Raw genomic sequence first — 47482 nt, forward strand, 5'->3', positions numbered from 1 at the left:
GGCGAGGGCGCCGAGAGCCTGATCGGGTTCGTGGTCGCCGCCGGGTTGGTCGGCGTGCTCACCGGCCTCAGCGCCGCAAGTTTCAAGCTGCTGCTGCAGCGTGGCGCCCGGCTGCGCGACAGCCTGGCGGTCTGGGCGCACGCCAGCTGGGTGGGACTGGTCATCGTCGTGCTCGTCTGCATGGCCGCCGCCGCGGTTGCGGCAGCCCTGGTACACCGGGTCGAACCGCACGCCGAGGGCAGCGGCATCCCGCGCATCGAAGCGATCGCCGACGGCCGGGTACGGCCCGACCGGTTCCGGATCCTGCCGGTCAAGTACATCGGCGGGCTGCTGGCCATCGGCAGCGGGATGGCGCTGGGTCGGGAGGGGCCCTCGGTCCAGATGGGCGGGACCGCGGCGGTCATCGTCGCCACCCTCACCCGGCGTAACATGGCGGACCTGCGCGTGCTGGTCGCCGGGGGCGCAGCGGCCGGACTGGCCACCGCATTCGACGCACCCATCGCCGGCGGAGTGTTCGTGCTCGAAGAGCTGGTCAAGCGGTTCGACCCACGCACCACGATCGCCACCCTGGTGGCCTCCGCGTCGGGGTTCGCCGCCGCCCGGTTATTGACGCGGTCGGACTATTACGAACTCCCCATGACGGCGTTGGCCGACCCGCGGCTGGTGGAGTCGGGCTGGGTCGTCGCGATCGGGATCGTCACCGGACTGCTCGGCGTGCTCTACAACGGGGCGCTGATGTTCGCCTTGAAACGGGCCGACGCCAGCCGGCTGCCGAAAGAGGTCCGCGCCGGCGCGACCGGTGCAGTCGTCGGGCTGCTGGTCTGGGTGGCGCCGGATCTGGCCGGCAGCGGCGACAACCTGACCCAGCACGCGCTGCTCGGCCACGGCGCACTGCTCGCGATCACCGGTGTGTTCGTGCTGCGGTTCGTGCTCGGAGTCGTCTCGTATGCCGCCGCCACCCCCGGCGGACTGTTCGCGCCCATGCTGGTCCTCGGGTCGCAGTCCGGGTTGGCCGTCGGGCTCATCGCGCAGCATCTGACTCCGCATGCCGTGCCGAGCCTGGCCGCGTGCGCGCTGATCGGGATGGCCGCTTTCTTCACCGCGTCGGTGCACGCCCCGGTGACCGGACTCATCCTCGCCACCGAGATGACCGGTAACACCAACCAGCTGCCGCCCATGCTCGGCGCATGCGCGATCGCGATGCTGGTGGCCGTCGCGCTGCGATCTCAACCCATTTACGATCGACTCGCCAATCGGTCGGCTCGGGCGGCGCAGAACAGCGATGCCGCGCACAGCTGAGCGAAGTCTGAGGTTGGCGCAACAGTTTGGCGAAGATCCCTTGCGGCGGAAATTCTTCGTCGTAGGCTCGTCACTGATGAGCAAGTCAGTGCAACGAGGCGCGCGCGACCGGCCGGACGCAAAGACGCGTGCCGCCGAGACCGACCGTATCCAGGTGGCACAATTGCTCACCGATGCCGCCGCTCAGGGCAAGCTGCAGCTGAGCGATTATGAGGACCGGCTTACCAAGGCCTACGCCGCGCAGACCTACGACGACCTCGACCAGTTGCGGTCGGACCTGCTCGGGTCGTCGGTGAGCCCGCAGCGCGGCGGTGCCACCAAGCCCGCGCCGTCGATGTTGCTGCTGGCGATCATGAGCGCGTTCGAGCGCCGCGGCCGGTGGAATGTGCCCAAGAAGCTGACCACGTTTGCGCTGTGGGGTGGCGGTGTGATCGACCTGCGCTACGCCGACTTCACCTCGACCGACGTCGAGATCCATGCCACGTCGATCATGGGTGGGCAGACCATCCTGCTGCCGCCCGAAGTCAACGTCGAAATCAAGGGGCACGGCGTGATGGGCGGGTTCGACCACAACGTCGCGGGCCAGGGCACGCCCGGCGCGCCGACCGTACGGATCCGCGGCTTCTCCTTGTGGGGCGGCGTCGGCGTCAAGCGCAAGAATCGCAAGAGCCAGAGCTAGTTACCGCCGGCGGGATCGCAGGTAGTCACCGACCACCGCCGCGCCCAGGCCGTCGAGATCGGGATCGACCACCCGGCCCTCGACCCGGCGCGCGACCTGGTCGATGAACCGGGCCAGCCCAGGATCATTGCCCAACCGGAAAATGGTCACCTGTGCGCCCAATCGGGCCATTTCATCGAAGCCGCGCACGGTGTTGGCGATCGTCCGCGGATGCGGCGGATAATCGAAGAAAACCGAGGAGCGCCCGGTGCCGTCGACGTCTTCCAGGTGCGCGGTCGGCTCGCCGTCGGTGACCACCAACAGAACAGGCTGGGCGCCTGCATGCCGGCGCAAATGCCGGCCGGCCAGCGCCAGCGCGTGATGCAGGTTGGTGCCCTGCTCGTAGACACCCTCGAGGCCCATCAACTCGGCGCTGGTCATCGTTCGCGCATAGCGGCCAAACGCGATGATCTGCAACGCATCCGAACGAAACCGGGTGCGCACCAAGTGGTCGAGCGCCAGCGCGGTCTGCTTCATCGGCAGCCAGCGATTCTCCATCACCATCGAGAACGAGGTATCCACCAACAGCGCGACGGCGGCCTGGGTGCGGGTCTCGGTCTCGGACACCTCGACGTCGTCGACAGTGATGCGCACTGTGACATCGGGCCCGGCGCCCCGCGTGCCGGCTTGCCGCAGCACCGCGTTGGTCAGCGTTCGGGTGACGTTCCACGGCTCGGTGTCGCCGAACTGCCAGGGCCGGGTGGCGCCGGTGAGCTCACCCGCGGCGCCGGCACGACGCAGTTCACGTTCGCCGTGACGACTGGAAAGCTGTTGCGCCACATCACGTAACGCCGTCTCGCCGAGCCGTCGCATCGCCTTGGGCGACAGCCGCCACTGACCGTCCGAGCTGCGGTCCAGGAAACCCTGGTTGACCAGCGCGCGCTCGAGCTCGGACAGCGTCCGGGCATCGACGGCGGCCTGGTCGCCGAGCTGGCGGGCCAGCGCGTCGAGGTCGACATCGTCCATCGTCGCGCCGGGGTAGCTCTGCGAGAGCTGCTCGGCGAGTTGCTCCAGCTCGGCGATGTCGGACAGCGCCTGCGCACCCTCGCCCATGCCGAGCGGGTTGTCGCCGCTGAACTCCGACGAGCCGTCCCAGTCCTCACCGGGCCGGGCCGCCTGCAGATGCGTATCCAGCCGCTCCAGCGCCTGCATCAGTGCCGGCGATCCGAATGCCTGCTGCGCCAACGCATCCAGCTCGGCGCGCTGGTCCGGGCTCAGGCTGTTGCGGAACCGCTGCGCGGCCGCGGCACGCTTGGCCAGCGAATCCAGCAACTCCTCGACATTGCGCGGGTTCTCCGGGAAGAACTCGCCGTGGGCGTTCATGAAGTCCTGAAAATCCTGCTGCGAGTCTTCCCCGCGTGAGTGCTTGTCCAGCAGGTCGTTGAGGTCGTTCAGCATGTCGTTGACCCGCTGGCGGTCCTCGTCGGTGGCGCCCTCCAGAGCCTCCTTCATGCCGGCGAAACGCTGGTCGAGCATCTCGCGGCCGAGCAGATCCTTGATCTGGTCGTAGGATTGCCGGGCCTCGTCGCTGCGCCAGCCATACTCGGAGAGTTCCTGCACCGCTTTAGCCGGCGACGGCGACAGCGAATCCAATTGCAGTTCACCGAAGCGGGCGTCGTCGTCCAGCGCGCGGGCCAATTCCTTGCGCTCGGCCAGCACCGCCTCGTCGAGCAGCTTCTTGATCTCCTGTAGCGTGCCGTCTAAGTTGTTCTCGCGCAACAACTCTCGACGACGACGGTTCGCCTCGGCGGCCAGCCGGTCAGCCCCTGTCACACTCTTGGTGCCGCGGCGCAGTAGCTCGGACAGCGCCCGGCGCGGCGAGGTGCCACCCATGACGTCCTGCCCGATCTGTTCGAGCGCCTCGCGCAGATCCACCGGCGGCGCCAACGGATCCGGCCCGCCGGTGTACGCGGAGTACCGCGACGAGTGGCCGCTAGCCATAGACGGTTTCGCCTTCCCCGGAAGCTTTGTCGATGCGCTTGGCCAAATACAGTGCCTCCAAAGCCAATTCGAGCGCGGCAGCACGCTCGCCCTCGGATTCGGCGCCGAGTCGCGCAGCGATCGCGTCGATGACCGGCAAATTCGGCAGCGCCGCCAGCACGTCCTTGGCCGACACCCGCTCACCGGTGGTCACCGCCGAGCCACCCTCAACGGCGGACACTAGCGGGCCGACGTCGATGCCGCCGAGCGCCCGCGACGCGGTGTCGGCGGTGGCGCGGCGCAGCAGGTGCTCCAACACGGCCTGCTCGCGGCCTTCCTCGCCGGACTCGAACTCGAGCTTGCCGCGCAACACGTCGATCACCGTGCCCAGGTCGACCACCCGAGCCACCGGGTCGGTCTCCCCCAGCAAAGCGCCGCGATGCCGGGCGGAGGCCGCGACGGTCTCGGCGGCGGCGATGGCGAAGCGCGCCGACACCCCGGATCGCTGATCGACCGAGTTGGATTCCCGCAGGTAGCGGGCGAACCTGGCGATCACCTGGGTCAGGTACGCGGGGACCTGCGCGCTCAGGTGCGCCTCCTGGGTGATCACGTTGACTTCGGCGTCGAGTTCCAGCGGGTAATGGGTGCGGATCTCGGCGCCGAACCGGTCCTTGAGCGGGGTGATGATGCGGCCGCGGTTGGTGTAGTCCTCGGGGTTGGCACTGGCGACCACGAGCACGTCCAGCGGCAGCCGCAGGGTGTAGCCGCGGACCTGGATGTCGCGTTCCTCCATCACGTTGAGCATCGACACCTGGATGCGCTCGGCCAGGTCGGGCAGTTCGTTGACGGCGACGATGCCGCGGTGCGCCCGCGGGATCAGGCCGTAGGCGATGGTGTCGGGGTCGCCCAGGCTGCGGCCCTCGGCCACCTTGATCGGGTCGATGTCGCCGACCAGGTCTGCAACGCTGGTGTCGGGGGTGGCCAGCTTCTCGGTGTAGCGCTCGCTGCGGTGCCGCCACTGGACCGGCAGGTCGTCGCCGAGCGTGGCGGCCTTGCGAATCGACTCCGGGGTGATCGGCGAATACGGGTGCTCGCCGAGTTCGGCGCCGGCGATCACCGGCGTCCACTCGTCGAGCAGGTTGGTCAATGCCCGCAGTAACCGGGTTTTGCCCTGGCCGCGCTCGCCCAGCAGCACGAAGTCGTGGCCGGCGATCAACGCCCGCTCCAGCTGCGGCAACACGGTGTCCTCGAAGCCGAGGATGCCCGGCCAAATATCGTCACCTTCTGCCAGCGCTGTCAGCAGGTTTTCCCGGATTTCTTGCTTGACACCCCGTTCGCGGTGCCCGGCGGCACGCAGTTCACCGACGGTGCGGGGCAGATTGTTCGCAGCGGTCACCACACCACGCTACTGACAAATGGAAAGACCGGGCAATCGCTGGGATTGCCCGGTCTTCCGAGGTGAGATGTGGGCGACTAGCTCATCGTCACCGTTGCGTGCTCATCGCCTTCTTTCCAGGTGATGGTGCCGTGCTCGAACGTCGACTTGTAGGTTCCGTCCGGCTCCTTCATCTCGTCGGCGGTCGGGTAGCCCAGCTTGCCCTGCGAGGCCTGGTTCTCGTTCCATGCGTCGCGAATCTTGCCCCAGACCAGGTAGACAGGGTCGCCATTCTGCATGATCAGGACGCCATCGTCGAACTGCTGGTAGACGCCGGTGTTGTTCAGGGTGTTCTTCTGGTTGTCGTAGGGCGCGCCCAGTTCCTTCTTCTGCTCCTCGGTGAGGCTGTCGTACTTGGCCAGGATCGGTCCCTCGATGGTGTACATGGTGCCGTTCTTGCCGGCGATCTGCGTCGGGCTGGGCGTGGCCGCCGCGCTGGTCGACGGCTCCATGGCAGCCGAAGACGTCATCGCGGACGATGACGAGGACGCCGCCGAACTCGACGAGGAACTGCTCGAGTTGTTGGACTGGTGGCATCCCGCACCGAGCAGTGCGAATGCTGCAAGGGCGACTGAGAACGACGCTGTTCTTTTTGTTATCGCACGCATTATTTCCTCTCGAATACCTTTCGAATCGCACCGGACTCGCCCCGGTTGACGTGCCCGAATGGTGACTCTATGCCGATTTAATCTTGCGCGGAAGAGGTTTCTGACGAGCCGGTCAGCAAATTGCGGCGCTTTGCCAGACGGTCGGTCGGTGTTCAAATACGCGTTTTTCAGTCGCCCCGACGACTCACATCACCGGCCGCCCTCACAGCTCACCGTGGTCAAAGCCCACCGTGATCACAGCGCAGCTAACCGATAGCCTCTCCTACCATGAATTCCCTCGACTGGCGTGAACGTCCCGAGACCGCACACTTCGGCCCCGCGTCGTGGCAGTCCAGCCTGCTCGCCATGCTGACCGCGATCTTCGTCCGACCGCTGCTGGGTCTGCTCACCCTGATCGGTTTGGTCGTCAATCGCATTAGCCCCGACGCCCTGCAGCGGGTGCGCCTGGACGGCATCGACGGGCCCCTGAAGCTCATCCGGCCGCTGCCCGGCACCGACATCGCGCGCGTGGAGCTTCCGCACTGCCCGGCCGAATGGGTCGTCGCCCCCGAGGCTCGCGCGTCAGAGTCGCTGATCGTCTACTTCCACGGCTCGGCACTGGTGACCCTCGGGCTCAACTCCCATCGCCGCTTCGTCAGCCGGCTGTCGCAGGCGACCGGCGCCAGGGTGCTCAATGTCGGCTATCGACTGGCACCGCAGGCCAGCATCGAGGAAGCCGTCGCCGACGGGTTGGACGGCTACCGCTTCGCGTTGGCGCAGGGGTTCGCGCCCGAGCGCATCGTGTTGGCCGGCGACTCGGCCGGTGGTCTGATGGCTGCCGAGGTCGCCTTGGCGGCGCGCGACGGCGGACTACCGGTGCCGGCCGGACAGGCGCTGATGTCGCCGCTGACGTCGGCGGACATGGACTTGAAGTACCGGGCCCTCAAGGACCACCGCGACGTGATGTTCCCCTTCATGACGGTCAAGTTCATCTACGACGTGTTCGCCACCGTGAACGGCACCCGGCCGCCGCCGGTGATGCCGCCGGAGGCCGACCTGCGGGGGCTGGGGCCCTTCCTACTACAGGTGGGCACCCACGAGATGCTGCGGGGCGACACCGTCGTCTTCGCCGATCGACTGCGCACCCAGCACGTCGAGGTCTGGGTTCAGCAGTGGCACAAGGCCATGCACATGTTCCAGCTCGGCTTCGACGTCAACCCCGACGCCCGCCGCGCGGTCGACGAGGTCGCGGCGTTCGTCCGTTACGCGACGACCGTGCAGGACGACTGCGCCGCTTGAGCTGTCTAATGGGCGAAGTGCCGCGCGCCAGTCAGGTAGAGCGTCACGCCGGCTTTTTGTGCGGCGGCGGTCACTTCGTCGTCGCGCACCGAGCCACCGGGGTGCACGATCGCCGTCACACCGGCGGCCGCCAACGTCTCCAGTCCGTCCGGAAACGGGAAGAACGCGTCGGACGCGGCGACCGCGCCGTGCACCCGAGCGCCGCCGCGTTCGACCGCCAACCGCGCCGCGTCGACGCGGTTCACCTGGCCCATGCCGATACCGATGGTGGCGCCGCCGCGGGCGATCACGATCGCGTTGGATTTCACCGCGCGACAGGTTCGCCAGGCGAAGACCAGGTCGGCCACCGTGGCCGGGTCTGCCGGCTGGCCGGCCGCCAGCGTCCAGTTGTTCGGGTCGTCGCCGGGCGCGTCGATCTGGTCGCGCTGCTGCACTAGTAGCCCGCCGCTGATCTGACGCCGCTCAGTCGTGTCACCCTCCGGCTGAGCGGCCACCAACACCCGGACGTTCTTCTTGCGGGCCAACACATCGACGGCGCCCGGCGCGTAGGCCGGCGCGACGATCACCTCGGTGAAGATCGTGCTGACGTATTCGGCCATCTCGACGCTGACCTCGGTGTTGGCCGCGATCACCCCGCCGAATGCGCTGAGCGGGTCGCATTCGTGGGCCTTGCGGTGTGCGTCGGCGACCGATTCAGCCGAGACGGCGATGCCACACGGGTTGGCGTGCTTGATGATCGCGACGCAGATCTCGTCGTGGTCGAACGCCGCCCGCCAGGCCGCGTCGGCGTCGGTGAAGTTGTTGTACGACATCTCTTTTCCGTGCAGCTGCTCGGCATGCGCCAGGCCGGGCCAGCCGCTGTCGTCGACGTAGAGCGCGGCCCGCTGATGCGGATTCTCGCCGTAGCGGAGCTGGGTCGAGCGTCGCCACGTCCCGGCCACCCACTCGGGGAAGGCCGCGGCCGGCTCCTCGGGCGCCAGCGTCGACTCCATCCAGCCGGCCACCGCGACGTCGTAGGAGGCGGTGTGCCGAAACGCCAACGACGCCAGCTTTTTTCGCTCGGCCAGCGTGAAGCCGCCGCCGCGCACCGCGGCCAGCACCCCGTCGTAGCCCAGCGGGTCAGTCACCACGGCGACGCTGGGGTGGTTCTTGGCCGACGCGCGGACCATCGACGGTCCGCCGATGTCGATCTGCTCGACACATTCGTCGACGCCCGCGCCGGATTCGACGGTCTCACTGAACGGGTACAGGTTGACCACCACCAACTCGAACGCCGCGATGCCGAGTTGTTCCAGCGCGGCGGCATGCTCGGGTTTGCGGAGGTCGGCCAGCAGGCCGGCGTGCACCCTTGGGTGCAGGGTCTTGACCCGGCCGTCGAGCACCTCGGGGAAACCGGTGAGCTGCTCCACCGGGGTCACCGGAATCCCCTTGTCGGCAATGGTTTTCGCGGTTGATCCGGTCGACACGATCTCCACCCCGGCGTCGGCCAGCCCTTTGGCGAGCTCGACCAGACCGGTCTTGTCGTAGACGCTGATCAGCGCGCGGCGGATCGGCCGCCTCTCGTCGCTGCTACTCATCCGATGGTCGCCTTTCGTCCGCTCCAGGTCACGCCGCCGGTCGCCACCGCGGCTATCACATCCACCAAGAGTCGCCGTTCGGTGACCTTGATGCGTTCGTGCAACGTCTCTTCGTCGTCGTCGTCGAGCACCGGAACAGCCTGCTGGGCCAGTATCGGGCCGGTGTCGGTGCCGGCGTCGACCAGATGCACTGTGCAACCGGTGACCTTGACGCCGTGGGCCAGCGCATCGGCCACCCCGTGCACGCCCGGAAACGACGGCAACAGCGCCGGGTGTGTGTTGATCGTCCGGCCCACGAAATTCGAAAGAAATTCCGATCCAAGAAGTTTCATGAAGCCGGCGGACACGACGAGGTCCGGCGAATGCTCAGCGGTGGCCTCGGTGAGTGCGGCGTCCCAGGCGGCACGGTGCGGGTAATCGGCCAGTCGCACCGTGAAGGACGGCAGCGACGCAGCGGCGGCGATGTCGACGGCCGCGCAGTCGCGATCGACGCCGACGGCCACCACCCGGGCCGGATAGTCGTCGACGGCGGCATCCAGTAGGGACGTCAACAGCGAACCGGTGCCCGATGCCAGCACCACCAATCGCGCCGGTGCGCTGGGAGGCACACGGAACGACTGCTGCACAGGTCAGAGCCTAGCGGTCCTCATCGTGAGGCAGATCGACGCCCGACGACTCCGCGTCGCTGTCGCCAGCCCCGGCCAGCGGGTCGGCGGGCACCGGCGGCTCGTCGCGCGCCGGCGCAACGGGGACCGGCCTGGACTTGCGCGGGCGACGTCTGATTCCGCCGGCCATCACGACGGTGAGCGCGCCGATCGCGGTGAACCACAGGAAGATCGCGAAACCGAATGTCCCCTGGTCGATTCCGACGTCGCCGAAGTTGCCCAGCTGGCCACCGCCGGCGTAACCGAGCAGCGCCAGGGTCAGCGCCGCCAGCAGCGCCGCAATGCCGACCTTCGCCATCGCGTCCGACAGCGGCAGTGGCCGTCGCGCACACTGCTGCCCGAGCGCGACCGCCGAGGCCGCCCCGACAATCAGCAAGGCCACCCACACCGGGCCCAGCGGCGGGTGCGGCGCCGCGGCCAGCACCGGCAGCGCAGGGATGTCACCGCCGAAGACGGTGAACGAGCTGAACGTCGCAAAACCCAGGTGGGCGCTCGATCCCACCGCCATCGCGGCGGTCGCCACGATCACGTTGGGTATGTAGAGCACCGACAGCAGCGTCAGGCTGAACTGACCGAAGATCGAATTGGTGATGCCGTACAGGTCCTGCATCGTCGCCCAGTGCACGACCAGCGAACAGGCTGCGATCATGCCGGACAGCCCGAGCAGTGCGAGAACGCCGGCCATTGCCGCGCGCAACGAGTCGGGCAGCCAATCCGGCAGCGGCGACGCGGCGAGTGCCCGGCGGCCGACCTGCGACCCCACCCCGATCATCGCGCCGATGGCGTGCACCACCAGCACGCTCATGAAGGCGCGCAACGCATCGGGTGTCTGCAGTTCGGTGATCACCGAGGCCGCGTCATGGATGACGGCCAGCGCGATCGCGGTGAACAGCAGCGGACCGCCCAAGGCCGACGCGACGATCCATCGGGTGACCAACCACGAGGTCGTCGGAGCGGTGGCGTGCGCGGTGCTGCGCGCAGTCCCCCACACCATCAGCAGCACCGGCAGCAGCGGCATCACACCCAGCTCGCGGCCACCGATCGAGATCGGCACCTGATGCACGCCGAGCCATATGCTGGCGATCGCGCCCAGCGCGCCGGTCATGTCGCTGTTGGCAATCACCAACTGCAACAACGTCACCGCGGCGATGGCCACCAGCGCCACCACTGCCGGTCCGAACGCGACCCGCAGGAGGTCACGCGACTGGCGGGCGCCCGGGGTTCGACTGTCCGGGGTCACGGTTCGAGGACGTTACCGACCGATTCGCCGTGCTGGCGAACCGCCACGCTAGCGGTCGCGCACACTCAGGACTGCGCGGGGCCCGACGGCGAGGACGGCGCCTGCGGCTGCTGACCCGAGCCGTACGCGTGCGGGGAACCACCCTGGTCGGTAGCGCTGCCCTGCCCTTGGGCGCTGGAGCCGGACGACGGCGGCGGGCTGAAGCTCGGGAAACCCGTCGGCGGAGTGGCCGATCCGTGCTGGGACTGCGGTCCCTGTTGCGCGCCGAAACCGCCGGTCGTCGGGCCCGACGGGTAGCCGCCGTACTGTGATCCGTAGCCGGACTGCTGGTATGCAGCTTGCTGCTGGCCGTAGTAGCCGCCGTACTGGCCGAAGTACTGGTCGTACTTGGGACGGGGTGCCGGCGCGGTGATCACACCCGCATCCAGCAGAAGGGCGCCGATGGCCAGCGCTGCCTGCACGACACTGGCCGTGACCGCGATCCACAGCCCGGTGCCGCGATCCATTGCGTCTATGGTGTCCTGGATCAGCAGCAGCGAACCCAGCAGCGCGGCCGTGGCCACCGCGGCGAGGTGGTTCTTGGCCTTGGGCAACAGGCTCATTCCGGCCAGCAGACCGGCCAGCAACACCAGGTCGATCGGCAGGGTGCTGCCCTTCTCGACGAGCTCGTCGCCGTTGGGTAGCAGGCGGGAGACCATCGGGAAGTAGCTCGCCAGATAGGTCAGCACACCCAGCACCGCGACTGCGATGGTCAGGTAGTGCTTGAGGTTGCTCTCGGTGTCCTCGGAATTCGTGGCGGGAGGCCCGTAGGCGCCGGGCGACTGCGCGGGGGGATATCCGGCATTGCCGGGCGGGTAAGTCATGGCTTCTCCTGTGCCTTCCGGTGCGGTTGCGGCACCACTGTGGTGCGGCGCTGGTTACTCCCGCGCGCCGCTTCTGGAGAGGCTACCGGTAAGCGCCGGGTCAACGCCGTGCGCGGCGGCCCGCGCGGGCTGTGCAATGCGAGCCAATCCACCACGCTAGCCCATCTCGAGCGCGGCGTCGGTGCAGGCCTTGGCAGCCGGCAGCCGCGCCCGGTGGTTGCCGGCAAGATTGGAACACGTTCTAATTCATCCATGGACTACGGGCTTGTGCTGTTCACCAGCGATCGCGGAATCTCCCCGGCGGCAGCTGCCACTCTTGCCGATACCCACGGATTTACCACGTTCTATGTGCCGGAACACACCCACATTCCGGTCAAGCGCGAAGCGGCCCACCCGACTACCGGTGACGAGACACTGCCCGACGACCGCTACCTGCGCACGCTGGATCCCTGGGTGAGCCTCGGCGCGGCGTGCGCCGTCACGTCGCGGGTGCGACTGGCCACCGCGGTGGCGCTCCCGGTCGAACATGACCCGATCACGCTGGCGAAATCCATCGCGACGCTGGACCACCTCTCGGGCGGACGGGTCAGCCTGGGCGTTGGGTTCGGCTGGAACACCGACGAACTCGCCGATCACGGCGTGCCACCCGGCCGCCGCCGCACGATGCTGCGGGAATACATCGAGGCGATGCGGGCGCTGTGGACCGACGAAGAGGCCTCCTACGAGGGTGAATTCGTCAGCTTTGGGCCCAGCTGGGCGTGGCCCAAGCCGGTGCAGTCGCACATCCCGGTGCTGGTCGGGGCGGCCGGCACCGCGAAGAACTTCACCTGGATCGCCCGCAGCGCCGACGGCTGGATCACCACGCCCCGCGACTTCGACATCGACGAGCCGGTGCAGCTGCTGCAGGACACCTGGGCCGCGGCGGGCCGCGACGGCGCCCCGCAGATCGTCGCGCTGGACTTCAAGCCGGTGCCGGAAAAGTTGGCGCACTGGGCCGAGATCGGTGTCACCGAGGTGTTGTTCGGACTGCCCGACAAGTCCCACGATGAGGTGGCCGCCTACGTCGAGCGGTTGGCCGGCAAGCTTGCCGCAGCGGTCTAGCCACTGACACTGACAGGAGGTGCACCGTGAGCGGGCAGGGCAGTCACTTCCCCTATCGCTACGAGACCCGGCTGGCTCCGCTGTGGCTGGCTTTTCGGGCCTGGCCGAGCACGCAGGGCGTCACCGTCACCGACGACGGCCGGCTGATCGTCCGCTACGGGCCGTTCCGGGTCGATGCGCCGCTGTCTCAGATTCAGGATGCGCATATCACCGGCCCGTACCGGTGGTGGACCGCGGTGGGTGCGCGGCTGTCGCTGGCCGACGACGGACTGACGTTCGGCACCAACGCAACTCAAGGCGTGTGCATCCACTTCGAGCCGCGGATCCATCGCGTGATCGGTTTGCGCGATCACTCGGCACTGAGTGTGACCGTCGAGGACTGCGAAGGCCTGGTCGCTGCGCTGACTCGCTAGCCGAGCGACGCGCGGTTGATCTCCTCGTCGGTCGACTTCACGGTGATCCTGGCACCCAACGGGTCGCCGTCGGTCATCAACGCCACCAAGTCCTCGTCCTCGGTGAGCGCCATGAACCGCGAGCCGTCGGCGTCGAGCCGGCCGATGATGACCCCGGTCGTCGTCGGCCAGTCGTAGCGCACGGAGTAGGTCTCAATGGTGCCCGCGCCGTTGGGGTTTCGAGTGACCGGCACCTTCGGCAACGCGGCGATGTCCTGCTGCAATGCCGTGCTGCGGTCGGCGGCCCAGTCGCCGGGTTCGGTGGAATACACGCCCACCGAATACTTGCTCATCACCCCGCCGTTGGCGCCGACCAGCCCGAACGAGCCCGGCTTGTCGCGCATGGCGGCCACAGTCTCGGCGATACCGTGCAGCGAATAGCTGTTGCCCGGGCCACCGAAATACGGCAGACCACCGGTGAGCGTCAGACCACGCGGGTCGTCAGCGGCGAGCCCGAAGCCATCGCACACCGCGAAGACCGGGAACGGAAAGCAGCTGTAGAGGTCGAACGTCGTCACGTCGTCGATGCCGATGCCAGCACCCCGAAGCGCTTCTGCCACCGCCTGTTTGGCGGAGTAGCTGATGTGTAAATCGACGCGGTCCAGCAAGTCCTGCTCAGTCTGATCGGCGTGCCCGCGCAGATACACCCGCTTGTCCTCGGGCACCCCGAGCCGGCGGGCCGCCGACACCGACATCACCAGCGCGGCCGCCCCCTGGTTGACGGTGTCGCGCGCCACCAGCAGCCGCGGATACGGGTCGCAGATCATCCGGTTCTCGTCGGTGACGGTTTCGATCTCCTGCACCGAACGCTCCACCGGCGACGACGAGAACGGGTTTTTCGCAGCGACTTTCGAGAACGGCGCAAATAGCTCGGCCATCTTCCGGCGATAGTCGGCGACGCTGAGCCCGAGCCGTCCGCGGCGAGCGTTGTCGAGCAGTCCGTACTGCACGGGCGCCCCGGTCAGCCCGTGTTTGGCGGTGTACTCGCTCATGTACTGCTCGAAACCGTATCCGCGGTCCTCGAGCTGGCCACCGACGTGCTCGGTGAAGTTCGGCTTGTCGTCGCGTCCGGCGAAGTACTTCGCTGTGGACCCGGGCTCGGACCCGAGGATCAACGCGACCTCGAGGTCACCGGCGGCGATCGCCCCGGCGAACTCCGTCATCAACTTCTGCGGACCGTTGCCGCCGATCGACTCGAGCACCGCACGCGCCGGATTAGCGCCGACGCGCTCGGCGACCGACCGCACATAGTTGTCGGAGCAACCGAACGGCGGCGTGTTGAACGGGGTGCAGATCTCGAATTGACGCAGGCCGGCAAACACCTCGATGGCATCGGCCACCGTGCTGACGTCGGTGCCGCTGTCAGCGAGCGCGGCGCGCACGGCCTCGGTGGCCAGGTCGACCGCGGACATGCCGCGATATCCGGGATCGTCGATGCGCTCGGTGAACTGGCCCACTCCGACGACAACGGGAGTGCGAGGATCGATGGCGCCGCTCCTCCTCATTGGCGTCGCTCATGCGACGCACGGATGAGTCGCTGGCGCGGGCCGACCGCCATTACAGGCCTCCTGAAAAGTGTTACTTCGTCAGGCTAACCGAAACCTGTAACGTGTTCCAATTTTGGCTTGCCAGATGGCGAGCGCCTACAGGCTCGCCAGGATTTGCCGGGCGAGCGCGGCGGTCTCCGACGGAGTCTTGCCGACCTTGACCCCAGCGGCCTCCAGCGCGTCCTTCTTGGCCGCTGCGGTGCCCGACGAGCCGGACACGATGGCGCCGGCATGGCCCATCGTCTTGCCCTCGGGCGCAGTGAATCCCGCGACGTAGCCGACGACCGGCTTGGACACGTTGGCCTTGATGTAGTCGGCCGCACGCTCCTCGGCGTCACCACCGATCTCGCCGATCATCACGATCAGCTTGGTCTCGGGATCATTCTCGAACGCTGCGATCGCATCGATGTGGGTGGTGCCGATCACCGGGTCACCGCCGATCCCGATCGAGGTGGAGAACCCGAAATCGCGCAGCTCGTACATCATCTGGTAGGTCAGCGTGCCGGACTTGGACACCAGGCCGACCGGTCCGGGCCCGGAGATGTTGGCCGGGGTGATGCCGACCAGCGCCTGGCCCGGAGTGATGATGCCGGGGCAGTTCGGGCCGATGATCCGGGTCTTGTTGCCCTTGGACTCGTTGTAGGCCCACGCATAGGCGCTGTCCTGAACCGGGATTCCCTCGGTGATGACGACCAGCAGCGGGATCTCGGCGTCGATGGCCTCGATGATCGCGTCCTTGGCGTAGACCGGCGGTACGAAGATGATCGAGACGTCGGCCCCGGTCTTCTCGATGGCCTCTTTGACGTGGGCGAACACCGGCAACTCCACCGGCTCGTCGTCGACGTTCTTGTGCGCGACGGTGGTGCCGGCCTTACGCGCGTTGACGCCGCCGACGATGTGCGTACCGGCCTTGAGCATCCGGGCGGTGTGCTTGGTGGCCTCGGATCCGGTGATGCCCTGGACGACAACCTTGTTTTCAGCGGTCAGGAAGATAGCCATAAGTCATTGATTCCTTTGCTCAGGCGTTCGCCAGCTCGGCGGCCTTGTCGGCGGCCTGGTCCATGGTGGGCACCAGCGTCACCAGCGGGTGGCCGGCTTCGGTCAGAATCCGCCGTCCTTCGTCGACGTTGTTGCCGTCCAGCCGCACGACGAGCGGCTTGTTGGCGTCGTCGCCCAAGATCTCCAGCGCCTTGACGATGCCGGTGGCGACGGCGTCACACGAGGTGATGCCGCCGAAGACGTTCACGAACACGCTCTTGACCTGCGCGTCGCCCAGCACGACGTCCAATCCCGCGGCCATCACCTCGGCCGAGGCGCCGCCGCCGATGTCTAAGAAGTTGGCCGGCTTCACCCCGCCGTGCTTCTCGCCGGCGCAGGCGACGACGTCGAGGGTCGACATGACCAGTCCCGCGCCGTTGCCGATGATGCCCACCTGGCCGTCGAGCTTGACGTAGTTGAGGTCGTGCTCCTTGGCTTTGAGCTCCAGCGGGTCGGTGGCGTCACGGTCCTCGAACTCGACATGGCCGGGCTGGCGGAAGTCGGCGTTGCCGTCGAGGGTGACCTTGCCGTCGAGCGCCAAGATCTGGCCTGGGTCGTCCTCACCGCGGGAGGGAGTGCGCACCAACGGGTTGACCTCGACCAGGGTGGCGTCCTCGCCGACGAACACCTCCCACAGCTTGGCGATGGTCACCGCCGCGGCGTCGAGCACCTCGGCCGGCAGGTGGCCCTGCTCGGCGATCGAGCGGGCGAACGCCACGTCGACGCCGGTGACGGCATCCACCGGAACCTTGGCGAGGCGCTCGGGCTTGGTGGCCGCGACCTCTTCGATCTCCACGCCGCCCTCGACCGAGCACATGGCCAGGTAGGTGCGGTTGGCACGGTCGAGCAGGAAGGAGATGTAGTACTCCTCCGCGATGTCGCTGGCCTCGGCGACCAGCAGCTTCTTCACGACGTGGCCCTTGATGTCCAGGCCGATAATGTCTTTCGCGTGGTTGTACGCGTCATCGGGGGTCGCGGCGTACTTCACACCGCCGGCTTTGCCTCGTCCACCGACCTTGACCTGCGCCTTGACCATCACCGGACGCCCGATCTCTTCGGCGATGGCTTTGGCTCCATCGGCGGTGTCAGTCACCCGGCCGGGCGTGGTTGGGACGTTGTGCTTGCTGAACAGCTCTTTTGCCTGGTATTCGAAAAGATCCATGGGCTCACTTCTGTGTGTCGGCCTATTTGCAAGCGAGTCGAGGTTTTCCGTCACCCGCTTGCGGGAACTGTATCGAGACGGGCTGTTGGTTCCACCGTCGGCATCGGTGGATGTGTCAGACCTCACTGAGCCCCGGGAAGTGATTCAAATCACATTCCCCGATCAATTGCTGCCTTGGCTTGCCACGCGTCGCGCTCGACGGTTAACGTCTCAGGGTCCAGATCACGTTATGGTTACGGCGCGAAGGACCCATCACGTTGGCCCAGCAAATCCCGGCTCGGTCTCCTGAGCAAGGAGCGCTCTCGGCGTCGCGCAAACGCAGGTCGACCCTTCACTGCAACGAAGTCACGGACATCATTCCGTTCAACGAGTTCGGCAGACTCGCCGATTGCGACTTCAGCGAAAACTCCGCTTTCGAGAAAGAAGCCCAGGTCCTCGGAGCGCCGGAGCTCGACGACCGCGACGACACCGACAACCTTCGCGTTCTCGACCTGATCGGTCCCAGCGTCTTCGAGCGTCGCCTGAGCCCGCTCGAGCGGGGCGCGAATCGGGCCCGCAGCGAATCGGTCGCTCGCGCGCAGCACCGCAAACAGCTCTCGGGGCCCACTCGCGGCCGGGTTTTGATCGGCGCGGTGGCTGCCGGTGCCGCCGCAGCGGCCGCGCACTCGGCCGCCGAGATGCCTCAGCACTCCAAAGCCGCGACCGTGCTCGCCGCCCGGTCCGCCACGACCGGCCCGATCAGCATCTCCGACGGCGGCATGCAGGTGGTCACCGTGCAGCCGGCCGCCAAAGTCGCCGTGCACAACGCCGAACTGGCCCACGGGGTCGCGTTTGCTCAGGAGCGCGCCCAGCGTGAGGCCCGGCTCCAGCAGCCGCTGTTCGTGATGCCAACCAAGGGAATGTTCACCTCGGGCTTCGGCTACCGGTGGGGCGTCCTGCACGCCGGTATCGACCTGGCGAACTCGATCGGCACCCCGATCCGCGCCGTCTCCGACGGCGTCGTCATCGCCGCCGGCCCGACCGCGGGCTACGGCATGTGGGTCAAGCTGCGGCACGCCGACGGAACCGTCACGCTCTACGGGCACGTCAACTCCACCATGGTCAGCGTCGGTGAGCGCGTGATGGCCGGCGACCAGATCGCCACCATAGGCAACCGCGGCAACTCCACCGGCCCGCACCTGCACTTCGAGGTGCTGCTCGGTGGCAGCCAGCGAGTCGACCCCGTGCCGTGGCTGGCCAAGCGCGGCCTGTCCCTCGGTACCTTCGCCGGTTGATGTGACCGAGCCGAACAATCCCGGTCCAGCCAATCCCGAATCGCGCATCATTCGGCGCGCGCCCACCGGTAGGCTGCCGCAGGCCGTTGACTACTTCGGCACCACCCACATCCCCCAGCCATCGGGCCTGTCGCAGCAGCAGTTCGCGCCGCGCCCCGAGCTGGCACGCGTGCCCTTCGGTGAGCCCAGCCGGACCACAGCGGTGGCTGCCGCGGCCGTCAGCATCATCAGCGGTTGGGCCACGTCGGTCGTGGCGACCGAGCTGATCGCCGGCTGGTGGCATTCCGATCGGCTGTTCTGCGTCGCGGTGGCGTTCCTTGCCCTGGTGTTCTCGGCCGCCACCATCTCCGGGGTGATCCTGTTGTTGCTGCGGCAACCGCTGAGCCGCTACCTGATCGTGGCCGGCGCCGTGGTCGCGATCCTGACCTATCTCGGCGTGTTCATCGCCGGGGCACGGGTGGCCTGGGTGGTGCACACCCTGCCGCTGCTGCCGATCACCAGCACGGTGCTGACGCTGATGCCACGCACCCGCGATTGGCTGCTCGAATACTAGAGCTTGGCCACCGGGGCGTGGTTGTGCATCAGCTTGACCCGCCCTGAACTGCCGAAGTCGATCAGCGACATCGCCGACTCGCCGATGCCGGACACCTCTTCCACACGGCCCAGCCCGTACTTGTCGTGGGTGACCCGGTCGCCGGGCTCGAGCACCAGCGGCGGACGCTTGCTGGCTCCGCCACTTCGGGCCGGCGACGGACGCGGCGCGCCGAACCGGCCGGCCCCGACGACCGGTGCGCGCAGCGACGGGGTGGGGTCGGTGCGCCGCCAGTCGATCAACTCCTGCGGAATCTCGCGCAGGAAACGCGATTCCGGGTTGAGCATCGGCTGTCCCCACGACGACCGGACCTTGGCCCGGCTGACATAGAGCCGCTGCCTCGCCCGGGTGATCCCGACGTAGGCCAGTCGACGCTCCTCGGAGAGCTCGGCTGGATCGCCCAAAGCCCGCATGTGCGGGAACATTCCGTCTTCCCAACCGGTGACGAACACGACGGGAAACTCCAGCCCTTTGGCGGTGTGCAACGTCATCAGCGTCACCAAACCGGCGGTCTGTTCCGGAATTTCATCGGTGTCGGCCACCAGCGATACCCGCTCCAGGAACTGCGCCAGCACACCGGTGTCCGGCACGTCCTCGTCGTCGGGAGCGTCGTCGAGGGCGGCGGCGTTGGCCAGGTCGGTCGCGAATTCATGTGCGACGCTGACGAGTTCGTTCAAGTTATCCAGCCGGGCCAGGTCCTGTGGGTCCGACGACGACTCCAACTCCGTCCGGTATCCGGTACGCTCGAGCACCGCCTCGACCAGTTCGCCGAGGTCGTCTCCGGACGACGCGAGCCGGGTGCGCAGTTCCTCCATCATCTCGACGAAACCGGCAATTGCCTTGGCGGACCGGGTGTTCAGCAATGCCACCTTGCCTTCGGCAGCGGCTTCCAGCGCGTCGGCGAAGCTGGACCCGGTGTTCTCGGCGTACACCGCGACGCACGCCTCGGCCCGATCACCGATGCCGCGTCGCGGTGTGTTGAGGATGCGCCGCAGGCTGACCGCGTCGCCGGGATTGTCCAGCACCCGCAGGTAGGCGACGACGTCGCGGATCTCCCTGCGTTCGTAAAAGCGCACTCCCCCGACGACTTTGTACGGGATGCCGGCCCGGATGAACACCTCCTCCAGCGACCGCGACGAGTTGTTGGTGCGGTAGAAGACGGCCACGTCGTTGTAGGTGATGTCGCCGCGCGAAGCCAGCGCATCGATTTCCTCGGCGATGAACCGTGCCTCGTCGTGCTCGTTGTCGGCGACGTAGCCGACGATCAGCTCGCCCTCGCCGGCGTCGGTCCACAGCCGCTTGTCCCGACGGGCGGGATTGCGCGAGATCACCGAGTTGGCCGCCGACAGGATGTTCTGGGTGGAGCGGTAATTCTGTTCGAGCAGGATCGTGGTGGCGTTCGGGTAGTCGCGCTCGAAGTCCTCGATGTTGCGGATCGTCGCGCCGCGGAACGCGTAGATCGACTGGTCGGCGTCACCGACGACGCACAACTCGCCCGGTGGCACACCGTCGTCGCCGGGTTCGAGGTCGCGACCCACCAGCTCGCGCACCAGCACGTACTGCGCGTGGTTGGTGTCCTGGTACTCGTCGACCAGGATGTGCCGGAAACGGCGGCGGTAATGGTCGGCGATCGCCGTGTTGGCCTGCAGCACCGCGACCGTCTCGCCGATCAGGTCGTCGAAGTCCAGCGCGTTGGCCAACCTGAGCCGTTGCTGGTACTCGGCGTAGACGGCGGCCACCGTGCGCGCCAGATCGTCGGCGAGGTCAGGCTGGCCGGGGTCGGACAGCTTGGCCAGCGCCTGCTGCGGATCGATCAGCTCGTTCTTCAGGTTGGAGATGGAGTTGGCCAGCAGTCGCGGCGAATACCGCTTGATGTCGAGGCCGATGTCCTTGCCGATCATCTGCAGCAGACGGCGCGAATCGTCGGCGTCGTAGATCGAGAAGTTGGAGTTGAGGCCCGAGATCAGCGATGCCTGGTTGCGCAGGATCCGCACGCAGGTCGAGTGAAACGTCGACACCCACATACAAGACCCAGCTCGAGCTCCTATGAGCGTCGCCACCCGCTCGCGCATCTCCGCGGCGGCCTTGTTGGTGAAGGTGATGGCCAGCACCTGGCCGGGTCCGACGTCGCGGGCGGCCAGCAGGTAGGCGATCCGGCGGGTCAGCACGGCAGTTTTGCCCGAGCCGGCGCCGGCCACGATCAGCAGCGGCGAGCCCTCGTGCAGCACCGCCCGCCGCTGCTGTGGGTTCAGGCCGTCAAGCAGCTGATCAGTTTGGGATTCGGTCACGTGCTGCACACTCATCGGATCTCAACCTACCGCCGTCGGACGACACCTTTGCGCTGGAACGCCCGCAAGTGGCACACTCAGTTTCGTGCTCAATGCGCAGTGGCGATTTTTCTACGGGTACCGGCCAGCGGTGCCCGTGGTTTAGCTGCTTCCCAGAGCCCCGCGGTCCGCTTATCCGGATCCGGGGCTCGTCTCTTGTGTGAGGCCCCAACCGGATGAAACCGCAACCACCTCCACACCGTCCACACAACGAGATTTCGGAGCCTGAGATGACTATCGAGACAGAACACCCCGCCGACATCGACGAACTGCGGCTGGAAATCGACCGGCTCGACGCCGAGATCCTGGCCGCGGTCAGGCGCCGCGCCGAGGTGTCCCGGGCGATCGGCAAAGCCCGGATGGCATCCGGTGGCACCCGGCTGGTGCACAGCCGCGAAATGCAGGTCATCGAGCGCTACAGCGAACTCGGCCCCGAGGGCAAGGACCTGGCCATGCTGCTGCTCAGGCTGGGCCGCGGCCGGCTCGGTCACTGATCCGGCCGGCTCGACGCCCGTTCACTGGGCCTTCGGCGCCGGCGACGTCGCGTTCTGGTCGAAGTGACTAAGGTCGAGGGATGACTGCGGTTGAACAGATTCCCGACATTTCAGTGACTCCGGCATGGAGTGCGCTACAGCAGCACCACCGACAGATCGGCGAGACGCAGCTGCGTGATTTCTTCGACCAGGATCCCGATCGCGGTCGCGAGTTCAACCTCACCGTCGGAGACCTCTACATCGACTACAGCAAACACCGCATCAACCGCGACACCCTGAAACTGCTGATCGGCCTCGCCCACGCGGCCCACCTCGAGCAGCACCGCGACGCGATGTTCGCCGGGGCGCACATCAACGTCTCGGAAGACCGCGCCGTGCTGCACACCGCGCTACGGCTTCCGCGCGACGCAACCTTGACCGTCGACGGCCAGAACGTGGTCGCCGATGTCCACGAAGTGCTGCACAGGATGGGCGATTTCACCGACCGGCTGCGCAGCGGCGAATGGGTCGGCGCCACCGGTAAGAGGATCAGCACCGTCGTCAACATCGGCATCGGCGGTTCGGATCTCGGCCCGGTGATGGTGTACCAGGCGCTGCGGCACTATGCCGACGCCGGCGTCTCGGCCCGGTTCGTCTCCAACGCCGACCCTGCCGATCTGATCGCCAAGCTGTCCGATTTAGACCCTGCCACAACGCTTTTCATCATCGCATCGAAGACCTTCACCACGTTGGAGACCCTGACCAACGCCACCGCGGCGCGGCGCTGGCTGACCGATGCACTCGGCGACGACGCGGTGGCCAAGCACTTCGTGGCCGTCTCGACCAACGAGAAACTGGTCGAGGAGTTCGGCATCGACACCGCCAACATGTTCGGGTTCTGGGACTGGGTCGGTGGACGGTACTCGGTCGACTCGGCGATCGGGCTCTCGGTGATGGCCGTCATCGGCCGAGAAGCATTCGCGGACTTCCTGTCTGGCTTCCACATCGTCGACGAGCATTTCCGCACCGCGCCGCTGGAGTCCAACGCGCCGGCGCTGCTCGGCCTGATCGGGCTGTGGTACTCGGACTTCTTCGGCGCGCAGGCGCGTGCGGTGCTGCCGTACTCCAACGACATGGCCCGCTTCGCCGCCTACCTGCAGCAGCTGACCATGGAGTCCAACGGCAAGTCGGTCCGCGCCGACGGCAGCCCGGTCACCACCGACACCGGTGAAATCTTCTGGGGCGAGCCGGGAACCAACGGCCAGCATGCGTTCTACCAACTCCTTCATCAGGGCACCCGCCTGGTGCCGGCGGACTTCATCGGCTTCAGTCAGCCCACCGATGACCTGCCCACCATGGACGGCACCGGCAGCATGCACGATTTGCTGATGAGCAACTTCTTCGCTCAAACGCAGGTGCTGGCGTTCGGCAAGACGGCCGAGGAGATCGCCGCCGAGGGCACCGCCGCAGATGTGGTGCCGCACAAAGTGATGCCGGGCAACCGACCGACCACATCCATCCTGGCCACCCGGCTCACCCCGTCGGTCGTCGGCCAGCTGATCGCGCTCTACGAGCATCAGGTGTTCACCGAAGGGGTGATCTGGGGCATCGACTCGTTCGACCAGTGGGGTGTCGAACTCGGCAAGACACAGGCCAAGGAGCTGCTGCCGGTCCTTACCGAAGACGCCTCTCCGGCACAGCAATCCGACAGTTCGACCGACGCGCTGGTGCGCCGCTACCGCGCCGAGCGAGGTCGCGCTGACTAGGCACCCTGCGCCGAGAGTGAATCTCACGACGCGACACGCCGCGTAGCCGTCGCGGGATTCACGTTCGGCGAAACGTCTGTCCGCGTCATCCGGCTACTTCAGCAGCCGCGACATCCGCCGGTCGGCCAGCACCTTGCCACCGGTCTGGCAGGTCGGGCAGTACTGAAACGACTTGTCGGCGAACGACACTTCGCGAACCGTGTCGCCGCAGACCGGACAGGGTAAGCCGGTGCGGGCGTGAACCCGCATGCCGGAACGCTTCTCGCTCTTCAGCGTGGCGGCCTGCTGGCCCACCGATCGCGACACCGCGTCGGACAGCACCGTGATCATCGCGTCATGCAGGGCGGCGAGTTGGGCCTGGTTGAGTTTCGCGGCGGTGGCGAACGGCGACAGCTTGGCGACGTGCAAAATCTCGTCGCTGTAGGCGTTGCCGATGCCGGCGATCACTTTCTGGTCGGTGATGACGGACTTGATCCGGCCGGTGTTGTTGGCGAGCACCTCGGCTAGGCCGTCGGCGGACAACTGCAGTGCGTCGGGACCTAGCGCGGCGATGCCGGAGACTTTTCCCGGGTCGTCGACGAGCCACACCGCCAGCCGCTTCTGGGTGCCCGCCTCGGTCAGGTCGAAGCCTGGCGAATCGCCGGGTGGGCCGAGGTGGACGCGCAGAGCGATCGGACCTTTACCGGGTTTGAGCGGGACCGCAGCAAGCTTGTCCGACCAGCGCAGCCAGCCGGCCCGGGACAGATGGGTGATCAGGAACAGCGTGCCGGCCCGCATGCCGAGGTATTTTCCCCAGCGGTCGGCGCCGGTGACGGTCAGGCCGTGCAGGGCGTTGATCGGCGGGGCGAAGGTCTTGAGCACCGACAGCGCGGCGACGTCGACGCGGCCGACGGTCATTCCGACGGCGTGTTGGCGGAGGTAGTGGGCCAGCGCCTCGACTTCGGGCAGTTCGGGCATAGCTCCAGTGTGCCGGTCAGCGCCGGGCGGGGCGGACGACTAGCGACAAGAACCAGCTGACGATCGACAGGGCGATGGCGGCCTTGATCGCCGTCCACCAGAAGTGGTCGATGGCCAGGCCCCAGTGGGTGGTGTTCGCGGTGATCCGGGCGGTGATCCAGAGCATCAGGGCGTTGACGACGATGTGGAAAAGACCCAGCGTCAGGATGTAGAGCGGGATCGACAGAATCTGTACGACGGGCTTGATGAAGGCGTTGACCAGACCGAATACCACCGCGACGGCGAAGATGATGCCGATCCGCTGCAGGCGGGTGTCACCGCCGACGAAGCTCAGCCCGTGGACGAATTTGGTGACCACCCAGAGCGCGAACCCGGTGACCACAGCGCGGATGACGAAGGCTCTCATGCGCTGAAGCTACTCGCCGGGGCCCACCGTGAACGGCCAAACCCTGGTAACCGGCGGCCAGCGGACCCGTACCACAAGTATCCGGTACCGACGGTATTGACTTCTTTCTGCGCGCTCCTTACCGTCTGAGTAACGCCGACGAAGGAGCCTCAGCCATGACTAGTGCGGTGAAGCCTGCGGGACGAGGTCGCGAGGATTTCGCGGACCGATTGCTCAAGGGTTCGGTCAAGAAGTCCTATGCACCGGTCGTCGATATCGACTGGGACGCACCCTTGGACCCGGACAAGTTCTACCTGCCGCCCCAGGTCGTGTCCCTGTACGGAACACCGATGTGGGACAGCATGACTCGCGCTCAGCAGATCGAGTTGTCCCGCCAGGAACTGGTGAACACCCTGTCCGCCGGCATCTGGTTCGAGAACATCCTGAACCAGGCGCTGCTGCGCAAGATCATGCACAAGGACCCCACCAGCCGGTCCACCCACTACGCATTGACCGAACTCGGCGACGAGACCCGGCACATGGTGATGTTCGGCAAGGCCATCGAGCGGGTCGGCGCCAAACCGGTGCGCCCTCGCCTCTACCACCGGATGATCATCAACACGCTGCCGTTCTTTTTCCGCGGCTCGGTGCTCTGGGTGGCCGCGTTGATCGGTGAGGAGATCTTCGACTCCCTGCAGCGGCAGATGATAGACGACCCCGAGTTGCAGCCGATCATCCAGCGGCTCATGCGAATTCACGTCACCGAAGAGGCCCGCCACATCCAGTTTGCCCGCGACGGGCTGCGCAAGCGGGCACCGCAGATGCGACGGCCCGAGCGGTGGTTCGTCGGCAACATCAACGGGCTGGGCGGCTGGTTCTTCCGCTATCTGTTCACCAACAAGGTCCAGTACGCGCGCGCCGGAATGGCCGTCCGCGAGGCGCGTCGGCTGGCGCGCAACAGCCCGCACCGCCACGACGTGCAGGTGGCCGGCTTCAAACCGTTGGCGGAGTTCCTGGACGAGGTCGGGTTGATGGGCCCGTTGGCGCGCCGCGGCTGGACGCGGACCAAGTTCCTGTGACCCAAACTCCAGTGACCCAGCGGATCCACAACGTCGTCCTGGTCGGCGACGGCGACGCCGCCACCGCGTTGCTGGCCACCGGCATCCATGACTTCGTGATCTTCGACCGCGAGGTGGTCAGCTCGGTATTCGACGACGACACCGACACCTGGACGCTGACGACCGAAGACGGCGAGACCTGCCACGGCCGCGTGGTGGTCTCCTGCGAATCGCCGTTCGTTCCGCTACTTCCTGATCTGTCGGGCCGCAGAGACTTTCGTGGCTCTGCGATGCACGCCGCCATGCCCTCCACGTTCTTCGACCCGGCCGGCACCAGGGTCGCCGTCATCGGCGCCGACTCCAGCGCCGGTGAGCTGATCGAACGAATGGCCGGGGCGGGCGCGACGGTCGAGGTCTTCCCGCTCGCACCACGGCGCACAGTCCAGCGGCTGCGACGCACCCAGCGCTTCACACGGCGTCGCCGCATCGAGGTGATCACCCCGCCGATCGAGGAGGTGACCGCGGTCGGCGTTCGCACCGTCGACGGCCGCCATCACGACGCCGATGCGATCGTCTACGGCACCGGGTTCGCGGTGCGAGCCGGGCTGCCGCACGACACGCTGGTGGGCGCCCACGGCATCAGCATTCAGCAGGCGTGGGTCGATGGCGCCGAGCCCTTCCTCGGCCTCGCGATGCACGGTTTCCCGAACTACTTCACGGCCACCGGGCCGCAGTTCGCGACAGCGATGCCCTACGTCGTCGGGTGCCTGCAGCTGATGGGCCGGCACGGCCGAATCGAGGTCCGCCGCAGCGCGCAAAGCGTCTTCAACGAGCGGGTTCACCTGCGCGCACCGTCGTGGCACCTGGATGCCTCGGCGTTCGACCTATCGTCGCCGGGTGCAGCCGACGACATCTACCGTGGCCTGGCAACCCTGAGCACCTCAGACAATTCCGAGCAGGTTCGCGTTGCGCTGAACGGCCACATCGAACCCTTTGATGGCCAATACCACTGGCAGGGAACAGTTTTCGGCCAGCTATCCGACGAATTCAAAAAAGCCCGCTCGCTCACCGTGACCGTCGGCGAGCGCAGCGCCCCGGCTCGCATCACCGAGCAGACGCCGCAGGGCACGCACTCGATCGCCGGCGCCGGTGAGCCACCGTTCGCGCTCGCCGGTCTCGCAGTTCGTCTAGCCATCCGCGAGTGGCCTGGACCCATGCCGCGGTAAACGGACTCGCCTTCCCACCCCGTTGAGTACTTGCAGAACGGTGGCAGGCGTACGGGCAACCGAAAACACCCCGCTCAATGTGGTGGCCGTCGGCACCTCGGCCGGCGAGGTCGAGGCCCTGAGAAGCACGATGCTGTCGAGGGCGAACCTCTGGCATCCGGAACCATCCGTGTCGCGGTACCGGATCGGCACCTGGTGGTCGACGGCCACCGAACGTGCCTAGTATTCGTCCGGTATGCGCAGCAAACCGAGGTGAGGAGACGGTGTGCGGTTCAGCTACGCGGAAGCAATGACGGATCCGACGTTCTACATTCCGCTGGCAAAGGCCGCCGAGGCGGCCGGCTACGCCAGCATGACAATCCCGGACAGCGTAGCTTACCCGTTCGAATCGGATTCGAAATATCCGTACACCCCCGACGGCAACCGCGAATTCCTGGACGGCAAGGCCTTCATCGAGACATTCGTCCTGACCGCCGCTCTGGGCGCGGTGACCTCGACCCTGCGGTTCAACTTCTTCGTCCTCAAGCTCCCGATCCGCCCACCGGCGCTGGTCGCGAAGCAGGCCGGCTCGCTGGCGGCGCTGATCGGCAACCGGGTGGGCCTCGGCGTCGGCACCAGCCCGTGGCCGGAGGACTACGAGCTGATGGGCGTCCCATTTGCCAAGCGTGGCAAGCGCATCGACGAATGTATCGAGATCATCCGCGGCCTGACCACCGGCGACTACTTCGAATTTCACGGCGAGTTCTACGACATCCCCAAGACGAAGATGACTCCTGCTCCGACACAACCGATTCCGATCCTGATCGGCGGCCACGCCGACGCCGCGCTGCGACGGGCGGCGCGCGCCGACGGCTGGATGCACGGCGGCGGCGACCCGGCTGAACTCGACCGACTCATCAAGCGGGTCAAGCAACTTCGCGAGGAGGAGGGCAAAACCGGCCCGTTCGAGATCCACGTGATCTCGGTCGACGGCTTCACCCTCGACGGCGTCAAACGTCTGGAAGACAAGGGCGTCACCGACGTGATCGTCGGTTTCCGAATTCCTTACATCACCGGTCAGGACACCGAACCGCTGGAAACCAAGATCCGCAACCTGGAGATGTTCGCCGAGAACGTGATCGCGCAAACCTAGCGGCGGGCGCTTTTCCAACACGCGGTCCATCTCGTTGATCAACGATCCGTCGATGGCGTTCATCCGGTCCGGCCGGTTCAGCGGCACGCCGGCGATGTTGCCTTCGGGTGTTTCGAACTGCACAGAAGTCATCGGGCAACCGTAAGGAAACGTTCAGCCGCCCCGCCTAGCATTGACCCCAGAGCCGAATCGGAGAGGTCCGCATGGCGAGAACAGCACGTGACAGCTGGGATTTGGCGAGCAGCGTCGGTGCCACCGCCACCATGGTCGCGGCCGCGCGCGCAGCGGCCAGCCGTCGACCCGACGCGGTGATCGACGACCCGTTCGCCGAGCCGCTGGTCCGCGCGGTCGGGCTGACGTTCTTTACCAAAGTGGCCAGCGGCGAACTCGACTTCGCCGACGTCGACGGCGACGAAGGCTTTCCCCGGATGGTCGACATGTTTGCCGCGCGCACGCTTTTCTACGACAACTACTTCGCCGAAGCGACCGGCACCGGCGTGCGCCAGGTGGTGATCGTGGCCTCTGGACTCGACGCCCGGCCGTACCGGCTGTCCTGGCCCGCCGGCACGACGATCTACGAGATCGACCAGCCCGGGGTCATCGCGTTCAAGAATCGGACGCTGTCCGAGATGGGCGCGCTGCCCCGCGCGGAACACCGGCCCGTCGGCATCGACCTGCGCGAAGACTGGCCCGCAGCACTGCAGGACGCCGGCTTCGACGCCGGCCAACCGACGGCGTGGCTGGCCGAGGGCGTGCTGATCGGGTTTCTGCCGCCGCAGGCCGAGGTCCGTCTGCTGGACAACATCACCGCGCTCTCGGCGGCAGACAGCAGGTTCGCTGCCGACTACGGCACCGTGCGTAGTCAGACGCCCGAGCAGGAGCGGCAGGCGCGGATCCTGACCGACCGCTGGCACGAGCACGGCCTGGATTTGCACATTCCCGACCTGACTTACCCCGGCGAGCACACCGACGTCACGGCGTATCTGCAACAGAACGGATGGGACGCCACCCGATCGGGGCGCGACGACCTGTTCGCCGCTGCCGGCCTGGCACCCCTGGACGCCGACGCACAGAACAGCGCGCCCGCCGCGATCAGATTCGCCCGGGCAGTCAGGCTCTAGCCACGCTTGGCCAACCATTCGGCCTGCATCGCCAGCAACCCCATCGCGGGCAATTGCGGTGTGTTCGAGTCGAGTTCGCGATAGTGCGTGTAGACGTTGATGACCACCCGCTCCGCGTCGAGCCAGTCTGCGTACTGCCCGAGGTCGATGGCGTCGGCCGCCTCCACGAACGACAGGCCTTTGCGATAGCCGGCTTCGGCTTGTTCGGCGACATGAGCGAGATAGCCGCGCACCGCGCGGATTCCGTCGGCATCGGTCACCGGGCCGTGACCCGGAACCACCGTCGGAGCGCCCAGCGCGATCATCGCGTCGCACGCCTTGACCCAATTGCCGATCGGCCCAGCCCACACGATCGGTGTGCAGCCGATGAACAGCAGGTCCCCGGCGAACAGCACCCCGGCGTCCGGCACATGCACCACCGAGTCGGCAGCGGTGTGCGCCGGCCCGAGGTTGAGCAGCTCCACCACCCGGCCGCCGACCTCGATGGTGAGTCGGTCGTCGAAGGTCTGGTCGGCGTTGCGTAGCGTGATGCCACTGAAATCGAAGGGCCCGAATCGTTCTCGCAGATACGGTGTCGCGACGAGGCCCAAGTCGGTGTTCTTGGCCATTACCAGCATCTCGGGCGCAATGCCGTGGGCGATCTCGTCGGCGGTGCCGGTCGCGGCGATTATCCGCACGCCCATGTCCAGCAACTGGTTGCCGTGAGTGTGGTCGCCGTTGGAGTGGGTGATCAGCGCATCGGTGATCGGTGCGCGATCGGTGATCGGCGCCATCGCGTCCAGCATTTCGCGGGTCAACGGCAAATCGAACAGTGTGTCCACCAGCAGCGACGCCCCGTCACCCACCACCAGACCCGCGTTGCTCCATCCGAACCCACCGTCCGGCAGCATCCAGGCCCACACGCGTTCGGCGACCTCATGCAGCCCGCGGGTGTACGGGATTTTCGCCGGCGCCGGGTTGACCCGCCGCTTGGCGGGTCGGGCGTCCGGATTGGGCCGCGGTGACAGTGGTTGCGGCGCCGGGGTTTTGCGAACCTTTTGACGTGTCTCGCCCAAGCCTTCCACTCGCAACGCGACGACGTCGCCGTCGTGCAGCCAACCGCGGAAGCTCTCGGGCGCCAGCGGGTCGAGATGCTCGACCAGCGTGCAGGTCGGCACCGTGCCGGAGCCGAACACGTCGCCCGGGGTAAGCATCACGCCGCGCGACGCGTACGAGATGACTTCGGCGAAGCTCCAATCCATCTGCGCGGTCGAACCGGATCCCACCACCTCATCGTTGACCAGCGCGGTGACGTCCAGGCTCAACGTGCCGTCACGGCGATAGGGCTCGAGTTCGTCGGGGGTGACCAGGTACGGGCCCAGCGTGACGCCGCTGTCCTTGCCCTTGGCCTGGCCGATCGCGAGTTGCCCTTCCAGCTGTTGCAGGTCGCGCGCCGACCAGTCGTTGAAGATCATGTATCCGACGATCGCCTGTTCGGCGTCGGCGACGGACAGGTCTTGGCCCGCGGTGCCGATCACCGCGGCAATCTCCAATTCGAAGTCCTGCCAGACGCTCCCGGGCGCCATCGGCGCGTCATCGTAGGGACCTAGAACGGTTGTCGGACAGGCGAAGTAGAACGCCGGGATCCGGTACCAGGTGTCCTTGAGCACCCGGCCCCCACCCATCGCCGCCTGACAGTTGCGCATGTGGTCGAGGAAGCAGAGGCTGTCCCGGATCGACGGCGGACGCGGGATCGGGGCCATCAGCGTCACCTCATCCAGCGGTACCGTCGTCGCCGAACGCAGGGCTTCCGTCCCGGCCTCGGCCAGAGTCCCGCTCGCGATCAGGTCGAGCAGGCTCACGCCGGGCTGCAGCGGGTGGATCACGTCGCCGGCCAGCACACCAGTCCGCGGGCCACTGTCGTCTCGAAAAGTAAGCCACCGCATCGGGATACCGTAATCGACTATCACCATCACCGTCGTCGAAATCGGGGTCACCGACCCACCGCGTTCCTGCACACGAGCCGGGTTCACCGTCGGTGCCGACCGCACCACCCAGGTCACGCGCTCGGGGTGTCGGTCCGCTCGGCGATGATCTGAAGCCCCTATTCTCGGCAGGTGAGCGAGCGCGAGCCTGCCGACGACTTGGTGATCATCCACACCGACGGTGGATGCCGACCGAACCCCGGCCCCGGCGGCTGGGGAGCGGTGCTGCGGCAGCGTCAGCACGTCCGCGAGATGTGCGGCGGCGACTCCGGCGAGACCAGCAACAACCGGATGGAGTTGACCGCACCGATCATGGCGCTGGAGGCACTCACCCGACCCGTGAGGGTGCACCTCTACACCGACAGCACCTATGTCCGCAACGGCATCACCAAGTGGGTGGTCGGCTGGGAACGCAACGGTTGGCAGACCGCCGCGAAGCAGCCGGTGAAAAACGTTGATCTGTGGAAGCGGCTTCAGCTGGCCTGCGCGCGCCACCGGGTCGAGTGGTTCTGGGTCAAGGGGCACTCGGGGATCGCCGACAACGAATTGGCCGACGAGCTGGCGACCCGGGGCCTGAGCGACGCGATCGGCTCCTACTCCCGGGCCACTTCGCCGGGTTCTTTGTCCGGCCGCAGCCCCCTCCAGCTGGGTTGACGCAGCCGGCCGTCCGACGTCCACTCGCTGTACCGGACCTCGCCTACCAGCGTCGGCTTCACGAACGTCACTTTCTTGGCATCTTGAGTGGAAAGCCTTGCCGCGAAGGGTGATTCGTCGGCGTGCAACGGCTCCAGCACCTTCTTCAGGTTGGCCAGGTCGCGCTCGGTGAAGCCGGTGCCGACACGTCCGACGAAATGCAGTCCATCGGCACCCGGTATGCCCATCAGCAGCGAACCGATCCCGCCGCTGCGTCCACCCTCGCCGGCCCGCCAACCTCCGATGACCACTTCCTGGGTGTTCCAGTATTTGTCTTTCACCCAGGACGCCGAACGACGGCCCGGCTGGTAAGTCGAGTCACGCTTCTTGGCGACCACGCCCTCCCACTGCCGCGCGCGCGAATACTCCAGTGCCTCGGCACCGTCGCCGGGCAGCAAGCCGGGCACATTCAGACCACCGGCCGAAGCCAATGTTTCCAACAGCTTTCGCCGGTCGCGGTACGTCGCCCGCAGCAGTGATCGCCCGTCCAGATACAACAGGTCGAACGCCCGGAACTCGATGCGGGTGGCGCGCGCCCGGTTCTGCATCTCAGAAAACCGCGGCACACCGGACGCATCGAACGCGACCACCTCGCCGTCGAGTACGGCGTGATGATCGACGAGCCCGGCTGCCAGCGAACGCAATTGCGGAAACTCCGCAGTCAGGTCACGCCCGCTGCGCGATCGCAGCCGCACCTCGCCGTGGTCGGCGTCGACCAGCAGCCGGTAACCGTCCCACTTGGCCTCGAATGCCCACTGCGGGGCCGCCAGATTCGCCACCGAACCATGCGTGGCCAGCATCGGTGCCAAGTCGTCGAAGTCGAAGACGTGCTGGTCTTTCATCCGGTGCGCCAGCCACTGGTTGCCGTCGGTCTGAATCAGGGCGTAGCGGCCTGAGATTCGCTGCCCGTGCAGTGTGACGATGACCTCACCCCTGTCGCCGCCGTCGCGAAACTTCTCGGTGTCGTAGGTGCCGGAATCCCAGATGGTCACCGTGCCGCCGCCGTACTCCCCTTTCGGAATCGTCCCCTCGAAGCTGCCGTACTCCAGCGGATGGTCCTCGGTGTGTACCGCCAGATGGTTGACCGCGGTGGTCTCCGGCAGATTCTTCGGCACCGCCCACGACACCAGCACGCCGTCTCGTTCGAGGCGGAAATCGTAGTGCAGCCGGCGGGCGTGATGCTCCTGGATGACAAAGCTGTTACCTTGTCCGGCAACCGGTTTAGTGATCAGCATCGGCTCCGGCGTCTTGTCGGCGTCGCGCATGCTGCGGTACTTGGCCAGCCGGTTAGGGACAGGTGCGTCGGCGTCCAGCGGGGCCAGCAGATCCCCGTCGCGTTCGAGCCGCTCGAGCACCTCGTCGTAGCGCAGTTGGCGAAGCTTATTGTCGTCGAGTTCATCCCAGCTGCGCGGCGCGGCGACGGTCGGATAGGCGCGGCCGCGCAGCGAATACGGCGCGATGGTGGTTTTCGAGCCGTTGTTCTGGCTCCAGTCGAGGAATATCTTGCCCGCCCGCACGCTTCTGGCCATTGTCGACGTGACCAACGTGGGCATCGACGATTCCAGTTGCTGCGCGACGCGTTTGGCCAGCACCGCCGCACCGCGGCTGCTCACCGGTGTGTCCAGCGGGCTGTAGAGGTGCATCCCCTTGCTCCCGCTGGTCAGCGCAAACGTCGCGAGCCCGATGTCGGCGATCAAATCACGGACGGCCCGGGCCACCTCGGCGAGCTGCGCCATCGTCACACCCTCACCCGGATCGAGGTCGAAGACCAGCCGGGTGGCCGGGCCGGGTTTGAGCTGTTCGCCTTTGCGTGCCCATACGGCCTCGAAACGCCATTGCGGCACATGGACTTCCAACGCGGCCTGCTGGGCGATCCAGGCCAGACCGTCCACGCTGTCGATGATCGGATACGTCGTCGTGCCGGACCGGTGAGCGATGTCGCCGCGCGGCAACCAATCGGGCGCCGAAGTGGCCAACTGCTTTTCGAAAAACGACGACTCTTCGACGCCATTGGGCCAGCGCTTCCGGGTGACCGGACGGCCGGCAATATGGGGCAGCATCACCGCGGAAACGCGCGCGTAATATTCGAATACGTCGGCTTTGGTGGTCCCGGTGGCGGGGTATAAAACCTTGTCGGCGTTCGTCAACTTGACCCGCAGCGGCATGTTTGTCAACCTACGCCGCCGGTCTCACGTCTCACCACCGCTGCCGTCTGTCCTCGACAGCATCTCGTGGCGGTTGGCGCGCCACGGGCCGGACAAGATCGCGGGTAGCTTCGGTGTTACCACCGCAAGGGTTGCCCATCGCGCATCGACGACCCCGAGAAGGACTCGGCGTCGGTATCGTGATGTGTGTGTCTGCCGACGAGGGCCATAGCCGCACAGTGACATTGGTCGACGCGCCGACATATGACCGCAGCAGCGTCAGGGTAGGGATCGCGCACATCGGTGTCGGCCACTTTCACCGCGCCCATCAGGCTGCCTACCTGAACTCGCTGCTACAGCAGGGCCTGGCCAAGGACTGGGGCATCTGCGGGGTAGGGGTGATGCCCGCCGACCGGACCATGCGCGACGTCCTCAACGGTCAGGACGGGCTCTACACCCTGATCCTGGAGAACCCCGACGGCACCCGCGCAGCGCAGGTGATCGGCTCGATCATCGACTATCGCTATGGCCCCGACGATCCGGAGGCGGCGTTGGCGGTGCTTGCCGCGCCGACCACCCGGATCATCTCGCTGACCGTCACCGAGGGCGGGTACCGCGACCCCGACGGACCGGCATTCGCGTTGATCACCGACGCGTTGGCCAGGCGCCGCAAGCAGGGAATCCCCGCGCCGACGATCGTCTCCTGCGACAACATCGAGAACAACGGCGGGGTAGCGAAACGTACCGTGCTGACCAGAGCCGAACGCGTCGATCCCGCATTGGCCGAGTGGGTGGGCGAGCATGCCCGGTTCCCGTGTTCGATGGTCGACCGCATCACCCCGGCAACGACTTTGGAGATGGCCGCGGAAGTGCGACGCGCCTTCGGTGTCGACGACCGATGGCCGGTGGTGGCCGAGTCGTTCAGCGCCTGGGTGATCGAAGACGACTTCGCCGACGGCCGGCCGCCGCTGGAGCTGGCGGGCGTGCTGGTGGTCGACGATGTGCGTCCCTATGAGCTGATGAAGCTGCGGATGCTCAACGCGGGACATCAGTGCCTGTGCTACTTCGCCCACCTGTGCGGCTTCGAGTTCGTCCACGACGCGGCGCGGGATCCGCTGTTCGCCACATACCTGCGCTCCTACTTGGAGAACGAGGCCATCCCGACGCTGCCGCCGGTGCCCGGGATCGACCTGCATCAATTCGGGCAGACACTGATCGAGCGGTTCGCCAACCCGGCCGTGCGTGACACCGTCGCGCGGATCTGCGCCTACTCCTCAGACCGCATCCCGGAGTGGCTGTTGCCGGTCATCCGCGACAACCTGGCCAACGACGGGCCGGTCGCCCTCGCGTCGGCGGCGGTGGCCAGTTGGGCCCGCTACGCCGAGGGCGTCGACGAGCGGGGTGAACCGTACCAAGTGCTCGACCGGTTGGCGGATTCGCTGGTGCCGATCGCCCGGTCGCAGCGCGAGAACGCGTGCGCGTTCATCGAAAGCACCGCGGTGTTCGCGGATCTGGCCGATCAGCACCGGTTCGTCGAAGCCTACCGGTGGGCGCTGGATTCGTTGCACGGCAAGGGAGCTCGCGCGACGATGGCGGCGTTGGCGCAATGAGTCGCGGGCTGGTGATCGGCGAAGCGCTCATCGACATCGTGGGCCGCGACGAGCATGTCGGCGGTAGCCCGCTCAACGTCGCCGTCGGACTGGGTCGGCTGGGTCGAGACGTCGACTTCTTGACTCGAATCGGCAACGACCCGTATGGCCAGCGCATCGCGACGTATGTCAATGCTTCAGGTGCGCAGCTTGTCTCGGGAAGCCAGGCCGCGGATCGGACGTGCACCGCGCGGGCGACTGTCGCCGCCGACGGATCGGCCGACTACGAATTCGATCTGGACTGGCAGCTGGACGGCACACCGACGGTCGCGTCGCCAATTCTTGTGCACACCGGATCCATTGCCGCGGTGCAGGAACCGGGGTGCTTTGCGGTGGCCGCGCTCGTCGACGCCTACCACCTGACGGCGACGGTGAGCTTCGACCCGAACGTGCGGCCGTCGTTGATTGCCGACGCGCGACTGGCCCGTCAACGGATCGAACATCTCGTCGAGCGCAGCGACATCGTGAAAGTCAGCGAAGAGGACCTGCACTGGGTCGACGCCGATCATTCGCCCGAGCAGATTGCGCACACCTGGCTGGCGTTGGGGCCGGCGATGGTGGTGGTGACATTGGCCGACCAGGGTGCGATGGGGTTCTGCGCGGCCGGTGCGGGCCGCATGCCGGCCCAGGCAGTGCGGGTGGTCGACACCGTCGGCGCGGGTGACTCGTTCATGGTGGGCCTGCTCGACGCGCTGTGGGGACTTGGCCTACTCGGCGCCGAGCGACGTGCCGGGCTGGCCGCGATCGGCGTGGACACCCTGACCGAGGTGTTGGAGGCCGGTAGCGCCACCGCGGCGCTGACCGTGGCGCGACCGGGCGCTGACCTGCCGGATCGGGACGCGCTGACCGCCGCGGCGCAGCAGCGATAGACGCGTAGCCGGCCAGCCGGGTGGGCATACTGACAGCATGCGTGCGATCTGGAAGGGCTCGATCTCGTTCGGGCTGGTCAACGTCCCGGTCAAGGTGTACAGCGCGACCGAGGACCACGACATCAAGTTCCACCAGGTGCATGCCAAGGACAACGGCCGCATCCGGTACAAGCGGGTGTGCGAGGTCGACGGCGAGGTCGTCGAGTACCGCGACATCGCCCGAGCCTACGAATCCGACGACGGCCAGATGGTGATCATCACCGACGACGACATCGCGACGCTGCCCGAGGAGCGCAGCCGCGAGATCGAGGTGCTGGAATTCGTGCCGGCCAGCGAGCTCGACCCGATGATGTACGACAAGAGCTATTTTCTCGAGCCAGCAGGCACGTCGACGAAATCCTATGTGCTGCTGGCCAAGACGCTGGCCGAGACGGATCGGGTGGCGATCGTGCACTTCGCGTTGCGCAACAAGACCCGGCTTGCGGCGTTGCGGGTCAAGGACTTCAGCAAGCGCGAGGTAATGGTGATCCACACGCTGCTGTGGCCGGACGAGATCCGCGATCCCGATTTCCCGGTGCTGGACAAGAACGTCGAAGTCAAGCCGGCGGAGCTGAAAATGGCCGGGCAGGTCGTCGAGTCGATGGCCGACGACTTCGACCCCGACCGCTACCACGACGACTATCAGGCCCAGCTGCAGGAGTTGGTGCAGGCCAAACTCGAAGGTGGACAAGCATTTACCGCCGAAGAGAAGCCGAAGGAGCTGGACGAGACCGAAGACGTCTCGGACCTGTTGGCCAAGCTGGAAGCCAGCGTCAAGGCGCGCTCCGGCGAGGCTGCAGCCAAGAAGGCGCCTGCCAAAAAGACAGCTGCGAAGAAGTCGCCAGCGAAGAAAGCCGCCGCCAAGAAGGCGTCGGCCAAGGCCGCTTCCAAGTCCTGAGCGGGCCGAACGCGCTGCGCGGAAGTGCTGATGCCCTGCAACTGGCTGGGCCAACAGGTACCGCAGGGCACCCCGGGCAGCTGGCGCCAGCTCAGCCGTCGATGTGCGAGGGCGGGTCAGCCAAACCGAGATCCCCGGGGTGCTGGTCAGGACCCATTACGTCACAGTGCCTTTCGGGTACCAGGAACGAACTGGCGCCGCTATAGACCAACTGAGTAGCTGCGACGCAGCGCTGCCAGGTGCCGTCGGGCTGGACGGGTCCATCGCACTTGCTGAGAACGGGTGGTCCGCCGTACTGGCAGCCGGCGCTGGCCGCCGGCGCTGAGGCGAGCATCTCCGCGGCCATCAGCACGGCAGCCGCTCCTCCGACCATGCAGCGCAACATGGTTGCCTCCCGTTGACAGCCCAGCTCGCGAACAATGAGACTACCGCTTCTGCATGCTGAGGCGATCAGAAAGGCGCCGGAGATTAGCCGGGCGGCGCGGGTGGCGGTGTGCTGGCCGGTCCGGGGGCAGCCGCATTTCCGTGCAAGCACTGCTGATATTCCGGAGTACCGGGGACGTTGTCAGCGCCGCAGCTGCAATCATGAACTTGCGCGGGGGTGGGAAGCGAATTGCAAAAGTCGCTACCAGCCGAGGCCGATGGTGCGGTCGACATAACGGCAGCGGCCAAGGCTGCCGCTGCACCACCGACCGTGGCCATCAATACTCTCGTCGTCATTGTGGGATTCCATTTCTCTGGAAGACGGCGGCATCTCGCCGCCGTTGGTTGCGCCAGCCGAATACTAGGGTTTCAAGGGAAAAGTCGCAGACGCGATGCGTTAGCGACTGGCTACAGGCCGCGAGTGACTAGAAAGGTGGTGGATCGTCATCGGACGCGGCGGGTGCGCTGCCGGATCATCTCCGCGCCGAGCATGTGTGCGAACGGGCCCGGATCCCGTCGGCGAAGACGGTGCCCGCCAACTAGAACGTGTTTCAGAAATGGGGTTCCGTGGCCGCCGACGCCTTGCTACGGTGACGCCCGTGATCCTCGATAAATTCAGACTCGACGACCAAGTCGCCGTCGTCACCGGTGGCGGGCGTGGTCTCGGCGCAGCCATCGCGCTGGCGTTCGCCGACGTCGGCGCCGACGTCGTCATCGCCTCCCGCACCCAATCCGAACTAGAGGCCGTCGCCGAAAAAGTCCGCGCCGCGGGCCGGCGGGCCCACATCGTCACCGCCGACCTGGCCCAGCCCGAAGCGACCGCCGAGCTGGCCGCGAAGGCCGTCGAGGCGTTCGGGCGACTTGACATCGTGGTCAACAACGTCGGCGGCACCATGCCCAACGGGCTGCTGACCACGTCGACGAAAGACCTCAAGAACGCGTTCACGTTCAACGTCGCCACCGCCCACGCGTTGACCATCGCCGCAGTCCCGCTGATGCTGGAGCACTCCGGCGGGGGCAGCATCATCAACATCACCTCGACGATGGGACGGGTGGCCGGTCGCGGGTTCGCTGCCTACGGCACCGCCAAAGCCGCACTCGCCCACTACACCCGACTGGCCGCGCTGGATCTGTGCCCGCGGGTCCGGGTCAACGCGATCGCGCCGGGTTCGATCGCCACCTCCGCGTTGGACATCGTCGCCTCCAACGACGCGCTGCGCGAGCCGATGGAGAAGGCAACGCCCCTGCGCCGACTCGGGCAACCCGACGAGATAGCCGCCGCCGCGGTGTATTTGGCGTCTCCGGCGGGTGCCTACCTGACCGGCAAAGTGATCGAAGTCGACGGCGGCATCAGCTTCCCCAACCTCGACCTACCGATTCCGGACCTGTGACCATGGCCATTCGAGTCGTCGCGATCGGCACCGGCAACGTCGGCGTCCACGCGCTCAAAGCACTGATCACCAACCCGGACTACGAACTCACCGGGGTATGGGTGTCCTCGGATTCCAAAGCCGGCAAAGACGCCGGTGAGCTTGCCGGCCTTGATGTTTCAACCGGCATAACGGCATCCACCGACCTCGACGAGGTGCTGGCCACCGGCCCGCAGTGCGCGGTCTACACCGCGATGGCCGACAACCGGTTGCCCGACGCGCTGGAGGACTACCGGCGCATCCTGGCCGCCGGCGTCAACGTCGTCGGCAGCAGCGCCGTCTTCCTGCAGTACCCGTGGCAGACGCTACCCGACAACATGCTCAAGCCCATCGAAGACGCTGCCCGAGAGGGTAATTCGAGCCTCTTCGTCAACGGCATCGACCCCGGCTTCGCCAACGACCTGATTCCGCTGGCGCTGGCCGGAACCTGTCAGAGTGTCCAGCAGATCCGCTGCATGGAGATCGTCGACTACGCCACCTATGACAGCGCGACCGTCATGTTCGACGTGATGGGCTTCGGCAAGCCGCTCGACGACATCCCGATGCTGCTGCAGCCTGGAGTGCTGAGCCTGGCCTGGGGATCGGTGGTGCGCCAGCTTGCCGCCGGACTGGGCGTCGAACTCGACGCGGTCACCGAGCGGCAGGAACGGGTTCCGGCGCCTGAGGACTTCGACATCGCGTGCGGACACATTCCCAAGGGCAGCGCCGCGGCGCTGAGATTCGAAGTGCAGGGGCTTGTCGACGGCCATCCAGCGGTCGTGCTGGAACACGTCACCCGGTTGCGCGATGACCTGTGCCCGGACTGGCCGCAGCCGGCCCAGCCCGGTGGCTGCTACCGGATCGAGATCACCGGTGAACCGTCGTATGCCATCGACGTCTGCCTGAGCAGCCCCAACGGCGACCACAACCATGCCGGTCTGGTGGCGACGGCGATGCGCGTCGTCAATGCCATCCCCGCCGTGGTTGCCGCGCCCGCCGGAATCCGGACCACGCTGGACCTGCCGCTGATCACCGGTCGCGGGCTGTATTCGCCCGCCTAGAAATTTCGGCTAACCTCACTTTCTTATTCGCTCGACGGAAAGTAGGTGAGGTGGCCGAGGACACCCGTGCGCGGCTCAAAACCGGGTGGTATCTGCTCGGGCCCGCCTTCGTGGCCGCCATCGCCTACGTCGACCCGGGCAACGTCGCCGCGAACATCAGCGCGGGCTCGCAGTTCGGCTTCGCGCTGCTGTGGGTCATCGTCCTGGCCACCGCGATGGCGGGCCTGGTGCAGTACCTGTCGGCGAAGCTCGGCCTGGTCACCGGACGCTCGCTGCCCGAGTCCATCGGCGCAAAGCTGAGTCGTCCAGTCCGGCTGGCGTTTTGGCTTCAGGCCGAGCTCGTCGCGATTGCCACCGACGTGGCCGAGGTGATCGGCGGGGCAATCGCGCTGCACATCCTGTTCAAGCTGCCGCTGCTGCTCGGCGGGGTCATCACCGGTGTCGTGTCGTTGCTGCTGCTGCGCGTTCAGGATCAGCGCGGGCAGCAGATCTTCGAGCGCGTCATCACCGGGCTGCTGCTGGTGATCGCCATCGGCTTCACCGCCAGCTTCTTCGTGGCGACGCCGCCGCCCGGCGACGTGGTCGGCGGCCTGGTCCCACGATTCCTCGGCAAGGAAAGCGTGCTGCTGGCCGCGGCCATCCTGGGCGCGACGGTGATGCCGCATGCGGTGTACCTGCATTCCGGGTTGACCCGGGATCGGCACGGTCACCCGGAGCCAGGCCCCCAGCGGCGGCGGCTACTGCGCGTCACCCGCTTGGATGTCGGGCTGGCCATGGTGGTGGCGGGCGGGGTGAATGCCGCCATGCTGCTGGTCGCCGCGCTGAACATGCACGGCCACGGCGACATCGGTTCGATCGAGGTGGCCTACACCGCTGTACACGACACCGTGAGCCCGGTGATCGCCGCGCTCTTCGCGATCGGCCTGCTGGCGTCGGGCCTGGCGTCGGCGTCGGTGGGCGCCTATGCCGGCGCGATGATCATGCAGGGTCTGCTGCACCGGTCGATCCCGATGGTGTGGCGGCGACTGGCGACGCTGGTGCCCGCGCTGTTGCTCCTGGCTCTGGGTTTGGATCCGACGCGCACGCTGGTGCTGTCCCAGGTGGTTCTGTCGTTCGGCATTCCGTTTGCTCTGATTCCGCTGATTCGGCTCACCAGTGATCGTGAGCTGATGGGAGCGGACGCCAACCACCGCGTCACGACGGCCGTCGGTTGGGTGATCGGCACGCTGATCAGCCTGCTCAACGTCGTGCTGATCTACCTGACGATCAGCGCCAAAGGCTAGGCCGGGCCTCGGAATTGTCGTCCTCGCGCCGGTGACTTCCGCGACCCCGCAATGCGATCAGAAGTCGTTCGCGGCCCAGCAAATAATTCGCTCCGCTAACATCGACCTCGTGACGCAACGCCGCCGTCATTCCTACTTCGCGTACGGGTCCAACCTGTGCGTGCAGCAGATGGCGCAGCGGTGTCCCGACGCCGCCAATCCACGCCGTGCCGTGCTCTCCGACCACGACTGGCTGATCAATCAGCGCGGGGTGGCCACCGTCGAACCGCTGCACGGGACAAAGGTGCACGGAGTCGTCTGGGACCTGTCCGACGACGATCTGGCCGCCCTGGACCGCGCCGAGGGTGTTCCGGTCCGCTACCGGCGCGACGAGTTGACGGTGCAGACCGAGGACGGACCGTCGGAGGCGTGGGTCTACATCGACCACCGGGTGAGCCTGGGGCCGCCGCGACCCGGCTATCTGGAACGCATCATCGACGGGGCACTGCATCACGGGTTACCTGCGCACTGGATCGACTTTCTGCGCAGATGGGAGCCTTCGCGCTGGCCGCGCCGCCGGCCGCGGCCGACAACATCTGCGCCGCAATCGCTTTCGGAACTACTTGCCGAGGACGACGTGGTCGAGACCAGCCGGCTGCGGTCGCGCTTCGGTTTCCTGGCAATTCATGGCGGCGGTCTGGAACAGATGACCGACGTGATCGCCGCGCGCGCCGCCGATGCGGCCGACGCGTCGGTGTACCTGATCCGGCATCCCGACCGCTATCCGCACCACCTGTCGTCCGCGCGCTTCGTTCGCGAGGAGTCCGTGCGTCTGGCGGAGTTTCTGGACCACGTCGACGTCGCGGTGTCGTTGCACGGTTACGGACGCATCGGGCGCGCCACCCAGTTGCTGGCCGGCGGCGGCAATCGCGGGCTGGCCACCCACGTCGCCGCACATCTCGACCTGCCCGGCTATCACGTCGTCACCGACCTCGACGTGATCCCGCCCGAGCTGCGGGGCCTGCATCCGCGGAACCCGGTCAACCAGACCCGTTATGGTGGAACACAATTGGAATTACCAATCCGAGTCAGGGGCATCAGCCCCCGCAGCCCACTACCCGGTGCCGACGGATTGTCCTCGGTGACCGCCGACCTGGTGCAGGGCCTGGCAACCGCGGCCCGTTCCTGGCAATCACCGTCGACATAACCACACAATCGGAGGTGGCCGATGGCCGACAAGGCCTTACGCTTTTCGCTGGGCATTCACGCAGCCAAGTCGCTGACTGCTCTGCAGGACAAGGTGAAGCGCTACGAGGACGTCGGCTTCGATGCCCTGCACCTGCCCGATCACCTCGGCGCCCCGGCACCCTTTCCGGTGCTGACGGCGATCGCCTCGGCGACTTCGCGGGTGCGGCTGGGCACCTACGTGCTCAACGCCGGGTTCTACAAGCCCGCGCTGCTGGCTCGCGATGCAGGCGAAGTCGACCAGCTCAGCGGCGGACGCCTCGACCTGGGCCTCGGGGCCGGCTACGTCCGCGAGGAATTCGACGCTGCAGAGCTGCCATACCCCACCGCACGGCAGCGCGTCGACTACCTCGAACACGTCACCACCTACCTGAAGAAGCATCTGCCCGAGGTGCCAATCCTGATCGCGGGCAACGGCAATCGGCTGTTGACGATCGCCGCCCGGCAGGCTGACATCATCGGGTTGACGGGTGCCAGCTCCGGCGATGCCGCCGACCCGCTCGCCGAGCGGATCGAGTTCGTCCGCAATGCCGCGGGCGACCGGTTCGCCGATCTTGAGCTGAACCTCGCGATCACCGCCGTACCGTCCGGCGACTCCGAGCAGCCCGACCTGGCGCTCACCCGCAGGTACGTCCAACTGTCCGACGAGCAGTTGCTGGCCCTGCCCTCGGTGCTCAGCGGATCGCCGAGCGGCATCGCCGACACCTTGCGCGGCTACCGCGAGAAGTACGGCCTGACGTCGTTCACCTTCCAGGAAAACCACGTCGACACCATCGCGAAAGTCATAGCCGAGCTCCACTGACCGCCGAATTCCGTATGGTTGTTTGATGCGCTATAACCCACCCCCCAACTGGCCGAAGCCTCCCAAGGGCTGGGCGCCGCAGGCGGACTGGTCGCCGGATCCTTCGTGGCCGCCGCCGCCGCAAGGCTGGCGCCTGTGGATCGAGGACGAAGTGCCGGCGCTGGGGCAGCTCAAGCACGACGGCGACGACGGCGAATACTTCGGCGACGAGAACGCGTGGGCCGACGACGCGGGACCGGCACCGGTCGCCGACGAGCTGGATGCCGCGGTGGCGACACCACCGCCGCACCCGACCGAGGTCGCGCCCGAAGACCTGGCGGTGCAACACCTCGGGCAGTACGCCACGGTCAAGTGGGACGACGATCGCCACTACACGATCGGCACGATCCTCGCCGTCGCTGCCGACGCGGCGGAGGTGCGGCTCACGCTGGACGGCATCGACGAGCCGATCGCGTTTCGGCGCGAGACGCCCGGCAGCCCACGGCTGTTGGTCTGGATGTAAGAGCGCGCCGGGACTACGCCGCCGCCCGGTCAGCGGCTGGCTCGGTGGCGCGCCACCATGCGCCAGCCGATCGCAATTGCGACCAGACCCGCGAGCGCACCCAGCAATGGCAGGGCGCCCAGGGCATCGACCTGATTGGCCAGCCAACCTTGCACCGCCCCAACACCCTTGATGATCGGGTCATCGGGACTGGCGTCGGTGAAATAGACCCGGATCTCGTAGTAGCCGTAGTAGGTGACGTAAAGACCGGTCATCAACACGACGATGCCGGCGATCCGGCCGACGTGCGGGAGGATGCGACGAAGCGTGCCAGTCGCCGCCGACCCGGCCAGGGCCACCGCCAACGCGGCTACCCCGACGGTGATCGTCATGCCGCCCGCATAGGCGATGAACGCCAGGATGCCGGTCAGTATCGAGCCTCGGTTGAAGGTCACGCTGATCACCGCAAGAAACGGTCCGATGGTGCACGACAGCGATGCGATCGCATACCCCACGCCGTAGCCGTACATCGATCGCAGCTGCGCGGTCGGCGCCCCACGAGACAGCCGGGGAAGGATGACGGTGATGTCCTTGCCGGCCAACAGCCACACCGCCAGCGTCACCAGCAAGACACCGATGACGACGGTCGCGAACGGCATGTACTTCTGCGCGGAGGCGATCAGCGGCGACAGCAGCAGCCCGAAGACGCCGAACACCGTGACAAATCCGGCGGACATCGCCACCGTTGCCGTGCCCGCGCGGACCAACGCCGCCTGCCGTGACGACTCGGTGCCGCCACCGGCGATCACCAACCCCAGGTAGCCCGGCAGGAACGCGAAACCACACGGATTCAGCGCGGCCACCAGCCCCGCGCCGAGGGCAAAACCGATCGAGTCGATCATCGGTTGGATATGCCCGATACCCGCTCTGTGAGATCGGCCTCCGAAAGCGGACCCTTGACGAGGACGACGCTGCCGTCGGGGTGGATGAACGCGAACGCGGGTTGCCGGGTGACGCCGAAAGTGGCCCAGACCGTCCCGTCGGTGTCGGCCAACTCGGTGAAATCTCTCACCTTGTACTTGTCGACGAATTCTTTCATGGCGGGCACCTGATCCTGACCGGCAACTCCGACGAAGGTGACACCCGGGTGGGCCGCGGCGACCCGGCCGACCATCGACGCCTCGCCTTGACACGTCGGGCACCACGGTGTCCAAAACCACAGCACCGCGGGCTTACCCATCAGGCTTGCCCCGGTGAACTCTTGTCCGTCAAGTGTTTTCGCGGTAAACCGCAGTTCCGGGGGAACGGTTCTGCCGTCGGGCGACTGGGCGGCAGCGGCACCCGAAGTGGCTCGGGTCGCCGCTGACGGCGCCGGCGGCGAACCGCACCCGGCGGCCAGCGTCGCGCCGACAGCGAGCGCGGCGACAATTCGACGATTAATCACGCCGACTCCGTTCGGCCGGTCGACCGGTGGATGTCCAACAGTTGGTCCACCGACCACTGGTCGTCGGCGTGCCGCCCGTAGTGCACGGCGACCACCGTTCCGTCGGGATCGATGAGGAAATCAGCCGGCATTCCCAAATGGGTTGTGCCATCGGTAGATCCGACGCCAGCACTATTCGGGTCACCCCGGTGCCGAAACGCGCTTGCATACCCTCGAGCGGCAGCGCCCCACGCCCGCGGATCTGCGACGGACCGCAGGCCCTTTTCCACTCCGAACGCACGGTAGTGAACCATCTCGGGGTCGGCGATCACCGAGAACGGCAGCAAAGACTGGTAACCCCGCAACTCTTCGGCTGCCGAGTGGAAAAACACCACTTCGTTGATCCCCGCATCCGCGACGTCCCGATGCCGGTCGGCGAAGCTGCGTAGATGCAGGTGGCATATCGGGCAGCCCGCGAATCGTCGGAACTGCAGGTGCGTGCGTCCCGGCGACGCCGGAATCGCCACGGCCTTGCCGTTGATGGTCTCCAATCGGAGAGCCGGAATAGTTGCGCCGCTGTTTAACTGGGTAGACACAGGCGAAAGCCTAGCGCGCATGGGCACCGCCGTCGAAACCCGTTTGTCAGCGCGATGACAGTTTGCATCTGGTCTTGCTGAGCACCCGCGCGCCGGTCGGCGGCCCCCGGTGAACTCGACGTGGACACAGCAGTCCCAACCCGCGTCGCCGGTGGAACGCTCCTATCGGTCTTGCTGGTCCACGACGCCGGGAAGCTTGTCGACGCGGCGTCATCACATCCGACCAGTCGCTGGCGAAAAACACCGCGCCGCTCGGATACGGCAGGACGTACATCGCCACGGCCCGGCGACCGATGGCATGCGCCCCTTCCCGCGTGGACTAGCGTCGCCAACGCCGCCACCACGGCGTTGGCGCCTTCTCACCGCGGGCTGCGGCCAGCACCTGCCGCACAGTCGGATTGACCATGGCCCGCGCACCGATGAAAACCGTTGGTACGGTTTCGTTTCCGTCAGCGACCGACCGCACACGCGCGGCGGCTTCGGGGTCTTCCCAGATGTTGACTTCGCGAAGGTTGAGCCCGCTTGCCCGCAGCGGCTTCAACAGCATGCGACAAAATGGACAGCCGGGTCGCCAGTACACCTCGACCACCGGATCCGTTCTTTCCGGGTTGGTCATTGCACCCTCCTCCTTGTGTACTGCTCCTCGCCGGGTCGCGGTCAGCTGGAATACGACGGACTCAAGCCGGCGTCGTGATAGGGGCAGTATCGCGGACGCTATCCGAGGGACCAGCCTGCACGGTGCCCTCAGCGGCCCAGGACACCCGAATGCCCATGCTCAGGCTAGAGTTTTGTCATCTGGCTGACCATTTACGCCGATAAGCGACCGGCGATCTTAGGTCGACGATGTCTGCCAGCGGGCCCAGCGCTGCAAGCGGCCGTGACCGACATGATGCAGTTCGGTCGTCGTCATTGTCAGGAAGGTGACACCCCGGCCAATATGGTGGCACGGTTGTGTAACGCTGCGTACCCGACGCGCCCGAGCTACCTGCTTTCCCATAGTTGCCGTTGGGGACGCTGCGGCATGACACATAAACAGCTGGGCGCTCGTCGATTGTCCTGACGCGAGTTCGCCGGAGCCGGTGAACACCGAACCTTTGAAGAGGAGATGCCCAGACAATGCAGACAGACGAGTTACCCGAAAACGCAGCACCGACGTTCGATCAGCTCCGCGCGGTCTACGTCAATTGCACTCTGAAAAAGTCACCCGAACTCAGCCACACCCAGGGTCTGATCGACGCCAGCGCTTCGTTGATGGCCAGACACGGAGTCGCGGTCGATCACATCCGAGCTGTCGATCATGACATCGCCAC

At 66.7% G+C, this 47482-nt stretch carries 45 protein-coding genes and 2 pseudogenes; 26 read left to right on the forward strand and 21 right to left on the reverse strand.

All coding sequences use genetic code 11. The annotated features are described in order from the left end of the window. Both ABDV69_RS10225 and ABDV69_RS10230 read left to right on the forward strand, forming a co-directional pair. Window positions 1-1299: ClC family H(+)/Cl(-) exchange transporter (locus ABDV69_RS10225; protein ID WP_343573820.1), on the forward strand; the 1299-nt coding region annotated here is incomplete at its 5' end. A gap of 76 nt (window positions 1300-1375) precedes the next feature. Next, window positions 1376-1978 (forward strand): DUF1707 domain-containing protein, encoded by a 603-nt coding sequence (locus tag ABDV69_RS10230; RefSeq protein ID WP_343573822.1) that lies wholly within the window; start codon window positions 1376-1378, stop codon window positions 1976-1978. On the opposite strand, the gene ABDV69_RS10235 is transcribed toward ABDV69_RS10230, so the two are convergent. From ABDV69_RS10235 to ABDV69_RS10245, 3 genes are all read right to left on the reverse strand, one after another. Further along, on the reverse strand, window positions 1979-3958 hold the full coding sequence (locus ABDV69_RS10235) for a VWA domain-containing protein (protein ID WP_343573825.1): 1980 nt from the start codon (window positions 3956-3958) through the stop codon (window positions 1979-1981). It abuts the gene before it with no gap. Beyond that, window positions 3951-5336: an ATP-binding protein gene (locus tag ABDV69_RS10240; RefSeq protein WP_343573826.1), complete on the reverse strand. Its 1386-nt coding sequence runs from the start codon at window positions 5334-5336 to the stop codon at window positions 3951-3953. Before ABDV69_RS10240 ends, ABDV69_RS10235 begins: the two co-directional genes overlap by 8 nt. A 74-nt stretch (window positions 5337-5410) precedes the next feature. Then, complete coding sequence (locus ABDV69_RS10245; RefSeq protein ID WP_343573827.1) at window positions 5411-5758, reverse strand: hypothetical protein; 348 nt, start codon at window positions 5756-5758, stop codon at window positions 5411-5413. 1 nt (window position 5759) lies between these two features. On the opposite strand from ABDV69_RS10245, the gene ABDV69_RS10250 reads away from it, so the two are divergent. After that, window positions 5760-6029 carry a hypothetical protein gene (locus ABDV69_RS10250; RefSeq protein WP_343573828.1) on the forward strand — a complete coding sequence of 90 codons (270 nt, stop codon included), beginning with the start codon at window positions 5760-5762 and terminating at the stop codon, window positions 6027-6029. A gap of 218 nt (window positions 6030-6247) precedes the next feature. Continuing rightward, the gene (locus ABDV69_RS10255) at window positions 6248-7258 is read left to right on the forward strand and encodes an alpha/beta hydrolase fold domain-containing protein (RefSeq protein ID WP_343573831.1); all 1011 of its coding nucleotides are present in this window, start codon (window positions 6248-6250) and stop codon (window positions 7256-7258) included. Between the two features lie 5 nt (window positions 7259-7263). Here ABDV69_RS10255 and purH read toward each other — a convergent pair whose 3' ends face one another. The 4 genes from purH to ABDV69_RS10275 form a co-directional block, all read right to left on the reverse strand. Continuing rightward, a complete protein-coding gene (gene purH / locus ABDV69_RS10260) occupies window positions 7264-8835 on the reverse strand; it encodes a bifunctional phosphoribosylaminoimidazolecarboxamide formyltransferase/IMP cyclohydrolase (RefSeq protein WP_343573834.1) in 1572 nt (523 codons plus the stop codon). Beyond that, entirely contained in the window at window positions 8832-9461 is a 630-nt protein-coding gene (purN, locus tag ABDV69_RS10265) for a phosphoribosylglycinamide formyltransferase (protein ID WP_343573836.1), read from the reverse strand. Before purN ends, purH begins: the two co-directional genes overlap by 4 nt. Before the next feature lie 10 nt (window positions 9462-9471). Continuing rightward, a complete protein-coding gene (locus ABDV69_RS10270) occupies window positions 9472-10740 on the reverse strand; it encodes a DUF6350 family protein (RefSeq protein WP_343573838.1) in 1269 nt (422 codons plus the stop codon). 65 nt (window positions 10741-10805) lie between these two features. Further along, window positions 10806-11603, reverse strand: a complete 798-nt coding sequence (locus ABDV69_RS10275) for a DUF5336 domain-containing protein (protein WP_343573841.1) — start codon at window positions 11601-11603, stop codon at window positions 10806-10808. 252 nt (window positions 11604-11855) lie between these two features. Between ABDV69_RS10275 and ABDV69_RS10280 the strand changes: the two genes are divergently transcribed. Next, on the forward strand, window positions 11856-12704 hold the full coding sequence (locus ABDV69_RS10280; protein WP_343573844.1) for an LLM class F420-dependent oxidoreductase: 849 nt from the start codon (window positions 11856-11858) through the stop codon (window positions 12702-12704). 26 nt (window positions 12705-12730) lie between these two features. Further along, complete coding sequence (locus ABDV69_RS10285) at window positions 12731-13117, forward strand: hypothetical protein (RefSeq protein WP_343573847.1); 387 nt, start codon at window positions 12731-12733, stop codon at window positions 13115-13117. Here ABDV69_RS10285 and ABDV69_RS10290 read toward each other — a convergent pair. From ABDV69_RS10290 to sucC, 3 genes are all read right to left on the reverse strand, one after another. Continuing rightward, on the reverse strand, window positions 13114-14661 hold the full coding sequence (locus ABDV69_RS10290; RefSeq protein ID WP_343573848.1) for an acetyl-CoA acetyltransferase: 1548 nt from the start codon (window positions 14659-14661) through the stop codon (window positions 13114-13116). The two genes, ABDV69_RS10285 and ABDV69_RS10290, sit on opposite strands and share 4 nt — an antisense overlap. Window positions 14662-14799: 138 nt before the next feature. After that, complete coding sequence (gene sucD / locus ABDV69_RS10295; RefSeq protein ID WP_343573849.1) at window positions 14800-15702, reverse strand: succinate--CoA ligase subunit alpha; 903 nt, start codon at window positions 15700-15702, stop codon at window positions 14800-14802. Between the two features lie 19 nt (window positions 15703-15721). Beyond that, the gene (gene sucC, locus ABDV69_RS10300) at window positions 15722-16903 is read right to left on the reverse strand and encodes an ADP-forming succinate--CoA ligase subunit beta (RefSeq protein ID WP_343573850.1); all 1182 of its coding nucleotides are present in this window, start codon (window positions 16901-16903) and stop codon (window positions 15722-15724) included. A gap of 257 nt (window positions 16904-17160) precedes the next feature. Between sucC and ABDV69_RS10305 the strand changes: the two genes are divergently transcribed. Both ABDV69_RS10305 and ABDV69_RS10310 read left to right on the forward strand, forming a co-directional pair. Continuing rightward, on the forward strand, window positions 17161-18177 hold the full coding sequence (locus ABDV69_RS10305) for a M23 family metallopeptidase (RefSeq protein WP_343573852.1): 1017 nt from the start codon (window positions 17161-17163) through the stop codon (window positions 18175-18177). Between the two features lies 1 nt (window position 18178). Then, window positions 18179-18730, forward strand: a complete 552-nt coding sequence (locus ABDV69_RS10310) for a hypothetical protein (protein ID WP_343573854.1) — start codon at window positions 18179-18181, stop codon at window positions 18728-18730. On the opposite strand, the gene pcrA is transcribed toward ABDV69_RS10310, so the two are convergent. Then, window positions 18727-21072, reverse strand: a complete 2346-nt coding sequence (gene pcrA, locus ABDV69_RS10315; RefSeq protein WP_343573856.1) for a DNA helicase PcrA — start codon at window positions 21070-21072, stop codon at window positions 18727-18729. The genes ABDV69_RS10310 and pcrA overlap by 4 nt on opposite strands. A 200-nt stretch (window positions 21073-21272) precedes the next feature. Here pcrA and ABDV69_RS10320 point away from each other — a divergent pair, with 200 nt between their 5' ends. Together ABDV69_RS10320 and pgi are read left to right on the forward strand one after the other, a co-directional pair. Beyond that, window positions 21273-21590, forward strand: coding sequence for a chorismate mutase (locus ABDV69_RS10320; protein ID WP_343573858.1), 318 nt, complete (start codon window positions 21273-21275; stop codon window positions 21588-21590). Window positions 21591-21670: 80 nt separating this feature from the next. Further along, window positions 21671-23335 (forward strand): glucose-6-phosphate isomerase, encoded by a 1665-nt coding sequence (pgi, locus tag ABDV69_RS10325; protein WP_343573860.1) that lies wholly within the window; start codon window positions 21671-21673, stop codon window positions 23333-23335. A 93-nt stretch (window positions 23336-23428) separates the two neighbouring features. On the opposite strand, the gene ABDV69_RS10330 is transcribed toward pgi, so the two are convergent. The 3 genes and pseudogenes from ABDV69_RS10330 to ABDV69_RS10340 all read right to left on the reverse strand — a co-directional run bounded on the left by ABDV69_RS10330 (window position 23429) and on the right by ABDV69_RS10340 (window position 24698). Continuing rightward, window positions 23429-23887, reverse strand: coding sequence for a zinc finger domain-containing protein (locus ABDV69_RS10330; protein WP_343573905.1), 459 nt, complete (start codon window positions 23885-23887; stop codon window positions 23429-23431). 168 nt (window positions 23888-24055) lie between these two features. Then, window positions 24056-24292: pseudogene (locus ABDV69_RS10335) on the reverse strand (DNA-formamidopyrimidine glycosylase family protein); the annotation flags it as partial. Between the two features lie 16 nt (window positions 24293-24308). Further along, window positions 24309-24698, reverse strand: a complete 390-nt coding sequence (locus tag ABDV69_RS10340) for a phage holin family protein (RefSeq protein ID WP_343573863.1) — start codon at window positions 24696-24698, stop codon at window positions 24309-24311. Window positions 24699-24853: 155 nt separating this feature from the next. On the opposite strand from ABDV69_RS10340, the gene ABDV69_RS10345 reads away from it, so the two are divergent. The 5 genes from ABDV69_RS10345 (at window position 24854) to ABDV69_RS10365 (ending at window position 29214) form a co-directional block, all read left to right on the forward strand. After that, window positions 24854-25756, forward strand: a complete 903-nt coding sequence (locus tag ABDV69_RS10345; RefSeq protein WP_343573866.1) for a diiron oxygenase — start codon at window positions 24854-24856, stop codon at window positions 25754-25756. Continuing rightward, on the forward strand, window positions 25753-26961 hold the full coding sequence (locus ABDV69_RS10350; protein WP_343573869.1) for a DUF4873 domain-containing protein: 1209 nt from the start codon (window positions 25753-25755) through the stop codon (window positions 26959-26961). The genes ABDV69_RS10345 and ABDV69_RS10350 overlap by 4 nt, the downstream gene beginning before the upstream one ends. Before the next feature lie 40 nt (window positions 26962-27001). After that, window positions 27002-27184, forward strand: a complete 183-nt coding sequence (locus tag ABDV69_RS10355; protein ID WP_343573872.1) for a hypothetical protein — start codon at window positions 27002-27004, stop codon at window positions 27182-27184. A gap of 42 nt (window positions 27185-27226) precedes the next feature. Beyond that, window positions 27227-28093 carry a TIGR03619 family F420-dependent LLM class oxidoreductase gene (locus ABDV69_RS10360; RefSeq protein ID WP_343573873.1) on the forward strand — a complete coding sequence of 289 codons (867 nt, stop codon included), beginning with the start codon at window positions 27227-27229 and terminating at the stop codon, window positions 28091-28093. A gap of 203 nt (window positions 28094-28296) precedes the next feature. Beyond that, a complete protein-coding gene (locus tag ABDV69_RS10365) occupies window positions 28297-29214 on the forward strand; it encodes a class I SAM-dependent methyltransferase (RefSeq protein WP_343573874.1) in 918 nt (305 codons plus the stop codon). Here ABDV69_RS10365 and ABDV69_RS10370 read toward each other — a convergent pair. Beyond that, window positions 29211-31139 (reverse strand): fumarylacetoacetate hydrolase family protein, encoded by a 1929-nt coding sequence (locus ABDV69_RS10370; RefSeq protein ID WP_343573907.1) that lies wholly within the window; start codon window positions 31137-31139, stop codon window positions 29211-29213. The genes ABDV69_RS10365 and ABDV69_RS10370 overlap by 4 nt on opposite strands. A 171-nt stretch (window positions 31140-31310) precedes the next feature. Between ABDV69_RS10370 and rnhA the strand changes: the two genes are divergently transcribed. Beyond that, window positions 31311-31832, forward strand: a complete 522-nt coding sequence (rnhA, locus tag ABDV69_RS10375; protein ID WP_343573875.1) for a ribonuclease HI — start codon at window positions 31311-31313, stop codon at window positions 31830-31832. On the opposite strand, the gene ABDV69_RS10380 is transcribed toward rnhA, so the two are convergent. Further along, entirely contained in the window at window positions 31772-34036 is a 2265-nt protein-coding gene (locus tag ABDV69_RS10380; protein WP_343573877.1) for an ATP-dependent DNA ligase, read from the reverse strand. The two genes, rnhA and ABDV69_RS10380, sit on opposite strands and share 61 nt — an antisense overlap. 188 nt (window positions 34037-34224) lie before the next feature. Between ABDV69_RS10380 and ABDV69_RS10385 the strand changes: the two genes are divergently transcribed. Genes ABDV69_RS10385 through ABDV69_RS10395 form a run of 3 tightly spaced genes read left to right on the forward strand, consistent with a single transcriptional unit; the run spans window position 34225 to window position 37470 of the window. Then, window positions 34225-35625 (forward strand): mannitol dehydrogenase family protein, encoded by a 1401-nt coding sequence (locus ABDV69_RS10385; protein WP_343573879.1) that lies wholly within the window; start codon window positions 34225-34227, stop codon window positions 35623-35625. Further along, a complete protein-coding gene (locus tag ABDV69_RS10390; RefSeq protein WP_343573881.1) occupies window positions 35622-36533 on the forward strand; it encodes a carbohydrate kinase in 912 nt (303 codons plus the stop codon). The genes ABDV69_RS10385 and ABDV69_RS10390 overlap by 4 nt, the downstream gene beginning before the upstream one ends. Window positions 36534-36570: 37 nt before the next feature. Continuing rightward, window positions 36571-37470 (forward strand): Ku protein, encoded by a 900-nt coding sequence (locus ABDV69_RS10395; RefSeq protein ID WP_343573882.1) that lies wholly within the window; start codon window positions 36571-36573, stop codon window positions 37468-37470. A 91-nt stretch (window positions 37471-37561) separates the two neighbouring features. On the opposite strand, the gene ABDV69_RS10400 is transcribed toward ABDV69_RS10395, so the two are convergent. After that, window positions 37562-37855 (reverse strand): hypothetical protein, encoded by a 294-nt coding sequence (locus ABDV69_RS10400; RefSeq protein WP_343573885.1) that lies wholly within the window; start codon window positions 37853-37855, stop codon window positions 37562-37564. 637 nt (window positions 37856-38492) lie between these two features. Between ABDV69_RS10400 and ABDV69_RS10405 the strand changes: the two genes are divergently transcribed. The 6 genes from ABDV69_RS10405 (at window position 38493) to ABDV69_RS10430 (ending at window position 44174) form a co-directional block, all read left to right on the forward strand. Next, window positions 38493-39284, forward strand: coding sequence for an SDR family oxidoreductase (locus ABDV69_RS10405; protein WP_343573887.1), 792 nt, complete (start codon window positions 38493-38495; stop codon window positions 39282-39284). Between the two features lie 2 nt (window positions 39285-39286). Then, the gene (locus ABDV69_RS10410; protein WP_343573890.1) at window positions 39287-40363 is read left to right on the forward strand and encodes a diacylglycerol kinase; all 1077 of its coding nucleotides are present in this window, start codon (window positions 39287-39289) and stop codon (window positions 40361-40363) included. 2 nt (window positions 40364-40365) lie between these two features. After that, window positions 40366-41646 carry an Nramp family divalent metal transporter gene (locus ABDV69_RS10415; RefSeq protein ID WP_343573908.1) on the forward strand — a complete coding sequence of 427 codons (1281 nt, stop codon included), beginning with the start codon at window positions 40366-40368 and terminating at the stop codon, window positions 41644-41646. 109 nt (window positions 41647-41755) lie between these two features. Next, on the forward strand, window positions 41756-42832 hold the full coding sequence (locus ABDV69_RS10420) for a poly-gamma-glutamate hydrolase family protein (RefSeq protein ID WP_343573891.1): 1077 nt from the start codon (window positions 41756-41758) through the stop codon (window positions 42830-42832). 21 nt (window positions 42833-42853) lie between these two features. Then, window positions 42854-43672, forward strand: a complete 819-nt coding sequence (locus tag ABDV69_RS10425; RefSeq protein WP_343573893.1) for an LLM class F420-dependent oxidoreductase — start codon at window positions 42854-42856, stop codon at window positions 43670-43672. Between the two features lie 25 nt (window positions 43673-43697). Then, window positions 43698-44174 (forward strand): hypothetical protein, encoded by a 477-nt coding sequence (locus ABDV69_RS10430; RefSeq protein ID WP_343573895.1) that lies wholly within the window; start codon window positions 43698-43700, stop codon window positions 44172-44174. Between the two features lie 29 nt (window positions 44175-44203). On the opposite strand, the gene ABDV69_RS10435 is transcribed toward ABDV69_RS10430, so the two are convergent. The 4 genes from ABDV69_RS10435 to ABDV69_RS10450 form a co-directional block, all read right to left on the reverse strand. Then, complete coding sequence (locus ABDV69_RS10435; protein WP_343573897.1) at window positions 44204-45055, reverse strand: cytochrome c biogenesis protein CcdA; 852 nt, start codon at window positions 45053-45055, stop codon at window positions 44204-44206. Continuing rightward, window positions 45052-45597 (reverse strand): redoxin domain-containing protein, encoded by a 546-nt coding sequence (locus tag ABDV69_RS10440; protein ID WP_343573898.1) that lies wholly within the window; start codon window positions 45595-45597, stop codon window positions 45052-45054. The genes ABDV69_RS10435 and ABDV69_RS10440 overlap by 4 nt, the downstream gene beginning before the upstream one ends. Beyond that, window positions 45594-46172: a peroxiredoxin-like family protein gene (locus ABDV69_RS10445; RefSeq protein ID WP_343573901.1), complete on the reverse strand. Its 579-nt coding sequence runs from the start codon at window positions 46170-46172 to the stop codon at window positions 45594-45596. Before ABDV69_RS10445 ends, ABDV69_RS10440 begins: the two co-directional genes overlap by 4 nt. A 319-nt stretch (window positions 46173-46491) precedes the next feature. Continuing rightward, window positions 46492-46788: a glutaredoxin domain-containing protein gene (locus ABDV69_RS10450; protein ID WP_343573903.1), complete on the reverse strand. Its 297-nt coding sequence runs from the start codon at window positions 46786-46788 to the stop codon at window positions 46492-46494. Window positions 46789-47288: 500 nt separating this feature from the next. Between ABDV69_RS10450 and ABDV69_RS10455 the strand changes: the two are divergent. After that, window positions 47289-47482, forward strand: a pseudogene (locus ABDV69_RS10455) (flavodoxin family protein); the annotation flags it as partial.

The organism is Mycobacterium sp. (genome assembly GCF_039583785.1).
Classification (GTDB): Bacteria; Actinomycetota; Actinomycetes; order Mycobacteriales; family Mycobacteriaceae; genus Mycobacterium.

Coding starts and splice junctions, on each gene's coding strand:
- ABDV69_RS10255 (WP_343573831.1), top strand. CDS start 6,248: ATGAATTCCCTCGACTGGCGTGAACGTCCCGAGACCGCACACTTCGGC.
- ABDV69_RS10280 (WP_343573844.1), top strand. CDS start 11,856: ATGGACTACGGGCTTGTGCTGTTCACCAGCGATCGCGGAATCTCCCCG.
- ABDV69_RS10425 (WP_343573893.1), top strand. CDS start 42,854: ATGGCCGACAAGGCCTTACGCTTTTCGCTGGGCATTCACGCAGCCAAG.
- ABDV69_RS10290 (WP_343573848.1), bottom strand. CDS start 14,661: ATGAGGAGGAGCGGCGCCATCGATCCTCGCACTCCCGTTGTCGTCGGA.
- ABDV69_RS10245 (WP_343573827.1), bottom strand. CDS start 5,758: ATGTACACCATCGAGGGACCGATCCTGGCCAAGTACGACAGCCTCACC.
- ABDV69_RS10340 (WP_343573863.1), bottom strand. CDS start 24,698: ATGAGAGCCTTCGTCATCCGCGCTGTGGTCACCGGGTTCGCGCTCTGG.
- ABDV69_RS10370 (WP_343573907.1), bottom strand. CDS start 31,139: ATGCGGTGGCTTACTTTTCGAGACGACAGTGGCCCGCGGACTGGTGTG.
- ABDV69_RS10320 (WP_343573858.1), top strand. CDS start 21,273: ATGAAACCGCAACCACCTCCACACCGTCCACACAACGAGATTTCGGAG.
- ABDV69_RS10345 (WP_343573866.1), top strand. CDS start 24,854: ATGACTAGTGCGGTGAAGCCTGCGGGACGAGGTCGCGAGGATTTCGCG.
- purH (WP_343573834.1), bottom strand. CDS start 8,835: ATGAGTAGCAGCGACGAGAGGCGGCCGATCCGCCGCGCGCTGATCAGC.
- pgi (WP_343573860.1), top strand. CDS start 21,671: ATGACTGCGGTTGAACAGATTCCCGACATTTCAGTGACTCCGGCATGG.
- ABDV69_RS10235 (WP_343573825.1), bottom strand. CDS start 3,958: ATGGCTAGCGGCCACTCGTCGCGGTACTCCGCGTACACCGGCGGGCCG.
- ABDV69_RS10400 (WP_343573885.1), bottom strand. CDS start 37,855: ATGTTGCGCTGCATGGTCGGAGGAGCGGCTGCCGTGCTGATGGCCGCG.
- ABDV69_RS10380 (WP_343573877.1), bottom strand. CDS start 34,036: ATGCCGCTGCGGGTCAAGTTGACGAACGCCGACAAGGTTTTATACCCC.
- sucC (WP_343573850.1), bottom strand. CDS start 16,903: ATGGATCTTTTCGAATACCAGGCAAAAGAGCTGTTCAGCAAGCACAAC.
- ABDV69_RS10410 (WP_343573890.1), top strand. CDS start 39,287: ATGGCCATTCGAGTCGTCGCGATCGGCACCGGCAACGTCGGCGTCCAC.
- ABDV69_RS10365 (WP_343573874.1), top strand. CDS start 28,297: ATGGCGAGAACAGCACGTGACAGCTGGGATTTGGCGAGCAGCGTCGGT.
- ABDV69_RS10390 (WP_343573881.1), top strand. CDS start 35,622: ATGAGTCGCGGGCTGGTGATCGGCGAAGCGCTCATCGACATCGTGGGC.
- ABDV69_RS10450 (WP_343573903.1), bottom strand. CDS start 46,788: ATGACCAACCCGGAAAGAACGGATCCGGTGGTCGAGGTGTACTGGCGA.
- ABDV69_RS10230 (WP_343573822.1), top strand. CDS start 1,376: ATGAGCAAGTCAGTGCAACGAGGCGCGCGCGACCGGCCGGACGCAAAG.
- ABDV69_RS10395 (WP_343573882.1), top strand. CDS start 36,571: ATGCGTGCGATCTGGAAGGGCTCGATCTCGTTCGGGCTGGTCAACGTC.
- ABDV69_RS10430 (WP_343573895.1), top strand. CDS start 43,698: ATGCGCTATAACCCACCCCCCAACTGGCCGAAGCCTCCCAAGGGCTGG.
- pcrA (WP_343573856.1), bottom strand. CDS start 21,072: ATGAGTGTGCAGCACGTGACCGAATCCCAAACTGATCAGCTGCTTGAC.
- sucD (WP_343573849.1), bottom strand. CDS start 15,702: ATGGCTATCTTCCTGACCGCTGAAAACAAGGTTGTCGTCCAGGGCATC.
- ABDV69_RS10435 (WP_343573897.1), bottom strand. CDS start 45,055: ATGATCGACTCGATCGGTTTTGCCCTCGGCGCGGGGCTGGTGGCCGCG.
- ABDV69_RS10275 (WP_343573841.1), bottom strand. CDS start 11,603: ATGACTTACCCGCCCGGCAATGCCGGATATCCCCCCGCGCAGTCGCCC.